We start from the raw sequence: 40,373 nt of genomic DNA on the forward strand, positions 1-40,373 counted from the left end.
CTTAAGGCTAATTTTATACTTTAACACCTAAAATCAAGCATGATTTCTACTAAACATAAGTGTTGCATTTAATATTGCAATTTAGAATCTATTTAAATTATTCTTTTCTACACTCATAATAACAGCTTCTATTTTCCCATTTTTTTCAATATCTAATATCCCAAAAGTAGGATTTAAAATATCTCCCCTAGGCATACTTATGCTCCCTGGATTTAAAAATAATATCCCATTATAGTATTCAATTATAGGTATATGAGTATGCCCAAAAAGTACAATATTTGCTCCTTGTTCTTCTCCATAATAGCTTATCCTATTATATCCCCATTTTACTTTGTATTTATGTCCATGAGTTATTAATATTTTTTTATTATAAATATTTATTATTTCATCTTTTTTATCTATCCCAAAATCACAATTCCCTGCTACATGATGCAAAGGAATATTATTAATTTCTTTTCTTAATTCCTTTGCATCCTCATAATAATCTCCTAAATGAATAATCATATCTAATTTATCTTTTATTTTTTCTATTACTTTTTTACTATAAGAAAGGATTCCATGGCTATCGCTTAAAATTAAAAGCTTCATCTATACCATGTCCCCCAATCTTTCCATAAGCTTATATTTCATTTCTTTTAATGCTTTTCCCCTATGACTAATTCTATTCTTTAAATCTTTTGGCATCTGAGCCGTTGTCATCTTATACTCTGGAACATAGAATATGGGGTCATATCCAAAACCATTTTTCCCTTTTATTTCATAACCTATCATTCCTTCTATTGTTCCTTTAGTAGTAATAATACTTCCATCTTTAAAGCCTGCTGCTATTATACATACAAATCTAGCAGTTCTTTTTTCTTCTTCTACTCCCTCAAGCATATTTAAAATCTTTTTATTTTTAATATCATAAGGCGTATTTTCTCCTTCAAAACGGGCAGAGTATACTCCTGGAGCTCCATTTAAATAATCTATTTCTAATCCTGAATCATCTGCCATTACAATATCACTTGTAAATTTCATAACTGATTTCACTTTTATTATTGCATTTTCTTCAAAAGTATTTCCATCTTCTATAATATCTACATCAATTCCTGCTTCCTCCATTGATACTATTTCTATATCAAGATCTTTCATTATATCATTTATTTCCACTATTTTATTTTTATTCTTAGTAGCAAATATAATTCGTTTCATTAATAACTTCCTCCAATAATATCTGCAATCTCTCCTAATACTTCTTTCTGTTTTTGTATTAATTCAATATTTCCTTTATTACCTAATTGTATTAAGGTATTTAAAATATCAAAAGAAAATGGAGATTTTTCTCCTGTCCCTTGAATTTCAATATATTCTTCTTTATCTGTCATAATGATATTCATATCTACATCTGCCCTACTATCTTCTTCATAACATAAATCTAGCATTGGTATTCCTTCCACTACTCCTACACTAATTGCTGAAACAAAATTTCTAATAGGCATTTTTTCTATAACTCCATTTTTTAATAAACCATAACAAGCATCTGCTAAAGCAACAAAACTTCCTGTAATTGATGCTGTTCTTGTCCCACCATCTGCTTGTATTACATCACAATCAAGAGTAATAGTTCTTTCTCCTAATGCTGAAAAATCTATCACTGAACGAAGAGACCTTCCTATTAGTCTTTGAATTTCAACTGAACGGCTATTCATTCTTAATTTGTGAATATCTCTTATATTTCTTGTTTCAGTTGCCCTAGGAAGCATGGAATATTCCGCTGTTATCCACCCTTCTCCTGATCCTTTTTTAAATGGTGGTACTCTATCTTCTACACTTGCATTACATATAACCTTTGTTTCTCCCATTTCAATTAATACAGACCCTTCTGGGTATTTAATATAATTACGAGTTATCTTTACAGGTCTAATTTCTGCGTAATCTCTTTTGTCCATTCTTTCCATTTATTTTTCTTCCTTTCTTTTTAGCCAATCTTCTTTTTTGTAGGAGTCAATTATTGTTCCTTCTGGAAAATAATCTTTTTCTCCTTCAATAAGAATTGTTATACTATTTACATCGTTAGCAGAAAAACCAATAGATAAAATCTTATCTATTATCCATTCTTCTGTTAAAGTTCCTCCATAATTTTTTATTTCTTTTGAAATATTTAAAATTAAATGTCCATCTTGAAACGTAACATTTATAAGTTTTGTGTTCTCTGGAATTAAATTTTCTTTATCAGTAGTATTCTCAAAAAAAGAAGTCAATTCCTTTCCAACCTTTTCTTCAGGTTTTTTCATTTCATAATTATTAACATAAGTTATTTGTTCTGTCAACGCAGGTGAAACAAACATTAGTCCCATAAATACTAAAATAAATAAATAAGTTGTTTCATTCATTATATCTACCTCCTTGGTATTTACCATTTTATACCAATCGGTAGATAAGTACAAGTTATTTCGTCTAAGAGATTTCTACATAATCTTATTTTATAATATATTTGCTATATTTAAAATATATAATTTCAAAATAAATGACAAATTTTAAGGAACCCTTTTACAGGTTCCCTATATATTTTATCTATTAGTAGGATATTTTTCAAAAATATCTATTATTCCCTTATAAAGAGCTTCTGCTGCATTTTGTTTAAAAGAATCTGATTTAAGAAGATTAGCGTCTTCTACATTACTTACAAATGCAATTTCAACTATAACAGCCGGCATTTTAGTTGTTCTAAGTACATAAAGTTCTGGTCTTTCTTTTATACCCCTATCTTGAGTTCCTAAAGTCTCTACAAGATATTTTTGAAAAATTTGAGCCATTATTTTCCCTGTTAATTCAGAGCTATCGCTAGTTGATGTCGGATAATATAAAACTTCCGTCCCTCTATGCGTACTATAAAAGGAATTATTATGTACACTTAAAAATATATCAGCTTCTACTTCATTTGCTAAATTACTTCTATCCTGTAGTGTAGGATATGTATCACTTGTCCTTGTAATATATACTTTAATATCTTCACTATTATTTTTAAGAAGATCATATAATCTTAAACTTATATCTAAATTTAATTCTTTTTCATATAATCCATTTCCTATAGCTCCTGGGTCTTTACCACCATGCCCTGGATCTAAAACCAATATTTTTTTATATTTTTCCCTTGGTCTTAAAATTGAAATAACTATGTAATTATCTTCTTCATATATATCATAAGCAAATACCTTCTTCTCTAAAAACTTAAATTCTGTTTTTCCCTCATCATTTAATCCTATTTCAATACTATCTAATTTCCCATCTCCTATATGAAAAATACCATGACCATATACATTTATATAATTATATGGAAAAGTAATTTTATATATTTTATTCATATAATCATCTTCTTGAACAATTGAATTAATATTAAAATCTTCATCTGGTTTTACTAATATTAATTTAGTACTATCATCATTTATATATTTTATATTTTTATAACTTGGAATAGATAACTGAATAGCAACTGCATTATTTTCTAAAGGAATAATTTCATATGCCGGTTGCCCATTTAAATCTAATACAATTCTAAAAGTATTTTCATCAAACTGTGATGTTCTTATTCCACTAATATATTGACCTTTTACTAATTCTTCAATAAATCCTAAACTAGATTCACAATTAAAAACATCTATGACTAATCTATCAGGAGTAGTTAATCTAAACACATTAATATTAGGAGTGTTATCTCCATTTATAATTATCATATCTCCTATTGTATTTTGAGTCAGCTCTATACTAGTTAATATAGTCTTCCTAATTTCTACAATTAAATTTTGTCTATCTTCAGACATTATAATATTATAATTTGATGGATTATTTAAATCAAATACAACTCTTACTACTTTAGGTTCAGAACTGTATTGGCTAGCTCTTATGGATTTAATAAAATTATTATCATCAACCTCTATTATTGTTTTTTCAAGTTCCATATTAGCATTATTTATATCTATAACTATTTTATCTTCCCAAAGCATATGGTCTACAGAGCTTATAGGGCCTGATGCTGAAATTTTAAATTGATAAGAATTATCAAGTATTTCTACATCAATAATATCTGTTGTAGGATGCGATTGACTTTCAATAATTGAATTTATTTCTTCTTTTTCTTTTATATCAATATCTGTTTCTAAAATTATTGGCTCTTCTGCTAGTTCTGTAGGTAAAGATGGAATGTCTTCTATATCTATATATTCTATTTCTTCCTCTATTTTTTCCTCTATTTCTTCTTCTATTTCTTTATTATTATCTATTTCTTCATCTATAATTTCTTCATTATTATCTATATCATCTTCAATATTTTCTTCTACTGTATTATCAATTTTTATCATACGTTCTGATTGAACCCATTCTACATTAAATCCTATTGTTTCTGCTACAAATCTAAGCGGAATCATAACCTTATCATTAATAATTTTAGGCTCCATAGGAATAGAAACATCTACACCATTTACCCATGCTTTATCAGTATTCATTTTAAGAATAACTAATGTATCTTCCATGCCTATATAGGCTTCCTTAGTATCAGCTTTCCATTCTACTATAGCTCCCATTGCTTCAAAAACTTCCCTTGTAGGAACTAAAGTATTTCCATCAAATATAATAGGAGGCATAACTGAATTAATTTCTTCTCCGTTTATAACTAATTTAATAGGTTTTTCATTATAAATATGAGTTTCTCCATCATATACCAAAGTAATTCCTGTATTCTCTTCAGCATAAATCTGAATTGTAGAAAAATTTATAATAAATATTAATATGTATGCTATATATTTTAATAATTTCATATTTCCCTCCGCTAGTATTTTATATTCTATCTTACATAAGAATTATATCAGAAATTATTTGTATATAAAAGTTTTTTAATGAATTTGAAATAATTTTGTAATAAAAAAATATTTCTTTTGGAATATTATGTCGAATTTAATAAGTGTGCTTATTTAATGTTTTTCTGTACAAACTATATTTAGGAGGTGTATATTTATGATTAATATAAATTGTTCTTATAAATGTAGTCATCAATTAGATGGAAAATGCACATTAAAAACGGCCTCTAATGTCTCTAAATATACCGATGAAAATTATTCTATTGACTGTCCTTATTTTGAAAACAAAAACATTCATAAAAAAAATCTTTCATCCTTAAAATCTTCTCTAAAATAGGGTCCTAAATAGGACCCCTATTTTATCATATTTAAAAATTCTTCTTCTGTAATAATAGTAATTCCTAATTCTTTTGCTTTTCTATTTTTAGAAGAATTAGATTCTATATTATTATTAATCAAATAATCTGTATTTTTTGTTACAGTTCCTGTTACTTTCCCTCCTAAAGATTCTATTTTTTCTTTTAATTCTTTTCTATTCTTAAAATGCTCCACTTTTCCAGTAATAACAAAAGTCTTATCTTTTAAAATTTGTTCTTCATTTATTTTAGTAACTTGTATTTGTAGAAGGTCTTTTAATTTATATATTCTTTCTTTATTTTCTTCTTTATTAAAATATGTGTAAATAGAATTAGCAATTATATCGCCAAATCCTTCTATATTTATAAGTTCTTCCATTTTACAATTAATTATTTTTTCTAAATCATAATTATAATATTTACAAAGTAATTTTGCATTACTAAGTCCTACATGATTTAATCCTAAAGCATATATTAAATTAGGTAATTCAACTTGTTTTGATTTTTCTATAGAATTTATTAAATTTTTATAGGATTTTTCACCAAATCCATCCATATTTTTTATTTCTTCTTCATATAAATATAAATTATAAATATCAATAAAATCTTTTATAAATCCTTTTTTTACAAATTTTTCAATAGTGGCCTCTGATAATCCTTCTATATTCATAGCATCTCTAGAAACAAAATGGGTTAATGTTTTAATCCTTTGAGCCTCACAATTTGGATTAGTACAATAAAGCGCTTTCCCTTCTCTAACTTGTATAATCTCCGTTTTTCCTTTACATACAGGACATTCTTTAGGAATCTCTATATTATTACTTTTAGTTAAATTTTCTGCAACTTGAGGAATAATCATATTAGCTTTATACACTTTAATAGTATCGCCTATTCCTAGTTTAAGGTCTTCTAATATACTTAAGTTATGTAAACTAGCACGATTTACAGTAGTTCCCTCTAATTCAACACTTTCAAATACTGCTACAGGATTTATAAGCCCGGTTCTAGATGTGTTCCATTGAATAGCTAAAAGTTTTGTTTCTTTCATCTCATCTTTCCATTTAAAAGCTATGGAATCTCTTGGAAATTTTGCAGTGCTTCCTAAAGATAAAGAATAAGATATACTATCATAAGTTAACACTAATCCATCGGAAGCAAAATCATTATGGGAAATATTTTTTTCAAACTCATAAACTACTTCTTCTACATTATCTTTTGTAACTAATTTATATTCTACTATATCAAACCCTAAACTTTTAAGCCATTCTAAGCTTTTAACTTTAGAATCTTCAAAATCTTTCCCTTGAGCTTCAACTAAACTAAAAGCAAAAAAATATACATTTCTTTTAGCTGTAATTTCATTATTTAATTGTCTTACACTTCCACTACATAAATTTCTTGGATTTTTGTATTGCTCCTCTGGAGGAAGATTTTCATTTATTTTTTTAAAATCAGAATATTTAATAACTGCTTCTCCCCTTAATATTAATTCTCCTTTAAAAGGAATAAAAAGAGGAATATTTTTAAATGTCTTTGCATTATTAGTTATATCTTCTCCAATTTCTCCATTTCCTCTTGTGACCCCTTGAAATAATTTACCATCTCTATAAGTTAATACAATAGTAAGTCCATCTAATTTCCATGAAAGTAGCCCTTTTTGATCTCCTAAAAAATTTTTTAATTGAGCAATTTCTTTTGTTTTATCCAAAGAAAGCATCCTTTGACTGTGTTTTACCTTTGGAAGACTACTAAGTATAGTATAACCTACTTTTTGCGTAGGGCTATCAGATAAAATTATTCCTGTTTTCTTTTCTAATTCTTGTAATTCATCATAAAGAGCATCATATTCTTTATTTGACATAATTTCCCTATCTTCTTGATAATAAGCTTTTGAAGCTTTATTCAAAATATTTATTAATTCTTTCATTCTTTCCATAATTTCCTCCTAAAGCCATAAATTATTTTTATACATATTTTTATAATACTATAATAGTCAAAAAAAATACAGACAAAAGTCTGTATTCTACTTATTTACTTATAACTTTCTTTTCTATATCATTTAAAAAACGAATCTTATTTTTAGTCATTTCTTGATACTGTTCTTTGGTTATTTTACCATTTTTTAAAAGATTTTCTGCAAATTCTAAAAATCTTTTAGTAATTTCAATTAGTTTTAGAAGCTCTTGATTATTTTCGTTTTTCATGGCATCACTTTCCTTATCTCAAAATAGTAGATAAAGCTTTTCTTTTTTATGTATTATAACATATTTTACTTTTTATTACAATTTTTCCAGCTGTTATTATAGTTTAAATATAATTGTATATTTAATTTATCTCTTATTATCTTTGTTTTTTATAATATTGCTACTTTTTACTTATATTTTCTATTAAAAGAATGCTCTACTCTACTACTTTTAGTTTTGCAAGCCCTGCCATTAATTTCTTTTTCCCGTATTTTGGAAATAAAACTGTAACTTCATAATCTGCTCCCGCATATCTAATATCTTCAACAGTACCTATTCCAAATTTTAAATGTTTCACTAAATCTCCACACTGATATTCTAAAGAAATATTTTTAGATCCTAAATTTTCTTTACTTGAAAGAGCCCCTTGATAAGGTTTGTAACTTTGTAAAATTCTATTCTTATTTCTAATTCCCGCTAAAAGATCAGATGATTTTTTTTCTTTATTTTTTATATTTATAAGTTCTTTAGGAATTTCTTCAATAAATCTAGATTGTCTATTATATTGGGTTGTTCCTCTAATTGTTCTAGATTTTGCATAACATAAATAAAGTTTTTCTTTTGCCCTAGTTATTCCTACATAACATAATCTTCTTTCTTCTTCTATTGCATCTTCTTTTTCTGATACAATACTCATATAACTAGGAAAAATCCCCTCTTCTAATCCTGTAATAAATACATATGGAAATTCTAAACCTTTTGCGCTATGAAGAGTCATTAATGTTACAGCATTATTTGTTTCATCATAATTATCAATATCTGCTACTAGAGAAACTTCTTCTAAGAATCCTTGTAAACTAGGTTCTTCTGCATTTTTATCATACTCTGAAGCTTTTGATATTAATTCTTTAATATTCTGTATTCTTTCTTTAGCTTCTTCTGTATTTTCCTTTTCTAGTTCTTTTAAATATCCTGTTTTTGATAGTAGTTCTTCTATAAGTTCCTCAACACTAGAAATTTCTGATTGAACTTGTAACCCACCTATTAAATCTGAAAACTTTTTTAATTTAGAGACAGCTCTTCCAAATTGAGATACTATTTCTTGTTCTCTAATAATATCAAAAAAACTCATACCACTAGATAAAACATATTCTTCTACTTTACTTACAGTTGTATTTCCTATTCCTCTCTTAGGAACATTTATAATTCTTTTTAAAGATAAATCATCAGAAGGATTTTGAATTACCCTTAAATATGCTAATAGGTCTTTTATTTCTTTTCTTTCATAAAATCTTACTCCTCCTAATAATCTATAAGGAATAGAATGTTTTATAAAATGTTCTTCTAATACACGGGATTGTGCATTAGTGCGATATAAAATTGCAAAATCTTTATATTCTCTACCATCTTCAATTTGATTAATAATTTCACTAGCAACTAAATCTGCTTCTTTATTTTCATTATCAGCTTCTATAATTTCTATTAAACTTCCATTTTGATTTTCTGTCCAAAGGGATTTTGATTTTCTTCCAAAATTATTTTTTATTACTGAATTTGCAGCTTCTAATATAATTTTAGTTGAACGATAATTCTGCTCTAATTTTATTATTTTTGCATTTTTAAAGTCTTTTTCGAAATCTAAAATATTTCTTATATTAGCCCCTCTCCACCCATAAATACTTTGGTCATCGTCTCCTACTACACAAAGATTCTGATGTTTAGAAGCTAAAAGACTTATTAATTTATATTGAGCAGTATTAGTATCTTGATATTCATCCACCATAATATATTCAAATCTATTTTGATAATATTCTAAAATATCTGGATGATATAAAAATAACTCTACAGTTTTAAATATAATGTCATCAAAATCTAATGCATTATTACTTTCTAGTTTTTTCTGATACATCTCATATATATTGGCTAATTTTTCTTTTCTAAAATCTCCCTTACTATTTTTATAAAATTCTTCAGGCCCTATTAATTCATTTTTTTGATTACTTATTGTTCCTAAAACATTATTTATAGGATAATTTTTTTCATTATAATTTAATTCTTTTAAACATTCTTTTATAATATTTTTTTGGTCAGCAGTATCATAAATAGTAAAAGAACGATTATATCCTAACTTATCAATATCTTTTCTAAGAATCCTTACACAAGCTGAATGAAAGGTACTAACCCAAATTTCTTCTGCCATTTCACCTACTAAGGCATTAACCCTTTCTCTCATTTCTTTAGCGGCCTTATTAGTAAAAGTAATAGCTAGTATTTTCCATGGTAAAACATTTTCCTTTTCTATAAGATAAGCTATTCTATGGGTTAATACTCTTGTTTTCCCTGAACCGGCTCCAGCTAAAATTAATACTGGGCCTTTTGTTTGCAACACAGCTTCTTTTTGTTTGGGATTTAACCCTTCAATTAAATTCATATTTATTCTCCTTTTCTAATTCAAAATAAAAACCTTTCCATAAAAATATTGGAAAGGGTTATTATTTATTATTTTTTTCTAATCTATCAAGTACCATATTATATCCATCTGAACCATATATTAATGAACGATTGACTCGACTTATAGTTGCTGTTGAGGCTCCTGTTTTTTCTGTAATTTCAGAGTAAGTTTTTCGCTGTCTTAACATCTTTGCTACTTCTAATCTTTGAGCTAAAGCCTTAATTTCATGAATTGTACATATGTCTTCAAAAAAGGAATAACATTCTTCTACACTATTAAGAGTCAAAATTGCTTCAAAAAGATGGTCCGTAGCCTCATCTTTAATTTTGGAATTCATTTTATTACTCCTTTCATACCTCCTATAACACTTTTTAATATTTTACAGTATGAAAGTACTAAAGTCAAGACAGAAAATTCTTTAATGTTTCTACTGAAGTATTTACAACTAAATGCTCTGGAACCTCTATGTCTTTTATAAGTTCTTCAATATATCTAAAATTCCCTACATCAAAACAAATATGAGCATCACTTCCCATAATAAAAGGCATATTTATATTAATACATTCTTTTATTATATTTAAAACAATGTCAGATCCTCCAGCTCTAAAACTTCCTGGTCTTAATGAATGATTGTTTATTTCAAGTAAAGTTTTATATTCTTTAGCAGCACTTACTACTTCTTTTACATCAATAGGATATCTTGGATCTCCTGGATGTCCTATTATATCTATATGCGGATTTTCCATAGCTTTTATTAAAGCATTTGTATTTTCTTTCATACTCCCTGGATTAATACATGGGGGATGAAAACTGGCAATTACAATATCTAACATTTCTAAAGTTTCTTCATCTAAATCTACATTTCCACTATAATCTATTATATTTGTTTCTACTCCTTTTAAAATTTCTACTCCATATATTTTTTTAGGAATTACAGACATATTATGAAAATGAAATAAATGAGCTCCTCCAGGTAATCTATCCGAATGGTCAGTAATAGCTATTAATTCTAAACCTGTATCAGAAGCATACTTAGCATTTTCTAATAATGTGCTATAAGCATGCCCACTAGAAACTGTATGGCAATGAGTATCTAAAACAAATTTCATTAAAATTCATCTCCTTAAGTCTCCTATATTTAATTAATATAAATATATTAACACATTATTATACTATTGCAAGTTTATTATAAATAAAAAATCCACTATACTTTTGTATAATGGATTTTTATTTATATTTTAAATTCCCTGTTATATTATATTTAATCCATTCACATATATTAGTAGCATGGTCAGCCATTCTTTCAAGATATTTTACTATAAAAATAAAATATGTTCCCTGCATAATAAAATTTGAATCTTTTTTCATTAATGCTTGAATTTCCTCTATAATATCATAAAAATATTGATCTACAATATCATCTTCTTTAATAACTTTATCAGCTTTTTCAATGTTTTTCTCTATATAACTATCTATCGTTTCTTTTACCATTTCTTTTACTTTATCTGCCATTAAAGGTATATGAACAAGAGGTTTTTTATAATTTTCTTTTGCAAGTTTAATAACATACTCAGAAATATCTGCACAATGGTCTGCAATTCTTTCTAAATCAGTTATAATCTTTAAAATAGAAGTTATTAATCTTAAGTCACTAGCTATTGGTTGCTGTCTTGCAATAATCATAATACATTCTGTTTCCATAGAAATTTCCATATTATCAATTTTGTCATCTCTTTTTATTACTTCTTTTGCTAATTCTATATCTTGATTTTTCATAGCCTTAATTGTATCACTTATAGATTGTTCTATCATTACTCCCATTTTTAATAAATCATTATGCATTTTATTTAATTCTTTTTCAAATTCATATCTAGTAGACATATTTTCAATCCTTTCATTTGATTTTATTATCCAAATCTTCCTGTAATATAATCTTCTGTTTTCTTATTTTTAGGATTACTAAATATTTTTTCTGTCTTATCAAACTCAATTATTTCTCCTAATAAGAAAAATGCTGTATTATCAGAAATACGGGCAGCTTGCTGCATATTGTGAGTTACTATTATAATAGTATATTTCTTTTTAAGTTCTACTGCTAAGTCTTCTATTTTTAAAGTTGAAATAGGGTCTAAGGCTGAAGTTGGTTCATCCATAAGAAGAACTTCTGGTTCTACAGCCAAAGCTCTAGCTATACATAGTCTTTGTTGTTGTCCACCTGATAATCCTAAAGCATTCTTTTTTAACCTATCTTTTAATTCATCCCAAATAGCAGCTGATCTAAGACTTTTTTCAACTATTTCATCTAATATAGATTTCTTTTTTATTCCATGAATACGAGGACCATAGGCTATATTATCATAAACACTCATGGGAAAAGGATTAGGTTTTTGGAAAACCATTCCTACTTTTTTTCTTAATTTTATGACATCTATATCTTCAAATATATCTTTTCCATCTAGCTTTACTTCTCCAGTAATTTTTACTCCTTCAATTAAATCATTCATTCTATTAAGGGTTTTTAAAAAAGTTGATTTTCCACAGCCTGAAGGACCTATAAAAGATGTAATTTCTCTATCTGGAATATCTATACTAATATTTTTTAATGCTTGAAATTCTCCATAAAATAAATTTAAATTTTTTATGCTAAATTTTGCATTTTTCATTTTTATCTCCTTCCATTACATTCTAGTCTTGTTAAATTTTTTGGACATAAAATTAGCCATAAAGTTAATTATTAAAACAACTATTATTAAAACTGTAGCCGTAGCAAATCCTTTATCAAAATCTCCTTCTTTTGTCAAAACATACATATGAACTGATAATGTCCTAGATGAATCCATAATACTCTTTGCCATCCTTGGTGCAAAACCTGCTGTAAAATAAACAGCAGCTGTTTCCCCAACAATACGACCAATACTTAAAATTATAGAAGTAATAATACCAGAAATAGCACTGGGAAGAATAACTTTTATTATTGTTTTTAACTTTGAAGCGCCTAATCCTAAACTTCCTTCTCTATAAGAATTAGGAACTGCTTTTAAAGATTCTTCAGTTGTACGAATAATGGTCGGAAGAACCATAATACTTAAAGTCATGGCTCCAGATAATATGGAATATTTCCATCCTATTTGATTAACAAAAAATAAATATCCAAATAATCCAAATATGATAGATGGTATCCCTGATAGACTTTCTGTCGCAAACCTAATGATTCGAACTATTTTCCCTTGTTTTGCATATTCAACAAGATATATAGCTGCACACACTCCTATAGGAGTAGAAATTAATATTGATAATAATACAATATAGATAGTTGTTATTATCATTGGGAAAATTCCACCTTCATTAAATCCTTTAGGAGCTGTAGATAAAAATTCCCAATTAATTTTTCCTATTCCATTAGCTACTACATAAATTAAAATCCATGTAAGAATTCCTACTGTTATAAATGAGGATATAATAATCATTGTCATTAATATTGCGTCCTTAATTTTTCTAGTTTTCAAATTACTCACCTACTTTATGAGTTAAAATGTTTAATATTATATTTAAAATAATAATGAAAATAAATAAAATAACTCCTGTAGCAAAAAGTGCTTCTTCTGCTAATCCAAAAGCATAACCCATCTCTAAAGCTACATTAGCTGTTAGAGTTCTAATAGGTTTTAAAATAGATTTAGGTATAATAGCTGCATTCCCAGAAATTAATATAACAGCCATAGTTTCACCTATAGCTCTTCCTATTCCTAAAACTATCCCTGCCATTATTCCAGATTTAGAAGCAGGAAGTATTACCTTAAATATAGTTTGAATACGGGAAGCCCCCATAGCTAAAGAACCTTCTTTATATTCTTTTGGTACTGCACGAATTGAATTTTCAGAAATACTAATAATAGTAGGCAATATCATTATTCCTAATATTATACATACAGCCAATAAACTATTTCCAGGTCCACCAAAATTCTTAGATATTAGAGGAACAATAGTAAGTAATCCAAAAAAACCATAAACAACTGATGGTATTCCTGCTAATAGTTCCACAGCAGGCTTTATAATATTTACTAACCATTTTGGCGCTATTTCTGCAATAAACACTGCTGTTAATATACCAACAGGAACTCCTATAATAATAGCCCCCAAAGTAGCATATAAAGACCCCAATATCATTGGCAATATTCCAAATATTTCTGCTTCTGGATTCCATTTCGTTCCAAGTATAAACTTAAATATTCCTATTTTAAATATTGCAGGACTTCCTTTAACAAATATAAAGATTGTAATCATAGCAACACTTAAAACACTCATAAATGCACATAACAAAAAAATTTTTTCTGTTATTTTTTCTAATATTTCTTTTCCTTTAATTTTTTTCTTTTGATTTTCTTTTTTCTTTAAATTAATTTTATTTAGAAATATAGGTAGACCTACTTCTTTTATGCTCATATCTTTCCTCCTATTTATAAACATTTTCATTAATGAAATAACGGAACGATTTAAAATCGTTCCTAAAACTTATTTTGCTGGAATATATTTTTCTGCTACTATTTTTTGCCCTTCTTCTCCTAGAGCATAATCAAGAAAGGCTTGTGCTTCTTTACTTATTTCTCCTTTAGTTACCATAAGAAGATGTCTAGAAATTTCATAAGTTCCTGCTTTTACGTTTTCTACTGTTGCTTCTACTCCATTAATAGTTAATGCTTTTACTGTTTCGTCTAAATATCCAAGGGAAAGATATCCTATCCCATTTTTTTGTTGTGATAATGAAGCTTTTAAAGCTCCATTACTATCAAATGTAAGAGCATCCTCTACCATAGCACTTACTTCTTTACCTTCATCATTTTTATCTAAAAGTCCTACAATTTCTTCAAAAGCTCCTCTCGTTCCTGAACCAGCTTCACGACCTAAAACAACTATTTGTGCATCATTTCCTCCAACTTCCTTCCAATTTTTAATTTCTCCTCTAAAAATTTTATTTATTGTTTCTTTATCTAAATCGGATACGGGATTTTCTGGATGTACAACCACTGCTATACCGTCATATGCCAACACATGTTCAGTTAACCCCCACTCTTTTTCTTCTTCTTTTAATTCACGAGAAGCATTTCCTATATCAACAGTTCCTGCATTCGCATCTTTAATTCCTGTAGAAGACCCTCCTCCTTGAACGTTAACAGTAATTCCAGGTTCTACTGATGCAAAAGCATCCGCTATTGCTTGTGCAACAGGCAATACTGTTGTTGACCCACTCATAGTTACTGTACCTTCTAGCTTATCTTCTCCTTGATTTACTACATTTTGTTCTTGTTGTGCTGTTTGATCTGATTGAGTTTCTTCTTTATCACTATTACATCCTACAAAAATTGTTACCACCATAGTTAATATTAAAATTAAATTAAATATTCTCAACTTCTTCATTATTTCCCTCCTCAATATTTTACTTTCTTATTTGTATTTTACTCACAAGAATACTCTAACAACTTTTTGTTAATGCTCTATAATGATTATGTTAATTTCATGTTAACTCTTATTATTTTATAATTTAAAAACATTAACTGTTTTCTTCAATTCCTGGGACATCTGCATTAATTCTTCACTTCTTCTAAAAATTTTTTCCATATTTAAAACTTGATGTTCTACTGATATATGAATTTGTTTACACATTTTTGTTGATTTATATATTTTTTTATTCATCTGTTCAATTTCTTTTATTATTTTTTTCTTTTCAGAATCTATATTTAAAATAGCTTTGTTTAATTGATTTATTTCATCAGAAATTTTTCTGCTATATTTTCTATATCTCTAAAAATATTTTCTGTATTTAACATAGCTTCATATTGTAATTTTGAAGTTTCTTTTGTTTCTTTCATTATTTTAGTTGTTTTTTCAACTTGCAAAACCATATCATCTAAATAATTATAAATTGTACTAGTTAATTCTTCCGTTTGTTTTGATAACTCTCTTATTTCCTTTGCTACAACTCCAAAACCTCTTCCATATTCTCCTGCTCTTGCTGATTCTATTGTTGCATTTAATGAAATTAAATTTGTTTGTTTTGCAATATTTTCAATATTATGTATAATATTTACTACTTTTTTAGTTTTTGTTTGTAATCCTTCTATTTCATATGTAACAATTTCCCCTAAATCCATATTTCTTTTAGAGGCTTTATGTAACTCTCTAACTCTATAAATGCCTAATCTATTTATTTTTTTATTTTCTTTTATCTTTTCTAATACAACTTCTTCATTATGAATAATTTTATTTATATATTCTGAAAATTGTATAATTTGTTTTAATATTTTATCTGATTCTTGAAATTGATAATTAGAAATATTTGATAATTGTTCTAAAGAGGAAGATATCTCTTGAACTGATACCGAATTTTGTTCACAAATTTGATAAAAATCTATAGAAGATTTATTTAATAACCCGCTAACTTTTAATATACTTTTTACTAAATTTCTTATTTGAGATATCATTTTATTAAATTGATTTGTTAATTTTCCTACTTCATCATTTGATTTTTTCTTCAAATGAATAGTTAAATTTCCCTTCTCTATCTTCCCCATTCCTTTCAAAAGTTCTTCCATTGGTTTAGTTATACTTTTTACAATTTTAATACTAAAACTTACTCCTAAAACTAATAATATAAACAATATAATTATATTTTTAAAAATTATATCTTTAATCTCTTTTTCTATCTCATTATTATCCATTGCTACGGCAAACTTCCAACCTGTTCTTGTATTTGTCACAAAATTCATAAAATATTCTACTCCATCAATGCTATATTTTAATTCACCCGAATCTATATTTTTTATAGTTTGAAACTTAATTTCTTTTGATAAATCTTTTCCAATTATTTCCTTATTTCCATGAGCTGTTATTATTCCTTCAGAATTTAAGGCAAAAGCATATCCTGTTTTTCCTAATTTAATATCTTTTAAAATAGAGTTAAAATAATCTACAGAAATTACAGCAGCAACAACTCCTATTACTTCTCCATCTTTATTAAATGTTTTTGAAATTATAATTTCTGGTTCTTTTGATTTTTCATTTAAAACAGGGGATGAATATACAACTCTCCCTTTATTTTTCATTGCATTTATATACCATGATTCTGTAGTAGGATTATAATTTTGGGGACAGAACTTATTTCTGGATATTGATAAAAATGATTTTTAAAACTAGCAACCATTAATTTTTTAATAACTCCATTACCTTCTTCATACTGTCTAAAATCTTCTAGTATTTTAATTTTATATTTTTCTGATATTAAAATATTAGTTACACTATTTTCCCTAGATATTCCTTGTAAAGTTAATTCAATACTTTTAAATAACATTTCAAAAGTTTTCTCAATTTGATTAGCTAATAATACTTCTGATTCATTAGCAAAATTTTTTATTCTTTTTGTCATAACAATAGAGCTAGTAATGATTACTACTATTAAACTAAAAATTTGCATGATAAAAACTACAAATAAAATTTTAGTTAAAATCTTTGTATTTGTTTTTATTTTAGATATTATCACCACATATCCTCCCATTTTAAGCTGTTTAGTTCCATCTAAATATATATATTATTTATAAAGGTATAATTAATTTTTGATTAATTTCTTGTTAAGTTTTAGTTATACAAATAAAAAAAGACAAGGTTTAACCTTATCTTTTTTATTGTTTATATGAAGTTAGTGGCAATAAAATTGTGAAAATAGTTCCTTCTCCTACATTACTTTCTACACTAATGCTTCCATTATATAATTTTACAATGTGCTTTACTATGGAAAGACCAAGCCCTGTTCCTCCCATTTTTCTTGATCTACCTTTATTAACCCTATAAAATCTTTCAAATAATCTTGGTATATGTTCTTTAGGAATTCCTATCCCTGTATCTTTTATGATAAATTTTAGAAAATCTCCTTCCCTTTTGCAAATAAGCGTCACTTTACCCTTTTCAGTATATTTTATTCCATTATCAATTATATTAATTAATATTTGTTTTATTCTATCTTTATTGCAATAAAAAAACGGTATATCTTTTTCAATATTTTTCTCTAATCCAATATTCTTTTTATCTGCTTTAGGTTTTAAAATTTCAAAAACTTCATCTATTATGTCTTCAACATTATTCATATTCATGTCAATATCTTTTTCTCTTGTTTCAATTTCAGATAAATATAATATATCTTGAATTAAACGATATAACCTTTCTGATTCTACATCTATAATTTCTAAAAATCTATTAGCTACTTTTTTATCCTCTATAGCTCCATTTTTTAAAGTATCTATAAATCCTCTAATAGAAGTTAATGGCGTTTTTAATTCATGACTTACATTAGATACAAAATCTTTTCTCATTTGCTCTAATTTTTTTATCTTAGTTATATCTTCAATCACAAGAAGACTTCCCATAATATATTCTTTATACTCTGTAGACCCTATAGGATTAGCATATACTCTTAATATTTTGTTATTTTCTCCATCAAATTCTAACTCTTGTACTATATATTTTTGACTTTTTAAAGAATTCTCTAATACTTCTAATATTTTTTGATTTCTTATTACTTCATAAACTAACTTACCATAACAATCTTTTTCTATTGAAAATATTTCATATACCTTAGGATTTATTAACATAATATGAAAAGAAGAATCTACAGCTATGATTCCCTCTGTCATGCTATTTAATATTGATTCTAATTTTATATTTTGATTTTTAAATTTTACAAATGAATATTTTAATTCTTTTACCATATAATTAAATGTATAAGCTAATTTTTCTATTTCTTTATATCCATTTAAATATACCCTTTTATTATAATTACCTTTAGCAATTTCTTCTGCAGCCATTACTAATTGACCAATTGGCTTTGAAATTTTTTTTGAAAAAATAAAAGCTATAATAAAAGCTATAACAATTCCTATTAATATTCCTACTACACTATAATTAATAATCTCTATGTTCATTTGACTAATTTCTGTTACAGGAATAGATAGTCTTAAAAAACCTGAAAATTTTTCTACATTTACATGATAAGCTATATACATATAATAAATTCCTAATGTACTACTATATCTTTTACTAAATCCTACTTCTCCTTTAGCAGCTTGAGTTATTTCCAATCGATTTATATGATTTTCCATAGTTTCTGGTAATGTTTCTGAATCTCCTAATACTATACCATTTTCATCTATAATTGTTAAACGACCATTTACAACTTCTCCATATTTTTTGCTAAATTCCTGAAAATCTATTTTTTCATTAGAATTAATTTCTTTTATAAAAATATCTGAAATAAGTTTTACTTTAACCAACAATTCTTCATTTAAACGATTATAATAATAATTTTGACTGGTCCTAATAGCAAAAAAACCTGTGACTAAACATGAAAATATAATTAAAATTATATATGTAACTAAAAGCTTTCTTTTCATATTTTAATTATTTTCCTCTCTAAATTTATATCCTATTCCTCGAACAGTTTTTATATAATATGGTAAACTATCATTTTCTTCTATCTTTTTTCTTAAATGTCTTATATGCACATCTACTGTACGTGTTTCCCCTAAATAATCATATCCCCATATTTTCTCTAATAAATCATCTCTAGAAAAAACTCTTCCGGGATTTTTAGCTAACATTCTTAAAAGTTCAAATTCTTTTAACGACATATCAATTATTTTGTTATTTTTTCTCACTGTTCTAGTTGTTTCATTAATTTCTAGATTATCAATTCTGATTATTTTTTCTTTTTCTTCTAAATCTTCTTTAAATTTTTGACGTCTTAAAACAGCTTTTACTCTAGCTAAAAGTTCACGAATTCTAAAAGGCTTTCCTATATAATCATCTGCTCCCATTTCTAATCCTAGCACAGTATCTATTTCTTCATTTTTTGCTGTAAGCATTATAACTGGAATATTCTTTATTTTATCATTATTTCTTATTCTCTGTAAAACTTCTAATCCATCAATTCCTGGAAGCATAAGATCTAATATAATCAAATCTACAGAAGAATTTACTTTTTCTATTGCTTCTTCTCCAGATTCTGCTTGTATAACTTTATATCCATTTTCTTCAAGATTATATTTTAGTAACTCTAAAATATGTAATTCATCATCTACTATAAGTACCTTATTTTGCATTTTCAATCCACTCCTTTAATCAAATTATACAAAAAAACGCTATATAATAGCGTTTATGAATTTATACCATATATATCCATATGCTTTGTTTTATTATATTTTATTTTATTTTAAAAATCAACAATTTATAACAATATTTATTTGGATAGTATAAACATATATTACTTTTTAAACTAAATTAAACAAATATTAATTGTGTATTTTTTTTTCGTATTGCAAATATTAATATTGAAAAATATTTATGCTGCAAGAAAGAAGGTATAATTATGTATAATATTTTAACTAGCGAGCAGCTATTAAAAGAATTAAATAAATTAAAGTCAATAATAAATAATTTTGATTATTCAGAACTTAACAATGTAACTTTTCTAAATTTAGAATCTTTATATACTTATATTTCTGAAGTAGAAAATAATCCTTTTCAAAGACAATATGAAGCTATCCAAGCTTCTCTAGATATATTAGAACCATTTATTCCTTTTGCTACAGGTAATAGAGCTAAAGAATTTTTAATTCAGGCTAGTCAGGCCAATTCTGATGAAGAAATTGAACTTTTAAAAAAGGAATTTGCATCTAAAATGAGAATAGATTTTATAAACACAATAAGAATGATAAATTCTGATTATGAATGGGAATCTCTAGTTCAAATTTGTGAGGCAATAAGACAAAGTAAAGAAAATAACTTATCATATGAATACCAAGATTAAATATATCTATTTATACTAAACAAAGAGGATATAATATCAAAATACATTGAATACTTTTCTATCTTTCCCTTTATCCATCCTCTTTTTTTCTCTTTAGGGATATGTCTTAGATGAGGCATATCTACTTTTTTAACTTTTAATCTCTTCTTTAAAATATATTTAGTTATAGTAATTTCTACTCCGTATTTAGAACTTTTTAAATGAGGAATTTTAGTTAATATTTCTCTTCTAATTAATCTTTGTCCTGATAAACAAGGCAGGATTTTATGAGATATATCTGTAATAAAATTTCCTTTAGTGAACCTTCCTATTATCATATCTATATTATCATATTTAATATATTCAACCATAGAAATAATATGTTCTTTTGTTAATCCTTTTAAGTCTGCATCTAAAAATAATACCCATTCTCCAGTACTTTCTTCAACTCCTTTCATCATGGCTGCACCTTTTCCTAAATTAATAGGTAGGTCTATAATTGTTATGGAATATCTGCTTGCTTCTTTTGAAGTTTTATCCGTTGAACCATCATTTACAACAATAATTTCTTTAATAAAATCACATTCTATTAATACTGATAAAACTTTTCCTATTCTTTCTTCTTCATTATAAGCAGGAATAATAGCTGATATATTCATAAATATACTCCTTTATTCATTGCTTATAAATAGTATTAACAATACTAATTATATTTATTTATCTTATTGACCTTTTTTTAATAAAGTTTTACTATAATAAATATATTTTAAGAATGGAGTTTTTATATGAAATGGGGAAATAAACCTTATTACTCTTTAGATTTTTATCTTCGTCAAAAATTTGGACAAAAAGTTTTTAAAATTTCATTAGATGGTGGATTTACCTGCCCTAATAGAGATGGAACTATATCTGAAAAAGGATGTATTTTTTGTAGTGAAAGAGGGTCTGGTGATTTTACTCCTCCTTCTCATCTTTCTATTACAGAACAATTTATAAAAGGTAGAAAACTTTTAGAAAAAAAATGGCCTTCCGGAAAATATATTGCCTACTTTCAAGCTTTCACTAATACATATGCTCCTATAAAAGAACTTAGAAAAAAATATGAAGAAGCTCTATCTATACCGGGTGTAGTCGGAATAGCTATTGCTACTCGTCCTGACTGCTTAGATAATTCTGTTTTGGATTTATTGGAAGAAATTAATAAAAAAACTTATCTTTGGGTGGAATTAGGCCTTCAGTCCATTCATGAAACTACAGCATCATTAATTAATAGAGGATATTCTCTTTCTTGTTTTGAAGATGCGGTTAATAATCTTTTCAAAAGAAAAATTGAAGTTGTAGTACATTTAATATTAGGGCTCCCTGGAGAAAATAAAAATGATATGCTTGATTCTATTAAATATATAAATAATATGCCAATACAAGGAATTAAACTTCATCTTCTTCATGTTTTAAAAAATACTCCTCTGCATTCAATCTATAAAAAAAATCCATTTCATATCCTTGAAATGAAAGAATATGTTAATTTAGTGATTGATTGTTTAGAAATACTTTCTCCTTCTATCGTTATTCATAGAATAACTGGAGATGGTTCTAAAAATATTCTTGTAGCTCCTACTTGGAGTAAAAATAAACGGGCTGTATTAAATGAAATACATAAAACTTTTAAATTAAGAAATACTTGGCAAGGTAAATTTTTTTCAATTTCTTGTACTAAATGATTTTTTAGTATAAAATAAATTTATTACCTGTAAACAAAGGAGGGATTTTGGTGTTCCAATCTTCAAATGAATTAGCTATAAATAAACTTATACTTTTATACCTCATTTCTAAAATAAAAATGCCTTTATCCCATGCACAAATAACTCAGTTTATTATGGAAAAAACTTATACTGATTATTTCTCTCTTCAACAATACTTAACAGAATTAGTAAATGCAGATTTAATAAATAAATACCAAGAAAATCATACTACTCGTTATATTATTACTAATAAAGGTATAATGGCGTTAGAATATTTTTCTTCTCGTATTCCAGAAAATATTAGATTAGAAATAGACGAATACATACAAAAAAATCGCCAAAATATAAAAAAAGAACTAGAAATTATTTCTGAATATATTCCTGAAAAATCAAATGAATATATGGTTTACTGCAAAGTAAAAGAAAATGACACTATTTTAATGAACTTGCAAATTAATGTAGCTTCAAAAAAACAAGCAAAATTAATTTGTGATAATTGGAAAAAAAATGCACCAAAATTATATAGCTCTATTTTATCCGATTTAACTAAAAATTCATAATTAATTTTAATTAAAAAGCCCTCTTCGTTGAGCTTCTTGAATAAGCATTTCATATTTTTCACGGGTAAATCCAAGAGCCAATTTAGCAATTTTTTTATGCGTATATTCAACTGTTCTCTTTTCTTCTTCTAATTCTTTTAACCATTTTTTAGTATTTTTTAAATCTTCCTTTAATCTATTTATTTCATTTAATAAATCTTGGTCATCTAACTCTATATATTTAGAAATTATTTTTTTTTCCATTTCCATTTTGAATCCTCCCTAATATATGTTAATATAATACAAATAATATATACTATTACTATTATAACCATATTAATACAATATTAAGTTTATATTACAATTTTATTTTTTTATTCCTGCCAAGTTTCTGATAAAAGTTATTTAATAAACCTACAATTTATTCAAAATAATAAAATCCAAAGCTTGTACTTATAAGCTTTGGATTTTATTATTTATCTTAAATCTCTATATTCATCATCTAATGGTATTATAGCCCAAAAAGCAATATAAACTAAAATTCCTATTATTCCCATTCCTCCTATAATGCTAAATAATACCCACATTATCCTAACAACTGTGGAATCAACATTAAAATACTCCGCAATTCCTCCACAAACTCCTGCAATTTTTTTATCTGTATTAGATAAATATAATTTTTTCTGCAATAAAACTCTCCTCCTTTTGATTATTTATTATAATATACTTTATTTTTTATATATACGTTCTATTTTAATAAAAGTTTATTTGCTAAAACATTTTTTTGAGCGTTTTTCTAATTAATAACCCATCGTTCGAAATTTTTCCATATTTCTTCTTTCCCCTGTTTAGTTTGAGCAGAAAATGGAATTATCATATGATTAGAATCCATTTCTAGTTTTTTACGTATAATAGATATATGCTTTTGGATTTGACTCTTTTTAATTTTATCTAATTTAGTAGCTACTACTATTACATCGAATTTATAATGACAAATCCAATTATACATCATCTTATCATTATTGTTAGGCTCATGTCTTATATCTACTAACAATACAATTTGTTTTAGCTGATTTCTTGTAGTTAAATAAGTTTCTATAAATTTACCCCATCTTTCTCTTTCTCTTTTAGAAACTTTTGCAAAACCATATCCCGGTAAATCAACAAAATATAATTTATCTTCTATATTATAAAAATTAATTGTTTGAGTTTTTCCAGGTTGAGAACTGGTTCTTGCTAAAGATTTTCTATTAATTAGAGTATTTATTAATGAAGATTTCCCTACATTAGATTTTCCAACAAAAGCTATTTCATTTAAATTACTTTGTGGAAATTGATTAACATTTCCACATACTGCTTCTAATGTTACATTATTAACTTCCATGTAAACACTCCTTATTTTTTATAGAGTAGAGCATGTTTTAAAACTTCTTCCATTGATTTTACTAAAATAAATTCCATATTTTCTTTTATTGAATCTTCTAGTTCATTAAGATCTTTTTCATTTTCTAATGGAATAATTACTTTTTTTATACCTGCTGATTTAGCTGCTAAAATTTTTTCTTTTAATCCTCCAATTGGAAGAACTCTTCCTCTTATAGTTATTTCTCCTGTCATTCCTACATCATTTTTTACAGCTATATTCGTGAGAGCCGAAATCATAGCTGTTGCCATGGTAATTCCTGCAGAAGGACCATCCTTTGGAACAGCTCCTTCAGGTATATGAATATGAATGTCTGTATCTTTATAAAAATCCGAAGAAATTTTAAATTTTTCTGCTTTCGAACGAATATAACTTATTGCTGCTTTTGCAGATTCTTTCATAACATCTCCTAATTGACCTGTAAGTTCTAATTTACCATTTCCTTTCATTATATTAACCTCTATAGAAAGAGTATCTCCTCCTACAGGTGTCCATGCTAATCCCCTTGCAACTCCTATTTCTGGTTTTTCTATTATTTTATTTAATCGGTATTTTTTAGGTCCTAAATATTTTTCTAGATTATTTTGTGTAATTCTAACTTGTTTTTTCTTTTTTTCAAGAATTTCTTTTGCAGCTTTTCTACATAATTCTCCTATGAATCTCTCTAATTTCCTTACTCCAGCTTCTTTTGTATAATAAGTAATTATATCTTTTATTGCTTTTTTATCAATACGTAGTTGAGACTTTGTCATACCATGTTTTTTTAATTGTTTTTCTATCAAATGATTATATGCTATATGAAACTTTTCTTCTTCTGTGTAACTTGATATATTAATCACTTCCATCCTATCTAAAAGAGGCCTTGGAATAGTATCTAAAGTATTTGCTGTAGCTAAAAATAATACATTTGATAAATCAAAAGGAAGTTCTATAAAATGGTCTCTAAAAGCATAATTTTGTTCTCCATCTAACACTTCTAATAATGCTGCTGTAGGGTCTCCTCTAAAATCAGAATTCATTTTATCTACTTCATCTAATAACATAAGAGGATTTTTCGTTTTAGCTTGTTTTAATCCCTGTATAATTCTTCCAGGCATCGCTCCTACATAAGTTCTTCTATGTCCTCTTATTTCCGCTTCATCTTTTACTCCTCCTAATGAAATTCTTACATAATTACGATTTAGAGCTTTTGCTATAGAACTAGCTATAGATGTTTTACCAACTCCAGGAGGACCTACTAAACAAAGAATAGGACTATTTAGTTTAGGAGCTATTTGCCTTATTGATAAAAATTCTAATATTCTTTCTTTTACTTTTTCTAAACCATAATGATCTTTTTCTAATATTTTTTTTGCTCTTTTTATATTATTTGTTTCTTTATTCCAAGGTAAATCTAATATCCATTCTATATAATTTCTAACAACCGAACTTTCTGCAGAAGATAAAGGAATTTTTAACATTCTTTGTAATTCTTTTTCTACTTTTTCTTTGACCTCTATAGGAGGATTAATTTTATTTAATTTATTTCTATATTCATTAACTTCTCCTTGTATTCCATCTTTATCTCCTAATTCATTTTGAATAATTTTTAATTGTTCCCTAAGATAATATTCTTTTTGGTTTTTATCAATATTTTCTTTAACTTTTTTCATTATTTCTTTTTGAGTATTTAAAATTTCTATTTCAGATTTTAAAATATTAATAACTTTAAAAAGTCTTTCCTCTTCATTAAAAACATTTAAAATTTCTTGCTTATTTTCTAATTTTAATTGAATATTAGAAGCAATTGCATCTGCCATTTTCCCAGGGCTTTCCATGGAAATTATATTTCTAATAGTATCTGTTGAAATTCTATTATTAATCTTAGCATATTCTTCAAAAGTTTCTACTCCTATTCTTAAAAGAGCTTCATTTTTTATATTATCATTTTCTTCTTCTAAATATTCTTCTATATTTACTAAAAAATAGGATTTTTCTTCTTCAAAAGAAATTATTTTCCCTCTGGTTCTTCCTTCAACTAATACTCTAATTATTCCATTTGGTAATTTTAATATTTGTTTAATAGTAGAAATAGTTCCTACTTCATATAAATCTTTTATCTCCGGTTCTTCTATATCAACTTTTTTTTGAGCTACTAAAAATATTTCTTGGTCTTCTATCATTGATTTTTCTAAAGCTTTTATTGATTTTGGACGAGCTACATCGAAATGTAAGATCATATTAGGAAATACACTAAATCCTCTCAGTGCTATTAAAGGTAATTGCAATATATTTTTTTCACATTTTTTCATAATAAGTCACCTCAAATATATTGTGTCTATTGTAATTATGCTTATTTTGTCATAGATTGTCAAATGATTTCTGTATAAATTAATATAATTATAATTTTTGTAATTTAATTGTAAATAAAAAAGAACAGCTTTTAAACCGTTCTTTAATTAAATGATTTTTCTATAACATTATAGTTTAACTTCTGCATGTAAATATATTTTAATTCTTTATTAATTTCTACGGTTTTATATTCCATATATCCTAATTTTTTATATAAATTTATATTTCGCTGACTTTTATGTCCTATAAAAATTTCAAATCTAGAACATTCTTTAAATATTTTTTCCACTTCATATATTAACTTTGTTCCTATTCCTTGTCTTTGAAATTTAGGATGTACTACAAGCCTTCCTATATAACAAGTATCTCCTTCTTTATAAGCTCTTACAGAACCAATTATAACTCCATTTATAATAGCTTTCAAAAAAAGATATGTAGAAAATTCTTTTTCTATTTCATCTAATGTTTCCTCTAATGGTAATATATGATGATTACGGTAAATTTCTGCTTCACTCATATAAGCTTGTTTTTGTAATAAAAGAATTTCCGCTAAATCTTTTACTTGGGCTTTTTCAATTATCATTTTACAACCCCACCCTATTTTAAAAAACATTTCAAAAACCAATGGTGTTAAAAATCCATTGGCTTAATATTTTATACAAGTAAATCTTTACATATCTGTCGATATGATAAAATTATATCATATTTAAAATTATTTTCTCAATATAAAATTAAAAAATAATATTAATTTGATTAAATTAACTATTTTATTGCATTAAATCTTTTAAATTATTTATATCCTTGTGCTGTTAATACTTTAGATGTTGCATTTTTATTTTGTACAATATCAATACTATGTTCTTCAAAAACCTCGTTTAATAATTCTTCTACAGTCTTTACAGGTACAATATTTATCTTATAATCTTTAAAAGTTTCTTGCCAATTATCCTGTGGAATAATAACTTTTTCAATTCCTGCTGCTTTTGCAGCATTTATTTTTGCATATATTCCTCCTACAGGATGAACATTTCCACGAATAGAAATTTCTCCGGTTATGGCTATTTTATTTGATATTGGTATTTTCATTATTGCAGAATATACAGCAGTAAATATTGCTGTACCAGCTGATGGTCCATCAACAGGTATTCCTCCCGGAAAATTGATATGGATATCATAATCTTTGTATTGAATATTCAATATACTTTTTATTGAAGTTAAGACATTTTCTATAGATCCTTTAGCAGTACTTCTTCTTTTCATTTTTCCATTATTCTTATTAAATTCTTCTTCTTCAATTATTCCAGTTACAGTTAATGTCCCCTTTCCTTTTTCTTCTGCTTTATTAGCAATGACTTCTATCTGAAGAAGTGCTCCCATTCTAATACCATATACTGCAAGTCCATTTACACATCCTATTGTCTTTTCATAAGAAATTTTTTTATCTATTCTCTTACTATATTGTCCAAATTCAATTACCCATTCTATATCTTTTATAGTAATTTCTTTTCTATTTTCAATAGTAGCTATACATCCTGCTGTTTGAACTATATTAACTGCATCTCGTCCATTAGCAGCATAATTAGTTATGATATCTACTACTCCTTTATCCAAAATAAAATTTCCTTTTTTAGCAGCATTTTTTATTATTTTTGCTACATCTTCTTTATTAAGAGGTTGAAAAAATATTTCTGTACATCTCGAACGAATGGCTGGGGGAATTTCTTCTGGAGTTCTTGTTGTAGCACCGATTAATCTAAAGTCTGCTGGCAACCCATTTTGAAAAATATCATGTATATGGGCTGGTATATTAGAATCTTCAAGAGAATAATAAGAACTATCAAAATATACTTTTCTATCTTCTAAAACTTTTAATAATTTATTCATTTGAATTGGATGGAGTTCCCCTATCTCATCAATGAATAGTACCCCTCCATGAGCTTTCGTTACTGCTCCCGGTTTAGGTTGTGGAATCCCTGCACTCCCATAAGCTCCTGCCCCTTGATAAATAGGGTCATGAACTGAACCTATAAGTGGATCTGCAATACCTCTTTCATCAAATCTTAAAGTTGTAGCATCTATTTCTATAAAACGAGCATTGGATTTAAAAGGTGATATTGCCATTTTTTTAGCTTCTTCTAATACAACCCTAGCGGCAGCTGTCTTTCCGACCCCCGGTGGGCCATATATTATTACATGTTGTGGATTAGGACCACATAATGCAGCTTTTAAAGCTTTTAATCCTTCATCTTGTCCAATTATTTCTTCAAAAGAATTAGGTCTTGTCTTTTCAGATAAAGGTTCCGATAAATGAATTGCTCTAAGTTTTTTTAATTTTTCTAATTCCTTTTTAGATTCTTTACTTATCGATATTTTTGTTGTTTGCTGAGTTTTTAAGAGAGTAAAGAAATAAATTCCTATGATAATAGTAAATATAAATTGAATAATGATTAAAATATGATTCACAAACATATCCTCCTATCATACGTTCAAGGTGTTTAGATATAGTATGTGCATTTAAAAGGTTTTTATTACAATAACTAAAATAATTTTACAATAATAAAAAGAGCGCAAAATGCGCTCTTTAATATACAATTACACTAATCTTTATGAAGCTGTTTCTCCTCTTTTAGTCCTTTTTTTCCTTGTTTTTTTTATGGGTTTTTTATTTTCATTAATAATTAATTCTGGCATACTTTTTAATTCTACCGTATCTTTTGTAATAATACACTTTTCTACGTTTTGTGTAGATGGAATCTCATACATTACGTCTGTCATAATTTCTTCTATTATCGCTCTTAATCCTCTAGCCCCTGTCTCACGTTCAATTGCTTTTTTAGCAATTAGCTCAAGAGCTTCTTCTTCAAATTCAAGAATAACATCATCCATTTCAAATAATTTCTTATATTGTTTAATAAGAGCATTTTTTGGCTTAGTTAAAATTTCTATAAGAGCTTTTTCATCCAAATTATTTAAAGTAACAATAACTGGAATACGCCCTATGAATTCTGGAATAAGCCCAAATTTAAGTAAGTCTTGTGGAAGAAGTTTATCTAATATTTCTCCTAAATTTTTCTCCTTTTTACTTTTTATTTCTGAGCCAAATCCCATTCCTTTTGTTCCTATTCTTTTTTCAATAATTTTTTCTATTCCATCAAAAGCTCCACCACAAATAAACAAAATATTAGTAGTATCAATTTGAATAAATTCTTGATGAGGATGTTTTCTTCCACCTTGAGGAGGTACAGAAGCTACAGTTCCCTCTAAAATTTTAAGAAGTGCCTGCTGTACTCCTTCTCCACTTACATCTCTAGTAATAGAAGGATTATCTGATTTACGAGCTATTTTATCAATTTCATCAATGTATATAATTCCTTGTTCTGCTCTTTCTATATCATAATCTGCTGCTTGAATAAGTTTAAGAAGAATATTTTCTACATCTTCACCTACATAACCTGCTTCTGTTAAAGATGTAGCATCTGCTATAGCAAAAGGAACATTTAACATTTTAGCTAAAGTTTGAGCTAATAATGTTTTTCCTGAACCTGTTGGCCCAAGCATTAAAATATTACTTTTTTGTAATTCTACATTATCATAATGTTCATCTGAAAATATTCTTTTATAATGATTATATACTGCAACTGACAAAGCTTTTTTAGCTTTATCTTGACCTATTACATATTCATCTAATATAGCTTTTATTTCTTTTGGCTTGGGAAGATTTGACATTTCACTAGGCTCTGGAATGTCCCCAAATTCTTCTTCTATTATCTCAGAGCAGAGTTCTATACATTCATCACATATATATACTCCTGGACCTGCAATTAACCTTCTTACTGTTTCTTGAGTCTTACCACAGAATGAACACTTAAGCTGTTTTTTATCTTCATATCTACCAGCCATTCACTCACTCCCTATCATTTACTTTCTAGCGGCAATAACATCATCGATTATTCCATATTCTTTTGCTTCTTGTGCAGACATAAAATAATCTCTTTCCACATCTTTTTCAATTTTTTCTAAAGGTTGCCCTGTATTTTCACTTAACATTTTATTCATTCTTTTTTTAATTTTCATAATATGTTCTGCATGAATTTGAATATCTGTTGCTTGACCTCTTGCTCCACCTAAAGGTTGATGAATCATTACTTCTGCATTAGGAACAGCAAACCTTTTTCCTTTTGCGCCTCCACTAAGTAGAAAAGCTCCCATACTAGCAGCCATACCTATGCAAATAGTAGATACATCTGGCTTAATATAATTCATAGTATCATAAATAGCCATCCCAGCTGTTATAGATCCTCCTGGACTATTAATATATAAACTAATATCTTTATCAGGGTCTTCTGCTTCTAAAAACAAAAGCTGAGCAACAACTAAATTAGCAGTAACATCATTTATCTCTTCTCCAAGAAAAATAATTCTATCCTTTAAAAGCCTAGAATAAATATCATAGGACCTTTCTCCCCTATTAGTTTGTTCCACAACTACTGGTACTAAACTCATATGATACCCTCCTCACACTTTTATTATTCTTCTTTTGCACTATTTACTACTAAATCAACAGCTTTTCTAATCTTAAGGTCTTCTCTTATAGCTTCTTTTTCAGATTCTCCTATTGTACTCTTTAACTTATCTAATTCCATTTTATATTGTTCTGCCATTTTCTTTAATTCATCTTCTAGTTCTTCATCAGTTATATCTATATTCTCAGTATTAACAATTTGTTCTAATACTAACCTTGCTTTAACTTGAAATTCTGCATCTGAACGGAAATTTTCTTTAAATCCTTCAACAGTTTTCCCAGTTATTTGAAGGTATTGCTCTATAGAAAGTCCTTGATATCTCATTCTCATGCTAAAATCTTGTACCATTTGTTCTATTTGATTTTCTATCATAACTTCTGGTACATTCATTTCTGCATTTTCAATAATTTTTTCGAGTACATTTCTTTCCTTTTCTGACTTAGCTATTTTTTCTTTCTGCTCTAAAAGTTTTGACTTAATATCTTGTTTATATTCATCTAATGTCTCAAATTCAGATACATCTTTTGCAAATTCATCATCTAATTCTGGAAGTTCTCTTTCTTTTATTTCTTTGATTTCTACTTTAAACATTGCTGGTTTCCCTGCTAATTCCTTTTTATGATAATCTTCTGGAAAAGTAACATTAACTTCTAGCTTATCTCCTGTTTTTGCTCCTATTAATTGTTCTTCAAAATTATCTATAAAAGTGTTAGATCCTATTTTGAGCGAATAATCTACTCCTTTTCCACCTTCAAATGCTTCTCCATCTATAAATCCTTCAAAATCAATTACAACTTCATCATCTTTTTTTATTGGACGGTCTGTTACTGTAATAACACGAGCATTCTTATTTTGTTCTTGCTTTAATTGCTCTTCGATTTCTTCCTCTTTTACTTCAATGTTAGTTTTAGGAACTACTATTTCTTTATATTGTCCTAACTTAACTTCCGGTTTTACTGTTACAAGTGCAGTAATTATTAAATCCTGTCCTTTTTCTACTTTTTCTACATCAAATTCAGGTTTAGATACTACTTCTAAATCATGTTCAGATACAGCTGCCTCATAAGCTTCAGGAAGTACAAAGTTGATTGCATCTTCATAAAAAATTTCTGGTCCATAAGTTTTCTCGATAAGCATTCTTGGTGCTTTACCTTTACGGAAACCTGGAATAGAAATATGTTTTTTATTTTTATTAAAAGCATATTTCATTCCTTCTTCAAATTTTTCTGCTGGAACTTCAATTGTTAATTTAACTTGATTATCTTCTAACCTTTCTAATTGTGAACTCATTATTTGTCCTCCTTGAGCGTTATTATAATTTATGTACAACTTATTTCGTACATATCATTTAAAATCAATAGTATATTATGCAAATATCCATTCTAATATTATACTATATAAAAAAATTAAAATCCACTTGAAACATTATATCTAATTAAAAAAATAACGTCAAGGTATCAAATTATTTCTATTTTTATATCATAAACCTCTCCTTCTATATTATTTTCAATAAAATTAATTACATTTTGAATAATTTGATCTGCATGATGAATATTTGTAGTAACACAAGCAAATCCTATAGCACCATTATGATGAACATCCTGCATTTCTATTTCTGCAATGGAAACATTAAATTTGTTTTTTACTTTACTAATAATGCTTTTTAAAATCATTCTCTTGTCCTTTAATGAAGTTACCCAAGGAGCTCTAAAATAAACTTTACAAGTTCCTACAATCATATGTTTACTCCTAATTTATAATTATATTTTATATTATAATATTCTAAATTTAAATATAAAGCAACTATTATAATTATTTTTATAGCATAATTAGTAAAATAAAAAGATGACAAAATGTCATCTTTTTATTTTAACATTATTTCATAGGATTCGCATTTCCTGCCATCTGCTGTTCTTGTCTTTCAATCATTTTTTTAACCATATATCCTCCAACTGATCCATTCTGAGCAGATGTTAAATCTCCATTATAACCTTGTTTTAAAGGTACTCCAATTTCATTAGCAACTTCATATTTAAATTGTTCTAAAGCTGCTTTTGCTTGTTTTTTATTGTTATATGCCATTTTATCACCTCCATAATAGTATTATGTCTCTTTTTGTAAAATATATTAGAATTTTTATTGGTAATTAAATCCTAAGTTTTCTATACCAACTATTACATATGAAAAAATAATTAACTTTTGATATAATAATATAACAATAAATGCTTTATTTTATAAGGAGGACAATATAATGGCTTCATCACAGCCTCGTCAATTCTATAATGGCACATTCTTACAAATTTACGAAACAAACATCGAAGAAAAACTTAAAAAAATTGATTTGTTTTTAAAAAGTTCCCCAGACCAATTAAATATACATATTACTTCAGAACTTTTAAATATTAAAGAAGAAGAAATAAAAAACATCATGTTAAAAAATAATATTGATGTTATTAATCCTGCTTCTTTTTTCATTATTATGGTTGAAGGGAATAGTTATATATGTGGTCTTTTACAAAGACAATTAAAAACAGGAAGTAAAACTACTTATTCTATAGAAGATATTTCTTACATATATCAACTTAATCCTGAAAAAGTAAAGATAGCTTGTAAAAAATCTAACATAGATAAAATTACATCTAATAATATAAAAAAACTATTTGAGTATATCCCTATTCAAATTTTTATATAATAAAATATTATTTAAAAAAAAGCTTGCCTTAATAATTTTTAGGCAAGCTTTTTTTTACTTTTGTTTTTCTACTTCTCTCCAGTAATGACAAGCAACATAATGTCCTGGTTTTACTTCCTCAAAATTTGGTCTTTCCATTTTACATTTCTCTGTTGCCATAGAACAACGATCTGCAAATTTACACCCTTTAGGTGGATTAATAGGACTTGGTACATCCCCTTTTAAAACAATTCTTTGTCTTTCTCTTTGTACTTTTGGATCTGGAATAGGAATTGCAGATAAAAGTGCTTTAGTATAAGGATGTAATGTATTTTCATATAATTCATCACTATCTGCTAGTTCCATCATAGATCCTAAGTACATTACAGCTATTCTATCAGATATATATCTTACCATTGATAAATCATGGGCTATAAATAAATAAGTAAGCCCCATTTTCTTTTGTAAATCTTCCAATAAATTTACAACCTGTGCTTGAATGGATACATCTAAAGCAGAAATAGGTTCATCACATACAATAAATTCAGGATTTACTGCAAGAGCCCTAGCAATTCCTATTCTTTGTCTTTGACCACCACTAAATTCATGAGGAAATCTATTAGCATGTTCTTTATTTAACCCTACTAATTCAAGAAGTTCTTGAATACGTTTTTTCCTTTCTTCTCCTTTTAATAAATTATGGACATCTATTCCTTCTGCTATAATATTAGATACTAACATTCTAGGATTTAAAGAAGCATAAGGGTCTTGAAAAATCATTTGAGCCCTCTTTGTAAATTCTTTCTTTTGTTTTCCTTTTAATTTATATATATCTATTCCATCAAATTCTACACTTCCACCATCTGCTTTATATATATTAATAATAGTTCTCCCTGTAGTTGACTTACCACAACCAGATTCTCCAACTAATCCTAAAGTCTCTCCCCTATATATATCAAAAGAAATATCATCAACTGCTTTTAAATAAACATTTTTATCTACTTCAAAATACTTTTTTAAATTTCTTACTTTAACCAAAACTTCTTTATTTTTACTCATTTATTTCACCTCCTCTTTTAAGCCCTTTTTATTGGATTTTCTACTTTAGGAGCTTGTTCATGATTAAGCCAACAAGCAGAATAATGATTTTTCCCTACTTCAAACTGTGGAGGCATTCTTTTTTTACAAATTTCCATAGCATATTCACATCTATCTGCAAAAGGACATCCTTTTGGTGGAGAAAATAAATCAGGAGGAGTTCCTTCAATAGAATCTAATCTACTATTTTCTTTTTTAATATCTAATCTAGGAACTGATTTTAATAATCCCCATGTATAAGGATGTCTAGACTCATAAAAAATTTGATCTGTAGTTCCATGCTCTACTATCTTACCTCCATACATAACTACTATTCTTTGAGCTGCGTCTGCTACAACTCCTAAATCATGAGTGATTAATATTATTGATGTTTTTATCTTGTTTTGCAAATCTTTCATCAAATCTAATATTTGAGCTTGAATAGTTACATCTAATGCTGTTGTTGGTTCATCAGCAATTAATATCTGAGGATTACATACTAATGCAATAGCTATCATAGCTCTTTGCCTCATTCCTCCTGAAAACTGATGAGGATATTCATTGAACCTCTTTTCAGGATTGGGGATTTGAACCATACGAAGCATTTTTAAAGCTATTTCTTTTGCTTCTTTTCCCTTTACTTTTTGATGTTTTTTTAAACCTTCCATAATCTGTTTCCCCACCGTCATAGTTGGGTTTAAAGACGTCATAGGATCTTGGAAAATCATTCCTATATGACTTCCTCTTATTTTTTGCATCTCTTTTTCTTTTTTTTCTAATATATTTTCTCCATTAAGCAATATTTGCCCGCCTTTATATCTAACTGGAGGTTCTGGATTTAATCTCATAATAGATTTGGCTGTTACTGATTTCCCAGAACCTGATTCTCCTACAATAGCTAAGGTTTGTCCTTCATATAAATCAAAAGATACATCTCTTACAGCTTGTACTTCTCCAGCGTAGGTATCAAAAGATACTTCTAAATTTTTAACTTCTAGTATTTTTTTCACAAATATCACCTCCTACTTTCTAAGTCTTGGGTCAAGAGCATCTCTTAATCCATCTCCTAATAAATTAAAAGCAAACATAGTTAAACTAATAGCAATTGCTGGTATTAATAATTGATGTGGAAATTGTCTAAAAATCTTAGCTCCCTGATTTGCAAGAACTCCCCAAGAAGCATAAGGGACAGGAACTCCTAATCCTATAAAACTTAAAAATGCTTCAGCAAAAATCATTTTTGGAATCATCATAGTCATATTAACAATAATAGGTCCCATAGTATTAGGAATAAGATGTTTTAAAATTATCCTTTTTGCATCAGCTCCTAAGGTTTGTGCAGCTATAACATATTCTGAATGTTTAAGTCTCATTACTTCTCCCCTAACAATACGGGCTGTTCCCATCCATCCCGTTGCAATAAGAACTATCATAATAGGTTTTATTCCTGGGTCCATAAATGTTAATAATAATATGGTATAAAGCATATCAGGTACTGTCATTAACACTTCAATTATACGCATTAAAATGTCGTCGATTCTTCCTCCTAAATAACCTGAAATTCCTCCATAGAATATTCCAAAAATAGATGTCACAAATACTGATATAAATGCAATAAAGAAAGATATTCTACCACCTTCCCAAAGGCGAGTAAATAAATCTCTTCCAAATTCATCTGTACCAAACCAATGTTTAGAATTAAACCATTTTTCTCCTTTAGTTTCTACAATAAGACTAGAACCTTTCTTTTTAAAACTAATTCCCCTAAAATCTGGGTCATCAGCTAAAATCTTTTCTCCTTCAGCATTTAATTTATCAATAATACTACTCCATGTATCTGTACTAACTACATCCACAGTAAGTATATATTCCTTTTTATCTCCTTGCCAAGATTCTTCTGATTCCTTACCAATTTTAAAACTTATTTCTCCTGTAGATTTAAGTTTTACATTTTTAAAAGTTATTTCAGTTTTACGATAATTAGATGTATACTTTTCATATTCAAAAACATCATTGGACAAAAGCGAAATACTTCTAGCATTACTCATAATTGTCACTTGATTTTGTTCTAATAAATTTTGCTTTTCATAGGTATAACCATATAAAGATTTTGTTATAATAGGTCCTACTAAAGACATTATTATTAGTATAATTAAAATCCAAAATGATGCCATAGCTACTTTATTTTTCTTTAATCTTCTATATGCATCTTTCCAATAGGATAAACTAGGTCTTTTTATTTCTTGAGATGCTTGTAAATTTTTCCCCACATGTTTAAAATCATTCTTATCTAACTGTATATTTTCCATTTATTTCCCTCCTTTCTTCGATACTCTAAGTCTTGGGTCAATAAAGCCATATGCAAGATCTACTGCTAACATTGAAAGAATAATTAATGTAGCATAAAAAATGGTGATTCCCATAATCATAGGATAATCTTTTTCCCAAATAGTTGATACAAAATATTCTCCCAACCCTGCAACAGCAAAAATTTTCTCAACAACAATAGACCCTGTAATAAGAGCAGCAAATAAAGGCCCTAAAATTGTAATTATAGGCATAATAGCATTTCTTAGTACATGCTTCCATACAATTTGAACTTTGGATAATCCCTTTGATTTAGCTGTACTAATATAATCTTGCCCTAAAACTTCTAAAGTAGTCGTTCTCATTAATCTAGAAATTGTAGCTAAAGAACTTAAACCAAGAGTAAGTGATGGAAGAACAAGAGATAATTGAGTCTTATCTACAGTCACGGGAAACCATCCTAGTTTTACTCCAAAAAAATATGCTAAAATTGGTCCTAAAATAATAGATGGTATGGATACTCCAATAATAGCAATAAAAATAGATAAATAATCCCAGGTTTTTTGGTGATTAAGAGCTGCAATAACTCCTAAAAGCAATCCAAATACAAGTGCAATAACTAAAGCTCTCCATCCAAGGGAAAAAGACTTAGGAAAACTTGTTTTAATCATATCTTTTACAGAACGCCCTGGATATTTCATAGAAGTTCCTAAATCCCCTTTTATTAAATTTTTCATATAAATTACATATTGTTCACTAAGAGGTTTGTCTAATCCATATTTTTCCCTTAAAGCTTGTTTTACTTCTGGCTTTAATTTAGGATCTGTGAAAGGGTCATTGGGAAGTGCATGCATTAAAATAAATGTAAGAGTTGATATAACCCATAGGGTAGCAACTGCCATAAGAAGTCTTTTAATAATATATCTAAGCATATTTCCCCTCCTATCTGTAATATAATTTTAAAAGTTTTAAATTTCATTAAAATCAAAAAAATTTTTCATATTAAGAAAGGTATATGTATATACATATACCTTTCTCTGGTATTTGGTTAGTAAATATATTTATTCTTGTTCTGCATTTTTTGCAGCCATGTCAATATCTGCCCAATAGAAATCAGTAGTAGAACCTACTCCTCTTATTACAACTCCAGACACATAGTTTTTAAAAGTAAAATGAACATTTCTAAAATATTGTGGTGCTATAACTGCATCTTCTATAAGAATTTTTTCTGCATCATACATATATTGAATACGTTTAGCAGGGTCTGTTTCTGTTTTAGCTGCTTCAATTAATTTATCATAATCTGGATTACTATATCCACCACTATTATTAGGATTTCCAGTTTGGAATAAATCTAAGAAAGTCATCGCATCTGGGTAGTCTGGACCCCATCCAGAACTTGACATAGCAAAATCGCCACTTTGAAGTCTTGATAATCTTTCTCCCCATGGTAGTGGAATAAGATTTACATTAATTCCAATTTCCTTCCAGTCAGCTTGGAATTTTTCAGCTATTTTTTGTTCTATGTCTGAATCTCCAATTAGGAAATCAATAGCTGGAAGTTCTGTCATTCCAAGTTCTTCAAGTCCTGCTTCTAAATATTCCTTAGCTTTTTCTTTATTATTATCTTCAAATAGTTCCATTCCATTTTCTTCACGGAAAGTTTTTTCAAGCCCTGGGAAAAGTTTTGGAATAACAGCTAAAGCTGGTTCATCCCCTATATTTATTTTTTCAACAAAGCTAGTTCTATCCATAGCATACATTATAGCTTTACGAATATTTGCGTTAGACATAATAGGATCATTATGATTAAATTCTGTATAGAACACAGCAAAATCAGGACGATTAATAAGTGGTTGTAAATTTAATTCATTTAATGTAGCCATATCTTCAAAATCAGGTACATCATTAGCCTGAATTGCTGAACCGTCTAATTTTCCTGTTTTTAAAAGGTTAGTTCTTGTTTCTACATTATCAACAATTTTTAAGTTAATTACATCTATATTTATATTATCCTTATTCCAATAATTCTCATTTTTAACTAATTTAAAGTAATCATTGTGAGCCCATTCTTCAACTTTCCAAGGACCATTACCCATAAGTCCTGTTGCCTCAATACCATATTCATTTGATGCCATTTTTTCATTATAAAAATCTTCTCTTGCTGGTGCATATACAGCAAATGCTGTTAAACTTGGGAAATATGGTGCAGGAACACCAACAGTGATTTTAATGTTATTTCCTTCTGCTACAGCTTTTACATTGTTCCAAAGCTCGTCCTTTTTAGCTTGGAATTCATTTAATTCTTCTTCTGTCATATTTTCTATACGAGCATCTTGTTCTTCTTCACTAAGATCAGCAAAACTAGGATCTTTTTCTGTTAAGAAAGCACTTTTATCATATGCTGCATATTCGTCTGCTCCTTCAATATATTCATATATTAGGAAGCTATATGCTCCAGAAGTATCAATGGCATTTCTCCATGCAAAAAAGAAATCATCTGCTGTGACAGGAGTTCCATCAGCCCATTTTGCATCTTCTCTTAATTCAAAAGTATAAGTGTTAGTTGCTTCATCATAAGTATATCCTTTAGCAACTCCTGGCTCTAAACTAGAGTCATCCTTACCAAATCTTAATAAACCTTCCATAAACATATTTTCTACAAAAAGGTCTGGTTGTCCCCACATTTGTTGAGGGTCTAAAGTTTGAGGTTCAGAAGATAAATAATAATCTAAAACCTTTTCTCCTTCAAATTCTGTATTTTGTTCTTCTTGTTGTTCTGATTGTTCTTGAGCTTCTCCAACAGTGCCTTCATCTTCATCTTTAGCTCCACAGCCTGTTAAAGCTACTCCTCCAATCATTACAACAGCTAAGATCATAGCCCATAATTTTTTAAAACTCATTATTAAATCCTCCTCTTTAAGTATTATTTAAAACTAGCAAAAAACAAAGTATAGTATACCACTAAATTTAGTATTTTGCAATTTATAATTTATTTCCTATCAAAATATTTTATTTTGGTTCGTTGTAAAATTAAATGCAACAGATAAAAAAATATAAAAAAATAATTGACAACCATAGTGAGAAATCATGTATGATTTAG

42 protein-coding genes are annotated in these 40,373 nt (G+C 27.2%); 5 read left to right on the forward strand and 37 right to left on the reverse strand.

All coding sequences use genetic code 11. The features are described from left to right. Positions 1–81: 81 nt before the first annotated feature. The 5 genes from OM90_RS09015 to OM90_RS09035 form a co-directional block, all read right to left on the reverse strand. The gene (locus OM90_RS09015; protein ID WP_058486562.1) at positions 82–588 is read right to left on the reverse strand and encodes a metallophosphoesterase; all 507 of its coding nucleotides are present in this window, start codon (positions 586–588) and stop codon (positions 82–84) included. Further along, positions 589–1,194, reverse strand: a complete 606-nt coding sequence (locus OM90_RS09020) for an XTP/dITP diphosphatase (RefSeq protein ID WP_058486563.1) — start codon at positions 1,192–1,194, stop codon at positions 589–591. Next, positions 1,194–1,940 (reverse strand): ribonuclease PH, encoded by a 747-nt coding sequence (rph, locus tag OM90_RS09025; RefSeq protein ID WP_058486564.1) that lies wholly within the window; start codon positions 1,938–1,940, stop codon positions 1,194–1,196. Before rph ends, OM90_RS09020 begins: the two co-directional genes overlap by 1 nt. Further along, the gene (locus tag OM90_RS09030; protein ID WP_058486565.1) at positions 1,941–2,375 is read right to left on the reverse strand and encodes a GerMN domain-containing protein; all 435 of its coding nucleotides are present in this window, start codon (positions 2,373–2,375) and stop codon (positions 1,941–1,943) included. Positions 2,376–2,552: 177 nt separating this feature from the next. After that, positions 2,553–4,796, reverse strand: coding sequence for an N-acetylmuramoyl-L-alanine amidase (locus tag OM90_RS09035; protein WP_058486566.1), 2,244 nt, complete (start codon positions 4,794–4,796; stop codon positions 2,553–2,555). A 196-nt stretch (positions 4,797–4,992) separates the two neighbouring features. Here OM90_RS09035 and OM90_RS09040 point away from each other — a divergent pair, with 196 nt between their 5' ends. Continuing rightward, on the forward strand, positions 4,993–5,172 hold the full coding sequence (locus OM90_RS09040) for a hypothetical protein (protein ID WP_058486567.1): 180 nt from the start codon (positions 4,993–4,995) through the stop codon (positions 5,170–5,172). A gap of 17 nt (positions 5,173–5,189) precedes the next feature. On the opposite strand, the gene ligA is transcribed toward OM90_RS09040, so the two are convergent. The 15 genes from ligA to OM90_RS09105 form a co-directional block, all read right to left on the reverse strand. Beyond that, positions 5,190–7,118, reverse strand: a complete 1,929-nt coding sequence (ligA, locus tag OM90_RS09045) for an NAD-dependent DNA ligase LigA (RefSeq protein WP_084758015.1) — start codon at positions 7,116–7,118, stop codon at positions 5,190–5,192. Positions 7,119–7,218: 100 nt separating this feature from the next. Then, entirely contained in the window at positions 7,219–7,395 is a 177-nt protein-coding gene (locus OM90_RS12795; protein WP_160323655.1) for a hypothetical protein, read from the reverse strand. A gap of 196 nt (positions 7,396–7,591) precedes the next feature. After that, complete coding sequence (gene pcrA, locus OM90_RS09050; RefSeq protein ID WP_058486569.1) at positions 7,592–9,805, reverse strand: DNA helicase PcrA; 2,214 nt, start codon at positions 9,803–9,805, stop codon at positions 7,592–7,594. Between the two features lie 61 nt (positions 9,806–9,866). Continuing rightward, the gene (locus tag OM90_RS09055) at positions 9,867–10,163 is read right to left on the reverse strand and encodes a YerC/YecD family TrpR-related protein (RefSeq protein WP_058486570.1); all 297 of its coding nucleotides are present in this window, start codon (positions 10,161–10,163) and stop codon (positions 9,867–9,869) included. 64 nt (positions 10,164–10,227) lie between these two features. After that, positions 10,228–10,935, reverse strand: coding sequence for a phosphatase (locus tag OM90_RS09060; protein WP_058486571.1), 708 nt, complete (start codon positions 10,933–10,935; stop codon positions 10,228–10,230). 118 nt (positions 10,936–11,053) lie between these two features. Further along, positions 11,054–11,707 carry a phosphate signaling complex protein PhoU gene (phoU, locus tag OM90_RS09065; protein WP_058486572.1) on the reverse strand — a complete coding sequence of 218 codons (654 nt, stop codon included), beginning with the start codon at positions 11,705–11,707 and terminating at the stop codon, positions 11,054–11,056. 26 nt (positions 11,708–11,733) lie between these two features. Continuing rightward, complete coding sequence (gene pstB / locus OM90_RS09070; protein WP_058486573.1) at positions 11,734–12,489, reverse strand: phosphate ABC transporter ATP-binding protein PstB; 756 nt, start codon at positions 12,487–12,489, stop codon at positions 11,734–11,736. A 15-nt stretch (positions 12,490–12,504) separates the two neighbouring features. Next, positions 12,505–13,332, reverse strand: a complete 828-nt coding sequence (pstA, locus tag OM90_RS09075) for a phosphate ABC transporter permease PstA (protein ID WP_058486574.1) — start codon at positions 13,330–13,332, stop codon at positions 12,505–12,507. Position 13,333: 1 nt separating this feature from the next. Further along, positions 13,334–14,269 carry a phosphate ABC transporter permease subunit PstC gene (gene pstC, locus OM90_RS09080; protein ID WP_278335804.1) on the reverse strand — a complete coding sequence of 312 codons (936 nt, stop codon included), beginning with the start codon at positions 14,267–14,269 and terminating at the stop codon, positions 13,334–13,336. Positions 14,270–14,338: 69 nt separating this feature from the next. Continuing rightward, the gene (locus OM90_RS09085; RefSeq protein ID WP_058486575.1) at positions 14,339–15,241 is read right to left on the reverse strand and encodes a phosphate ABC transporter substrate-binding protein; all 903 of its coding nucleotides are present in this window, start codon (positions 15,239–15,241) and stop codon (positions 14,339–14,341) included. 117 nt (positions 15,242–15,358) lie between these two features. Then, positions 15,359–15,517 (reverse strand): hypothetical protein, encoded by a 159-nt coding sequence (locus OM90_RS12800; RefSeq protein WP_160323656.1) that lies wholly within the window; start codon positions 15,515–15,517, stop codon positions 15,359–15,361. A 68-nt stretch (positions 15,518–15,585) separates the two neighbouring features. Then, entirely contained in the window at positions 15,586–16,926 is a 1,341-nt protein-coding gene (locus tag OM90_RS09090; protein ID WP_058486576.1) for a methyl-accepting chemotaxis protein, read from the reverse strand. 5 nt (positions 16,927–16,931) lie between these two features. Beyond that, on the reverse strand, positions 16,932–17,360 hold the full coding sequence (locus tag OM90_RS09095) for a hypothetical protein (protein WP_058486577.1): 429 nt from the start codon (positions 17,358–17,360) through the stop codon (positions 16,932–16,934). A 139-nt stretch (positions 17,361–17,499) separates the two neighbouring features. Beyond that, positions 17,500–19,263, reverse strand: a complete 1,764-nt coding sequence (pnpS, locus tag OM90_RS09100; RefSeq protein ID WP_058486578.1) for a two-component system histidine kinase PnpS — start codon at positions 19,261–19,263, stop codon at positions 17,500–17,502. Positions 19,264–19,266: 3 nt separating this feature from the next. After that, positions 19,267–19,971, reverse strand: a complete 705-nt coding sequence (locus OM90_RS09105; protein WP_058486579.1) for a response regulator transcription factor — start codon at positions 19,969–19,971, stop codon at positions 19,267–19,269. 266 nt (positions 19,972–20,237) lie between these two features. On the opposite strand from OM90_RS09105, the gene OM90_RS09110 reads away from it, so the two are divergent. Continuing rightward, positions 20,238–20,678, forward strand: a complete 441-nt coding sequence (locus OM90_RS09110) for a hypothetical protein (protein ID WP_058486580.1) — start codon at positions 20,238–20,240, stop codon at positions 20,676–20,678. Here OM90_RS09110 and OM90_RS09115 read toward each other — a convergent pair. Continuing rightward, complete coding sequence (locus OM90_RS09115; RefSeq protein ID WP_058486581.1) at positions 20,675–21,316, reverse strand: glycosyltransferase family 2 protein; 642 nt, start codon at positions 21,314–21,316, stop codon at positions 20,675–20,677. The two genes, OM90_RS09110 and OM90_RS09115, sit on opposite strands and share 4 nt — an antisense overlap. A 126-nt stretch (positions 21,317–21,442) precedes the next feature. Here OM90_RS09115 and OM90_RS09120 point away from each other — a divergent pair, with 126 nt between their 5' ends. Both OM90_RS09120 and OM90_RS09125 read left to right on the forward strand, forming a co-directional pair. After that, positions 21,443–22,378 (forward strand): TIGR01212 family radical SAM protein, encoded by a 936-nt coding sequence (locus OM90_RS09120; RefSeq protein ID WP_058486582.1) that lies wholly within the window; start codon positions 21,443–21,445, stop codon positions 22,376–22,378. Between the two features lie 50 nt (positions 22,379–22,428). Next, positions 22,429–22,959 carry a DUF4364 family protein gene (locus tag OM90_RS09125; RefSeq protein WP_058486583.1) on the forward strand — a complete coding sequence of 177 codons (531 nt, stop codon included), beginning with the start codon at positions 22,429–22,431 and terminating at the stop codon, positions 22,957–22,959. A gap of 6 nt (positions 22,960–22,965) precedes the next feature. Here the strand turns inward: OM90_RS09125 and OM90_RS09130 are convergent, their stop codons facing one another. The 11 genes from OM90_RS09130 to OM90_RS09180 form a co-directional block, all read right to left on the reverse strand. Next, on the reverse strand, positions 22,966–23,208 hold the full coding sequence (locus OM90_RS09130; RefSeq protein ID WP_058486584.1) for a hypothetical protein: 243 nt from the start codon (positions 23,206–23,208) through the stop codon (positions 22,966–22,968). 206 nt (positions 23,209–23,414) lie between these two features. Then, the gene (locus tag OM90_RS09135) at positions 23,415–23,627 is read right to left on the reverse strand and encodes a PspC domain-containing protein (protein ID WP_058486585.1); all 213 of its coding nucleotides are present in this window, start codon (positions 23,625–23,627) and stop codon (positions 23,415–23,417) included. A gap of 107 nt (positions 23,628–23,734) precedes the next feature. Further along, the gene (yihA, locus tag OM90_RS09140; RefSeq protein WP_058486586.1) at positions 23,735–24,322 is read right to left on the reverse strand and encodes a ribosome biogenesis GTP-binding protein YihA/YsxC; all 588 of its coding nucleotides are present in this window, start codon (positions 24,320–24,322) and stop codon (positions 23,735–23,737) included. Between the two features lie 11 nt (positions 24,323–24,333). Next, on the reverse strand, positions 24,334–26,652 hold the full coding sequence (lon, locus tag OM90_RS09145; protein ID WP_058486587.1) for an endopeptidase La: 2,319 nt from the start codon (positions 26,650–26,652) through the stop codon (positions 24,334–24,336). 143 nt (positions 26,653–26,795) lie between these two features. Beyond that, a complete protein-coding gene (locus tag OM90_RS09150; RefSeq protein WP_242860884.1) occupies positions 26,796–27,275 on the reverse strand; it encodes a GNAT family N-acetyltransferase in 480 nt (159 codons plus the stop codon). Positions 27,276–27,481: 206 nt separating this feature from the next. Continuing rightward, a complete protein-coding gene (lonB, locus tag OM90_RS09155; protein ID WP_242860885.1) occupies positions 27,482–29,155 on the reverse strand; it encodes an ATP-dependent protease LonB in 1,674 nt (557 codons plus the stop codon). A gap of 141 nt (positions 29,156–29,296) precedes the next feature. Next, positions 29,297–30,592 carry an ATP-dependent Clp protease ATP-binding subunit ClpX gene (clpX, locus tag OM90_RS09160; RefSeq protein WP_058486589.1) on the reverse strand — a complete coding sequence of 432 codons (1,296 nt, stop codon included), beginning with the start codon at positions 30,590–30,592 and terminating at the stop codon, positions 29,297–29,299. An 18-nt stretch (positions 30,593–30,610) separates the two neighbouring features. Continuing rightward, positions 30,611–31,195, reverse strand: coding sequence for an ATP-dependent Clp endopeptidase proteolytic subunit ClpP (gene clpP / locus OM90_RS09165; RefSeq protein ID WP_058486590.1), 585 nt, complete (start codon positions 31,193–31,195; stop codon positions 30,611–30,613). Positions 31,196–31,218: 23 nt separating this feature from the next. Beyond that, complete coding sequence (gene tig, locus OM90_RS09170) at positions 31,219–32,505, reverse strand: trigger factor (protein WP_058486591.1); 1,287 nt, start codon at positions 32,503–32,505, stop codon at positions 31,219–31,221. Positions 32,506–32,672: 167 nt separating this feature from the next. Further along, positions 32,673–32,954 carry a DUF503 domain-containing protein gene (locus OM90_RS09175; protein ID WP_058486592.1) on the reverse strand — a complete coding sequence of 94 codons (282 nt, stop codon included), beginning with the start codon at positions 32,952–32,954 and terminating at the stop codon, positions 32,673–32,675. 136 nt (positions 32,955–33,090) lie between these two features. Continuing rightward, complete coding sequence (locus OM90_RS09180) at positions 33,091–33,297, reverse strand: alpha/beta-type small acid-soluble spore protein (RefSeq protein ID WP_058486593.1); 207 nt, start codon at positions 33,295–33,297, stop codon at positions 33,091–33,093. Between the two features lie 169 nt (positions 33,298–33,466). On the opposite strand from OM90_RS09180, the gene OM90_RS09185 reads away from it, so the two are divergent. Next, positions 33,467–33,907, forward strand: coding sequence for a hypothetical protein (locus tag OM90_RS09185; RefSeq protein WP_058486594.1), 441 nt, complete (start codon positions 33,467–33,469; stop codon positions 33,905–33,907). Between the two features lie 54 nt (positions 33,908–33,961). On the opposite strand, the gene OM90_RS09190 is transcribed toward OM90_RS09185, so the two are convergent. The 5 genes from OM90_RS09190 to OM90_RS09210 form a co-directional block, all read right to left on the reverse strand. Next, positions 33,962–34,945, reverse strand: a complete 984-nt coding sequence (locus tag OM90_RS09190; protein ID WP_058486595.1) for an ABC transporter ATP-binding protein — start codon at positions 34,943–34,945, stop codon at positions 33,962–33,964. 17 nt (positions 34,946–34,962) lie between these two features. Next, positions 34,963–35,973, reverse strand: a complete 1,011-nt coding sequence (locus OM90_RS09195; protein ID WP_058486596.1) for an ABC transporter ATP-binding protein — start codon at positions 35,971–35,973, stop codon at positions 34,963–34,965. Between the two features lie 12 nt (positions 35,974–35,985). Next, entirely contained in the window at positions 35,986–37,272 is a 1,287-nt protein-coding gene (locus OM90_RS09200; protein ID WP_058486597.1) for an ABC transporter permease, read from the reverse strand. Further along, positions 37,273–38,202, reverse strand: coding sequence for an ABC transporter permease (locus OM90_RS09205; RefSeq protein ID WP_058486598.1), 930 nt, complete (start codon positions 38,200–38,202; stop codon positions 37,273–37,275). Positions 38,203–38,331: 129 nt separating this feature from the next. Beyond that, on the reverse strand, positions 38,332–40,173 hold the full coding sequence (locus OM90_RS09210) for a peptide ABC transporter substrate-binding protein (RefSeq protein WP_058486599.1): 1,842 nt from the start codon (positions 40,171–40,173) through the stop codon (positions 38,332–38,334). Positions 40,174–40,373: the final 200 nt, after the last annotated feature.

The sequence above is a fragment of the Defluviitalea phaphyphila genome, assembly GCF_001466305.1.
Taxonomy (GTDB): Bacteria; Bacillota; Clostridia; order Lachnospirales; family Defluviitaleaceae; genus Defluviitalea_A; species Defluviitalea_A phaphyphila.

Excerpts from the sequence above, each read along its gene's own strand:
- OM90_RS09015 (WP_058486562.1), bottom strand. The coding sequence starts at position 588 with ATGAAGCTTTTAATTTTAAGCGATAGCCATGGAATCCTTTCTTATAGT.
- OM90_RS09020 (WP_058486563.1), bottom strand. The coding sequence starts at position 1,194 with ATGAAACGAATTATATTTGCTACTAAGAATAAAAATAAAATAGTGGAA.
- rph (WP_058486564.1), bottom strand. The coding sequence starts at position 1,940 with ATGGAAAGAATGGACAAAAGAGATTACGCAGAAATTAGACCTGTAAAG.
- OM90_RS09030 (WP_058486565.1), bottom strand. The coding sequence starts at position 2,375 with ATGAATGAAACAACTTATTTATTTATTTTAGTATTTATGGGACTAATG.
- OM90_RS09035 (WP_058486566.1), bottom strand. The coding sequence starts at position 4,796 with ATGAAATTATTAAAATATATAGCATACATATTAATATTTATTATAAAT.
- OM90_RS09040 (WP_058486567.1), top strand. The coding sequence starts at position 4,993 with ATGATTAATATAAATTGTTCTTATAAATGTAGTCATCAATTAGATGGA.
- ligA (WP_084758015.1), bottom strand. The coding sequence starts at position 7,118 with ATGAAAGAATTAATAAATATTTTGAATAAAGCTTCAAAAGCTTATTAT.
- OM90_RS12795 (WP_160323655.1), bottom strand. The coding sequence starts at position 7,395 with ATGAAAAACGAAAATAATCAAGAGCTTCTAAAACTAATTGAAATTACT.
- pcrA (WP_058486569.1), bottom strand. The coding sequence starts at position 9,805 with ATGAATTTAATTGAAGGGTTAAATCCCAAACAAAAAGAAGCTGTGTTG.
- OM90_RS09055 (WP_058486570.1), bottom strand. The coding sequence starts at position 10,163 with ATGAATTCCAAAATTAAAGATGAGGCTACGGACCATCTTTTTGAAGCA.
- OM90_RS09060 (WP_058486571.1), bottom strand. The coding sequence starts at position 10,935 with ATGAAATTTGTTTTAGATACTCATTGCCATACAGTTTCTAGTGGGCAT.
- phoU (WP_058486572.1), bottom strand. The coding sequence starts at position 11,707 with ATGTCTACTAGATATGAATTTGAAAAAGAATTAAATAAAATGCATAAT.
- pstB (WP_058486573.1), bottom strand. The coding sequence starts at position 12,489 with ATGAAAAATGCAAAATTTAGCATAAAAAATTTAAATTTATTTTATGGA.
- pstC (WP_278335804.1), bottom strand. The coding sequence starts at position 14,269 with ATGAGCATAAAAGAAGTAGGTCTACCTATATTTCTAAATAAAATTAAT.
- OM90_RS09085 (WP_058486575.1), bottom strand. The coding sequence starts at position 15,241 with ATGAAGAAGTTGAGAATATTTAATTTAATTTTAATATTAACTATGGTG.
- OM90_RS12800 (WP_160323656.1), bottom strand. The coding sequence starts at position 15,517 with ATGAATAAAAAAATATATAAATCAACAAAAATGTGTAAACAAATTCAT.
- OM90_RS09090 (WP_058486576.1), bottom strand. The coding sequence starts at position 16,926 with ATGAAAAATAAAGGGAGAGTTGTATATTCATCCCCTGTTTTAAATGAA.
- pnpS (WP_058486578.1), bottom strand. The coding sequence starts at position 19,263 with ATGAAAAGAAAGCTTTTAGTTACATATATAATTTTAATTATATTTTCA.
- OM90_RS09105 (WP_058486579.1), bottom strand. The coding sequence starts at position 19,971 with ATGCAAAATAAGGTACTTATAGTAGATGATGAATTACATATTTTAGAG.
- OM90_RS09110 (WP_058486580.1), top strand. The coding sequence starts at position 20,238 with ATGTATAATATTTTAACTAGCGAGCAGCTATTAAAAGAATTAAATAAA.
- OM90_RS09115 (WP_058486581.1), bottom strand. The coding sequence starts at position 21,316 with ATGAATATATCAGCTATTATTCCTGCTTATAATGAAGAAGAAAGAATA.
- OM90_RS09120 (WP_058486582.1), top strand. The coding sequence starts at position 21,443 with ATGAAATGGGGAAATAAACCTTATTACTCTTTAGATTTTTATCTTCGT.
- OM90_RS09130 (WP_058486584.1), bottom strand. The coding sequence starts at position 23,208 with ATGGAAATGGAAAAAAAAATAATTTCTAAATATATAGAGTTAGATGAC.
- yihA (WP_058486586.1), bottom strand. The coding sequence starts at position 24,322 with ATGGAAGTTAATAATGTAACATTAGAAGCAGTATGTGGAAATGTTAAT.
- lon (WP_058486587.1), bottom strand. The coding sequence starts at position 26,652 with ATGAAAAAATGTGAAAAAAATATATTGCAATTACCTTTAATAGCACTG.
- OM90_RS09150 (WP_242860884.1), bottom strand. The coding sequence starts at position 27,275 with ATGATAATTGAAAAAGCCCAAGTAAAAGATTTAGCGGAAATTCTTTTA.
- clpX (WP_058486589.1), bottom strand. The coding sequence starts at position 30,592 with ATGGCTGGTAGATATGAAGATAAAAAACAGCTTAAGTGTTCATTCTGT.
- clpP (WP_058486590.1), bottom strand. The coding sequence starts at position 31,195 with ATGAGTTTAGTACCAGTAGTTGTGGAACAAACTAATAGGGGAGAAAGG.
- tig (WP_058486591.1), bottom strand. The coding sequence starts at position 32,505 with ATGAGTTCACAATTAGAAAGGTTAGAAGATAATCAAGTTAAATTAACA.
- OM90_RS09175 (WP_058486592.1), bottom strand. The coding sequence starts at position 32,954 with ATGATTGTAGGAACTTGTAAAGTTTATTTTAGAGCTCCTTGGGTAACT.
- OM90_RS09180 (WP_058486593.1), bottom strand. The coding sequence starts at position 33,297 with ATGGCATATAACAATAAAAAACAAGCAAAAGCAGCTTTAGAACAATTT.
- OM90_RS09185 (WP_058486594.1), top strand. The coding sequence starts at position 33,467 with ATGGCTTCATCACAGCCTCGTCAATTCTATAATGGCACATTCTTACAA.
- OM90_RS09190 (WP_058486595.1), bottom strand. The coding sequence starts at position 34,945 with ATGAGTAAAAATAAAGAAGTTTTGGTTAAAGTAAGAAATTTAAAAAAG.
- OM90_RS09200 (WP_058486597.1), bottom strand. The coding sequence starts at position 37,272 with ATGGAAAATATACAGTTAGATAAGAATGATTTTAAACATGTGGGGAAA.
- OM90_RS09205 (WP_058486598.1), bottom strand. The coding sequence starts at position 38,202 with ATGCTTAGATATATTATTAAAAGACTTCTTATGGCAGTTGCTACCCTA.
- OM90_RS09210 (WP_058486599.1), bottom strand. The coding sequence starts at position 40,173 with ATGAGTTTTAAAAAATTATGGGCTATGATCTTAGCTGTTGTAATGATT.